The organism is Curtobacterium sp. MCSS17_011 (assembly GCF_003224275.1).
Lineage (GTDB): Bacteria > Actinomycetota > Actinomycetes > Actinomycetales > Microbacteriaceae > Curtobacterium.
Map to the genome: position 1 here is coordinate 115,343 of NZ_QKLE01000002.1, position 55,167 is coordinate 170,509.

Consider the following 55,167-nt stretch of genomic DNA (forward strand, 5'->3'; position numbering starts at 1 on the left):
TCGGCGAGCAGGGTCGCGACGGGCGGGGCGATGGCACCACCGATGAACCGGACGGCCGAGTACGCGCTCGAGGCGACCGAGCGGGGGAGGTCGGTGGCCTCCATGACGCACTCGGTGAGCACGGTGTTCAGGACACCGAGGACGAGGCCACCGATGACGACGCAGACGATCAGGCCCACCTGGGAACGAACGACGAGGGCCGCGGCGAACAGGTCGAGCGCGAGCAGCGGCAGCGCGATCTTCAGCACGGTGGTGCGACGCATGCGGGCGGTGAGCATCGGGGCGACCCACACCGAGGTGATCGCGAGGCCGACGCCCCAGCCGAAGAACGTGAACCCGATGCCGAGCGCGCCGAAGCCGAGCGGGAACGGCGTGTACGCCAGCAGGACGAAGAAGCCGATGTTGTAGAACAGCGCGGTCGCGGCGAGGGCTGCGAGTGCCGGACGGGTCAGTGCGCGGAAGGGTGCGGAGAGCTTCGTCGGTGTGGGCTTCTCGAGGCTGCCGGTCTTCAGCAGGGCGACGATGGCGATGAACGCCACCGCCATCAGCGTCGTGACGCCGAAGAACGGACCGCGCCAGCTCACCGAGCCGAGCAGACCTCCGACGAGGGGACCGACGGCGATGCCGAGGCCGAGCGCTGCCTCGTACAGGATGATCGCCGAGGCGGTGCCGCCCGACGCCGCACCGACGATGGTCGCGAGCGCGGTGGAGATGAAGAGCGCGTTGCCGAGACCCCAACCGGCACGGAAGTCGATGATGCTCCACACGCTGTTCGACGTCGCCGCGAGGACCGAGAACACCACGATCAGGGCGAGCCCGATGAGCAGGGTGCGCTTCGCGCCGATGCGGCTGGAGACCCAGCTGGTGAAGAACATCGCGACACCGGTGACGGCGAGGTAGCTGGTGAAGAGCAGCTCGGTCTGCGCCGGTGTCGCCTTGAGGGACGCGGCGATCGCGGGGAGGATCGGGTCGACGAGGCCGATGCCCATGAACGCGACGACGCACGCGAAGGCGATCGCCCAGACCGCGGACGACTGCTTGAGGATGGAGCCGGACTGGCCGGCGGGTGCGTGGGCGTTCACGCGGGGATCTCCGTTCCGTTGGGGGTTGTCCGGGTGCGCTGGGCGATCAGGTTCGCCGCGTGGTGCAGGACGTCCCAGTCGTCGTCGGTCAGGTCGGCGAACAACGGACCGACCGTGCTGGTGAGGGTGGAGCGCCACGAAGCGAGCCGTTCGCGTCCGGCCTCGGTGAGTTCGATCAGCTGCCCGCGGGAGTCGTCCGGGTCGACGCTGCGGCTGACCAGGCCGTCGGCGAGCATGCCGGCGACGAGCCGCGTCATGGTGGGCTGCGCCACGCGCGAGGCGGTGGCCAGTTCGCCGAGTCGCAGTGGCTCGTCGGTCTCGAGGATGCCGAGCGTGCGCCAGACGGCGGCGGACGTGGTGTTCCCCGTCGACTGGACGGCGCTGCGGATCAGGCGGTTGACGGAGACGAGGAGCGTCTCGATCGTCTGCTCGCGCGATGTTTCCATAGCGGAACTATATAGCACTGCTATGAATAACGCAACGAACGGGCGGAACAGACTGCACCAGCCGCGGCCTGGTAGAAGGGACGCATGAGCGACATCACCATCCACGAAGGCGACGAGTACACCGCGATCTTCCACGGCGGCCCCTTCGACGGCACGACCGACACCCGCACCGCCACGAGCGACGCGCTGGACGACGAGGTCACGGTGTTCGCCGACGTCGAGGGCCTGCAGACGGCCTTCACCTACCGCGCCACCAAGTCCCGCCAGGTCCTCGACCAGATCTCGGTCGAGTTCACCTACGAGCCGGAGGCGTCCGACCCCGTGGACGACCTGCAGGACCGCGGCGACCGCAGCGGCGAGTTCGACCGGGAGTAGAACCCACCTCCGCCGCGTTGCAGGACCACATGCAGCTCGACCTCTGGACGTCCGCCTTCTGTGCGCCGTGCGCCGCCGCCCGCCGGGTGTCGGCCGAGGCCTCGGCGCTCGTCCCCGGGCTTGCCGTGACCGAACGTGACGTGGCGGCACACCCCGACGACGCGGAAGACCTCGGCATCCGGTCCACGCCCACGATCATCGTGCGGCAGGACGACGGGACCGAGGTCTTCCGTTCACCCGGCGTCCCGACCCGCGACCAACTCCTGCTCGCGGTCGCCAAGGCGCTCTGACCGAGCGGCCACCCCGGCGGTGGCCCCTGGCGCAGACGGACCAGACAGACCAGACGAACCAGACGCAGCAGCGCGCTGCGACGTCGGTGCCGCAACCACGACGGGTGCCGGGGGATCGGCCATCGCCCGCACGCGTCGCGCCAGACGCTTCGCGCCCCGGATCGGCGCCCCGATCCCCAGCGCGAGGAGTCCGAGGGGGCTGCGATCTGCGCCACCGAGGGCGTTCTTCCGCTCCCAGGCGCGACGCAGGACGCCTCCACGACTCCGCCGAGCCGGCGCTCGGTCGACCAGGGTCCCGGCGTCCCGCCGGCCCATGAGCTCCACGAGCCGGTGCTGCCAGTCGTTCTCCGAGGCCGGGTGGAAGTAGTTGTCCCGCATCCACTCCGGCCGGACGACCCCGAAGCGCCCCTCGACCAGATCGACGGCGTCGCCCTCGAGGCCGCTGCCGACGAACACCTCGTTGATCAGGTGCCGCCCGATGCCGAAGTCGGTCAGCGTGAGCGCGGGGACGCCTCGGGCCGCCGCCTCGAGCACCGCGGTCGAACTGATCGTCACGAGCGCCACCGCACGGTCGAGGTGCTCGGCCATCGGGCCGCTCTCCACCACGAGGTTGATCGGGGCGTCCGCCGGCACCAGGCCCGGGTACGGGTGCTCCTCGCGGTGCGTCTGGTGCTCGCCAGCAGCAGCGCGCGTCTTGATGACGACGCGCCACTCCGGGTGTTCCCGTGCCGTGTCGACGAGCCACCGCACCACGAGGGCCCGGTCGGCCCGCTCGAACGGCACACTCGGTTGCGCCGCGAAGACGACGGAGTCGCGGACGGACGCGCCTGCGCCGTCGGTCATGCCAGCCTTGCCCGCGCTCCGGGCGAACGGCAGCGTGGCGAGCGCGAAGTGCGGCTCGACCCCGCCCTCGCGCGCCGTCTCCTCGTACGCCCGGACCTCACGGTGGCTGTGCAGCACGAACAGGTCGGCCCGGGCGCGAAAGAAGATGCCCTTCCACTTCGACGGGAACGAGATTCCCGGCAGCCCCGACACCAGCACCGGCCGGTCCGGGATCCGCCGGTGCACCTCGTCGATCACGAGCTCGGCCACCGGGCCGATCAACGACACCAGGACGGCGTCGGGCGGGTCCTGTCGGAGCTCCTCGACGACGGCGTCGACGTCCTTCGGCGCGGGCGGCTCGCGGTGCAGGTGTGCGAGTCGTCGGTCGAGCCCGCGGAACGCCGACCGCAGCTGCTTCGGACTCGCCGACCTCGGGGTCGCCACGGTGCGCAGCTCCAGGTCCCAGTCCGCCGGGGCGGTCGCCAGCAGGTGGGCGCCCCACTTCGCGAACGAGTCGGTGTCGACCAGGCCGACCACGCGTCGGACGCGTGGTGATGCGTCGGACGGGAGGCGCGCCTCCAGTCCGAGTGTCGGCGCACCACCGTCACCCGGCCCGTCCAGGGCACTGGCCCCGTCGACCGGGCCGCTCACGTGCGCTCCGCTCACGTGCGCTCCGCTCACGCGCCGACGCGGCGCAGCTTCGCGAGCGGTGCCTGCTCGCCGGGGAAGATGCGCTTCACGCCGTCGCCGAGGGCGGTCTCGATGATGCGGATGTCGCGGGCGAGCGTCTGCAGGCCGTGCGGCTCGAGCGACGCGGCGTGGTCGGAGCCCCACATCGTGCGGTCGAGCGTGATGTGCCGTTCGACGGCCGTGGCACCGAGGGCGACCGCGGCGATGGAGATCTGCAGGCCGGGCTCGTGGCCGGAGTAGCCGACGGGGACGCCCGAGTACCGGTGGGCGAGGGTGTCGATCATGCGGAGGTTCGCCTCCTCGGCCGGCAGCGGGTAGGTCGACGTGGCGTGCATGAGGACGAGGCGGTCGGTGCCGAGGGTGTCGACGGCTGCGTCGATCTGCTCGAGGGTGGACATGCCGGTCGACAGGATGACGGGCTTGCCGGTCGCGGCGACGGCGGCGAGCATGCCGAGGTCGGTGACGGACGCCGAGGCGATCTTGTACGCGACGACGTTGAGGTCCTCGAGGAAGTCGACCGACGGCTCGTCCCACGGCGACGCGAACCAGTCGAGCCCGCGGAGGGTCGCGTGGTCGCCGATCTCGATGTACTGGTCGCGGTCGAACTCGACGCGGTAGCGGTACTCCAGGTAGGTCATGTCGCCCCACGGAGTGCTGCGCGGGGTGTGCTTCATGTGCTCCGGCGTGGAGATCGCGGGGGTGCGCTTCTGGAACTTCACGGCCTGCAGGCCCGCGTCGGCGGCGACGTCGATGAGCTGCTTCGCGATGTCGACGTCGCCGTTGTGGTTGAGGCCGATCTCGCCGATGAGGTACGCGGGGTGGCCCGCGCCGATCGTTGACGTACCGATGGTGACGGTCATGGTGCTCCGTTCGGTGCGGGGGTGGCCCGCGTCGGGGATGGGTCTCGGGTCGTGGTGGATGTCGGGGCCGCGGCACCGGCGTGTTCGTTCGCCGTGACGTCGGTCAGTGCGCCGGCCAGCGCCTCGGCCAGGGCCAGGTCGGCCTCATCGTCGATGTCGATCGCGCCGGCACCGTCGACGACGGCCAGTTCGACGCGGCCGTGGAAGCGGTGTCGGTTCTCGAGGAACCCCGCCGTCCGCATCACGTAGAAAGCGCCGGTCTCGCGGTACTCGGGCTCCCGGTCCTGCCGGCGGGGCCTGATCGCAGCGTCGTGGTTCACCGCGACCGCCGTGCCGTCGGGCGCGGTCCGCCACAGGAACGCGTGCGACGGAGCGACGGCGAACACCGCGTCCGCGTGCCCGTCGACCACGCGCGCGACGGCGGCGTCGAGGTCTGCCGGGTCGATGAACGGTGAGGTCGCCTGCAGGAAGACGAGGACCTCGGGCAGCGGTGTGCTGATCGCGTCGAGGACGTGCAGCAGGGCGGACTCGGACGACGCTTCGTCGCCGGCGAGCTCGGCCGGACGGCGGACCACGGCGGCACCGGCGGCGACCGCCTCGGCGGCGATGGCGTCGCCGTCGGTCGTGACGACCACCTCGTCGATGCGCGTGGCACGTCGTGCCGACTCGACCGCTCGACGGACCAGCGAACGGCCCGCGACCGTGCGGAGGTTCTTGCCGGAGATCCCCTTCGACCCGGCACGGGCGGGCACGACGGCGAGGACGGAACCGGTGGTGCGCATGCTCCGGACGCTACGAAGCGCGGGTGTCGCGGAGGGGAACGGGGAGCAGACGGCGGCCGACCGTTGGACGACCGCCGGGTCTGGCCGCGGCGCTACAATCGACGCTGCTTGCCTCCGTAGCTCAGTGGATAGAGCAGGTGGTTTCTACCCACCGTGCCGCGGGTTCGATTCCTGCCGGGGGCACCGAAGACGAACAGGGCCGCCATCCTCTCCGGATGGCGGCCCTGTTCGTCTTCGTGGCGGTTGCTACTCGTCGTCGTCTGCGGCGCGGCGTCGGAGTTCGGCGGCGCTGATCGGCTGCGTGTACGGCGCTTCCGACGTCTCGTTCGCGTCGGCGGGCTCGGCGGGGGCCTGGTTCAGACGCGTCGGGACGGACGTGGTGTTCGTCGCGCCGGGGGTGTCGACCTTGGGGGCCGAGGCGGACGGGACGTCGTTCGCGGGTGCCCGGTTCACGTGGGCGTCGGCCGCGGTGGGCGTCGCGACGGGACGGTCGGACGAGGACGGACGGTCGTTCCTCGGTGCGCGGTCGGTGTCGCCGAAGGCTCGGGTGGCGCGCGCGTCGTCCGCGACCTCGGTGTCGTCAGTGCCGTGCCCCTGGGTGGAGCGGGAGGGCGAGGTCGGCGTGCCGAGTGCCGGTCGGACCGGGGGCGCAGCCTCGTCGTCGCCGTAGACGCGGGTGGTGTTGTCGCCGAAGGAACGCGTGGCGTTCGGGTCGGCGCTGCCGCGGTTCGGGTTCGTGCCCGCGCCGCGGTTCACCGAGAACGACGGGGTCGTTCCGTCGGCAGTACCAGCTGGTGCAGCGCCGATTGCGGCTGCGCCGGGGACCGCGCCGGCGGCGGGCTCGGGCGTCGCGGCGACCGAAGCCGCAGGAGTCGAGGGTGCGGACGTGGGGCGCTGCGCCGGACGCAGCGACGTCGTCGTCGGGGTGGGGCGCTCGACGGGAGCGGCCGGCGTGGGGGCCTTTGCCTGCGCCTGCGTGCGAGGAGGTTCGGCCTGGTCGGCGTTCCAGTCCTGCTGGCGCTTGATCAGGTCGGCGTCGGGGTCCGGCGACTCGAACTTCCAGCGCTCGAGGTCGGCCTTGAAGAGCTTGCGCGCACGGCTCGGGCGTGCCTGCCACCCGAGCAGGCGGTCACGGAACTCGGCGAGGGACTGGTCCGCCTGGAAGCTGAACGTCGACGAGTTCTTCTTGATGTCGGCGATCTCGTGCTGTGCCCAGTTGGCGGCCAGCGGCGAACCCTGCACGGGGAGCAGGCGCAGTCGGATGTCGGCGTCCTCGGCGAGGTGGTCGGCGTAGGCACGCTCGTCGTGCCCGAGCGACCCCCACGCCGCAGCCTTGCGCGCAGCCGCCAGGATCGCGGCCACGGCCGCGTTCTTCGATTCCCGCTCCTGCAGCGCCACGACACGCTTGGTCGCGCTGCGCCCGATGAGCGCCGCGATGACGCCCGCCACGACGATGGCGACGAAGGGGATCACAGCGCCCGAGAGCACCCGCCAACCCGTGTCGGACGAAGTCCAGTCGGTCAGGTCGTTCCACCAGTCCATGCGCGCACCATACCCACGGAACGATCAGGCGTCGGGGAGGCCGGACGGCGTTCCGTGCATCCCAGCGCAGATGATTCCAATCTGGAACATCATGACCAGCGCAGGGTGTCCACGGCGTCGTCGGCGGACCAGACGCTCGGCAGTTCGACGAACCGGCGCTCGGTGGCGACGTACCGGCGGGCACGGTACGCGGTGTCGCCGGCGACGTCGATGCGGTCGACGTACCCGACGATTTCACCGTTGGCCCGGGTCACCCGGCTCAGGTCGTCGCGGACGTCGAGGATGCGGTAGTCGCCCCGGGCGCGGGCCAGCGGGACGGTGCGGATCCGCAGCGCGGGTTCGGTGATGGTCTGCATCGCTGGCCTCCTGGTCGGTGTGGTGCCGACGCTACGGGGGACCACCGACACGCCGAGGGGTGCCAGCCCATCTGGGGAACAGGGTCTCCGCGCACACTGTTGTGGAGGAACGAGGGGGCTGCACCGGCGGCCCGGAGAGAGGTTGTGGCCATGACCACGTTCGTGCTCGCAGGTGGATGTTTCTGGTGTCTCGACGCCGTGTACCGCACGCTCCAGGGTGTGCAGGACGTGGTGTCCGGCTACGTCGGCGGACAGGTCGAGGGTCCCTCCTACGAACTGGTGTGCACCGGGACGACGGGGCACGCCGAGGCGGTCGCGGTGACGTTCGACGAGTCGGTGATCCCGGCCGACGTGATCCTCGACGTCTTCTTCACGCTGCACGACCCCCGGCAGCTGAACCGCCAGGGGGCCGACGTCGGCACGCAGTACCGCTCGGCGATGTTCCCGGCCGACGATGCGCAGCGCGCGCTGTTCGAGCACGCGATCGAGCGGGCGTCGGACATCTGGGACGGCGGGATCGTCACGACCGTCGAGCCGCTCTCGACGTTCTACCGCGCTGAGGAGTACCACCAGGACTTCTTCGCGAAGAACCCCGGGCAGGGCTACTGCCTCGCGGTCGCGCTGCCCAAGGTGAACAAGGTCCGGAAGGCCTACAGTCAGTACATCCTGGCGTCCTGACCCCGGGGCGGCAGGGCCACAAGGAGGTGGTTCGCACATGACGGACAACACGGGAACCTGGGTCGCCATCGGTCCGGCCGGAGCGGTGGGCAGCATCCACCGCGCGGCGGACGGCTTCCAGGTCGAGCTCTACGGGCGACGACGGGCGGGCGGGCCGTACCCGTCCCTCGAGTCCGCGAAGGGCGCGGTCCACGCCGCGCTCGGACCGTTGGCGGCCCGGCCCGAGTTCCGAGCACACTGAGCGGGTTCGGACAGGAGGCTCGGGGGACTCGTCCTCCACAGGTCGCCTGACCGGGTCCACACGCCACAGATCGAGCCCGGGGCTGCTGACGCAGCCCCGGGCTCCGTGACGATCGATGCATGAACGACATCATCACCGTCTGCGGAATCGTCGCCACGGAGCCCCGGCACCTCGTCACCGAGACCGGCATCGCCATCACGAGCCTCCGGCTCGCGTCACCCTCACGCCGTTGGGACCGGGCCACCGCCGCGTGGGTCAACGGCGCGACCAACTGGTACACCGTCACCGCGTTCCGGTCGCTCGCGTCGAACGTGTACAAGTCGCTGAAGAAGGGTGACCGGATCGTCGTCGCCGGCCGTGTCCGCATCCGCACGTGGGAACGCGATGGTCGCGGCGGGACCTCGGTCGAGATCGACGCCGACGGCATCGGCCACGACCTGGCGTGGGGCATCAGCAACTGGCTGCGGGTGCCGCGGCAGGTCGGCGACGGCGCATCGGGGCAGGGTGGTCTGCGCGGGGTGGACCCGCGTACCGGCGAGGTCCCTGACCCTGCGGCCGAGCCCGGAGGCGGGCGCGGGGCCGACCACGGCACCGAGCCCGGAGACGCGCACGAACACGCATCGTCGGAGCACGGTCCGGACGGCGACGCCGATGCGATGCACGGTTCGCCGCCCCTCGGCGACGACGCAGAGCCCGCGGGGCCGTCCGAGCACGTCCTCGAACAGGACGCCGCCCCTTGGGACCCCGCACCGCCGCTCGACGACCACGACGACCACGCGGACCACGCCGAAGCGGCCTGACCCGCACGCCGACCGGAGTCGGGTGTGGGTCAGGCCGCCGGGCACGCGCGCGGGTCACCGCGTCGCGTCGGTCACCACTTCTGGGCGATCATCCCGATGCCGGAGACCTGGGCGGTGTCCCAGTTGCCGCCGCGCGGCAGCCCGGTCACGCGGCCGTCGATCTTGAAGCTCGCGCCCTGCACCCGCGGGCTGTTCGTCTGCTTCGCCTTCAGCCCGTGGAACGAGAAGCTCGTGTCCCACTTGCCGTTCAGGCCGGTGTTCGACTTGCGGTCGCCCACCGTGATGCGGGTGTTCTGCACCGTCGAGTGCACGACGTCACCGTTGAGACGGGCGTTGGCCTCGGCGTTGAAGAACAGGCGACCGTCGAGGTTGAGCTTCAGGGTGCCGATCGTCTTGTGGTTCACGATCATCGTCGCGACGTCGTTCTTGTACCAGCGCATCCCGATGGGCGTGAGCTTGTTCGTGGCCGGACCGAGGTAGCCGTACGTGAACTTGCCGTTCTGCACGCGCTCCCAGATGTAGCGCGGCTTGCCCTTGCTCTGCGGGGAGCCCTTGTCCGACTGGATCCCGAACGCGTAGGCGTTGTTGTGGGCGTCGTGCACGTTGATGTACGACGAGTAGCCGGTGCCCGTGCCGTTGGCGCTGATGCTCGCGGTGTACAGCAGGTACGGGCTGCCCTTCGGCACGGCACCGGCCGCTGATGCCGGCGACACCGGGGCGATGAGTGCGACGGTGAGTGCGATCGCTCCGACGAAGGGGAGCGCGAGGCGGCGGAGCCGCGACGGGGTCGTGGTCGTGTGCGTGGTCATGGTCCTCGTCCTGTCCGTGGTCCTGGTCCTGATCCTGGTCCTCGTCGTGGTGGGCGACGGGCCCCCGAGGTTGCGGGGCGAGGAGAGGTTACGTCGTGACGTGCGTTGCGCAACAGGCCTGTTCGTACAGGTGCGGGAAGCGGCGATCCGGCGTCGGGCGAGCGGTGCTCCGGCGGTGTCACTAGACTTGGGGCCGATATGGCTGAGTACATCTACCAGATGGTCCGCGCCCGCAAGGCGGTCGGTGACAAGCTGATCCTCGACGACGTCACGATGTCGTTCCTCCCCGGTGCCAAGATCGGCGTCGTCGGACCGAACGGTGCTGGCAAGTCGACGATCCTGAAGATCATGGCGGGTCTCGACCAGCCGTCCAACGGCGAGGCGAAGCTCACGCCGGGCTTCTCCGTCGGCATCCTCATGCAGGAGCCGGAGCTCGACGAGAGCAAGACGGTGCTCGAGAACGTGCAGGAAGGCGTGGGCGAGATCCACGGCAAGCTCGCACGCTTCAACGAGATCTCGGCGCTCATGGCCGAGCCCGACGCCGACTTCGACGCGCTCCTGGCCGAGATGGGCACGCTGCAGGAAGACATCGACGCCGCCGACGCGTGGGACCTCGACTCCCAGCTCGAGCAGGCCATGGCGGCGCTGCAGTGCCCCCCGGGGGACGAACTCGTCACGCACCTGTCCGGTGGTGAGAAGCGCCGCGTCGCGCTCTGCAAGCTGCTGCTCCAGAAGCCCGACCTGCTCCTGCTCGACGAGCCCACCAACCACCTCGACGCCGAGAGCGTGCTCTGGCTCGAGCAGCACCTGCAGCAGTACCACGGTGCCGTCCTCGCCGTGACCCACGACCGGTACTTCCTCGACCACGTCGCCCAGTGGATCGCCGAGGTCGACCGCGGCCGCCTGTACCCGTACGAGGGCAACTACTCGACCTACCTCGAGAAGAAGCGCGCCCGCCTCGAGGTCCAGGGCAAGAAGGACGCCAAGCTCGCGAAGCGCCTGTCCTCCGAGCTCGACTGGGTCCGGAGCAACACCAAGGGCCGTCAGGCGAAGTCGAAGGCCCGTCTCGCCCGGTACGAGGAGATGGTCACCGAGGCCGAGCGCACCCGCAAGCTCGACTTCGAGGAGATCGTGATCCCGGTCGGCCCGCGTCTCGGTTCGCAGGTCATCGACGCCGAGCACCTGCGCAAGCAGTTCGGTGAGCGCGTCATCATCGGCGATCTGTCGTTCACGCTGCCCCGCAACGGCATCGTCGGCGTCATCGGCCCGAACGGCGTCGGCAAGACCACGCTCTTCAAGACGATCGTCGGCCTCGAACCCCTGGACGGCGGCACGCTGAAGATCGGCGACACCGTCCAGATCTCCTACGTCGACCAGACGCGCGGTGGCATCGACCCGAACAAGAACCTGTGGGAGGTCGTGTCCGACGGGCTCGACTACATCCAGGTCGGCAAGACCGAGATCCCGTCCCGCGCCTACGTGTCGCAGTTCGGCTTCAAGGGCCCGGACCAGCAGAAGCGCGCCGGCATCCTGTCCGGTGGTGAGCGCAACCGTCTGAACCTGGCGCTGACGCTCAAGCAGGGCGGCAACCTGCTGCTCCTCGACGAGCCCACCAACGACCTGGATGTCGAGACGCTCGGCAGCCTCGAGAACGCCCTGCTCGAGTACCCCGGTTGCGCCGTGGTCATCACCCACGACCGGTGGTTCCTCGACCGCATCGCCACGCACATCCTGGCGTGGGAAGGCCTCAACGAGGACGGCACGCCGAACTGGTACTGGTTCGAGGGCAACTTCGAGGCGTACGAGGAGAACAAGATCGAGCGCCTCGGTGCCGATGCCGCGAAGCCCGGGCGCGCGACGTACCGCAAGCTCACCCGCGACTGACCCGCGTGGCGAGACTGCACGCTCCCATCCGCATGCGGTGGAGCGACATCGACGCCTACGGTCACGTCAACAACTCCGCGATGCTGCGCCTCCTCGAGGAGGCGCGGATCGTGGGGTTCTGGGGCGCCGACCCCGGTGAAGACCCCGACGGCGTCCTGCCCGAGCCGATCATCGACGGTCGGCCGGGTTCGGGCACCATGACGGTGATCGCCGGCCAGCGCCTCGAGTACCTGGCTTCGATCCCGTACCTCCGCCAACCGCTCGACATCCAGATGTGGATCGGACGGCTCGGGGGCGCGAGCATCGACGTCTCGTACGAGGTCTGGTCGCCGGTGGGGCAGCACCCCGCGGTCCTGTACACCCGGGCGACCACGGCACTCGTCATGGTCGATGCGGCGACGAACCGTCCGCGTCGACTGACCGACACCGAGCGTGCCGCGTGCGAGCGCTCCCTCGAGGAACCGGTGCAGTTCAGCCGGCCGTAGGCACCCGCATCATGCCCTCCTGGGCGACGGTGGCGAGCAGCTTGCCGTCACGGGAGAACATCCGGCCGAACGCGAGTCCCCGACCGCCCTGCGCGCTCGGGGACTCCTGCGTGTAGAGGATCCACTCGTCGGCACGGCCGTCGCGGTGCCACCACATGGCGTGGTCGAGGCTGGCACTCTTCACGCCGGGGGTGCCCCAGGCGACGCCGTGTCGCCGCATGATCGGCTCGAGGATCGACAGGTCGCTCGCGTACCCGAGCACCGCACGGTGGAGCGCCGGGTCCTCCGGCAGGTCGCCCTGCACGCGGAACCAGACCGCCTGGTGCGGCACGTGCTCGCCCTGCACGTCGACGAACACCGGTCCCTCGACGTGTCGCAGGTCGATGGACCGCGCGGCCCAGGCACGTGCGACCGGGTGGTCGATCGCGGACAGGATCGACGCGGCCGACGGCAGGGACTCCGGGTCCGGGGTGTCGACCGGGTAGGGGTCCTGGTGCTCGATGCCGGAGTCCGGCACCTGGAACGACGCGATCATCGAGAAGATCGGGACCCCGCGCTGGTACGCCTGCACGCGACGGGTGGCGAACGACCGACCGTCGTGGATGCGCTCGACGCCGAAGGTGATCGGTACGTCGATGTCGCCGGGTCGCAGGAAGTAGCCGTGCATCGAGTGGACGTCACGTCCCTCGATCGTGCGCTGCGCGGCGACGATGCACTGCGCCAGCACCTGCCCGCCGAACACCCGTCCGCCGGGCGACCAGTGGCTGGCACCGGTCAGGATCGTCTCGCCCGTGCTCGCGCCGGTGTCCTCGAGTCGCAGGGTCTGCAGGAAGTCGGGTTCGCCGTTCACGCTGTGCAGTCTACGAACGGCGTGCCGTCCCCGGCGCAGGGTCGCCACGTCCAGGCTGTGCGGCACCGATCGCCGGTAGGATCGGCGACGACATGGGCAACTCGTTCACGCTTCCCGACGCCGCTTCCCTCGGTGACCTCCGCACGTACCTCGGACGTGCCGCTCGGATCGAGGACGGCTCGGTCCGGCTCATCGCCGACTCCGGCGTCCTGGCCGTCTACACGGCGATCCTCTACCCGCTCGGGCTGCTCGACGAACTGCCGACGGTGCTCGGCCTCCGCACGTTCTCGCTCACCGAACCGGCCTCGATCGACACCGTGGTCCCGCTGCAGTCGCTCCTCGAGCGCCTCCGCCTGCTGGCCGAGGCGCAGGACGCCGAACACGCCGAGGGCGCCGACCCGACGCGGGCCACCCCGATCGAGGTCGAGCTGCCGCACGAAGTCCACACCGTCACGTGGGCGGCCATCTCGCCGCCCCGCGGTGGCTGGGTGCCGCTGCCCGACGTCTCACCGGAGCTCCTCCGCCGGGCGACCCGTGACGGCATCGCCGAGGTCGCCGACGCCGTGCCGTCCAACGCGGGCGAGGCCATCGTCCGACGGATCCGCGCCGAGGTCTGGGGTCGACCGGTCCCCGGTGTCGAGCACCTGCCTGCCGGTGCGGGCTTCGCGGGCGAGAGCCTCGGGTTCCTCGGGCACGACCCGGTCCGTCTGTTCGAGACCGGCCCGTGGAGCCGCCTCACGACCTCGCGCGGTCACGTGCTCGTGAAGCGCCGCGCCTGGACCCTGAGCTCCTAGCGACGTCGCCCGGTCAGCGTGGTTGGCTGGCCGCATGCACGTCTTCCTCACCGGTGCGTCCGGCTACATCGGCTCCTCCGTCCTCCGCTCCCTCGTGGCCCACGGCGACGAGGTCACCGCGCTCGTCCGGTCCGACGAGAAGGCCCAGCACGTCCGTGACGCCGGTGGCCGTGCCCTGGTCGACGACGTCACCGACACCGAGGTCGTCGAACGGCTGCTGCACGAGAGCGACGGTGTGGTCCACACGGCATCGGCGCCGGGCGTCGACCCGGACTTCATCCGCACCGTGATCGGTGCCGTGGCCGGCACTCCCAAGCCCTTCGTGCACACGGGCGGGATCTTCACGTTCGGCGACTCGACGGACATCTCCGAGCAGTCGCCGATCGATCCGCCCGCGTTGACCGCCTGGCGCGGACCGAACGAGGACCTGCTGCGGGCGAGCGACGTGCGGAGCACCATCGTCGCCCCCGGCATCGTGTACGGACGCGGTGCCGGCATCCCGGCGATGTTCGTCGGCGACGGTGAGCATCCGGTGCACCTGGTGGGCGACGGCTCCCAGCGGTGGACGACGGTGCACGTCGACGACCTCGGCGAGCTCTACGTCCTCGCGCTGCACCGCGACGAGCTCGACGGGTACATCGTCGCGGCGACCGGGGACAACCCGACCGTGCGTGAGGTCGCGGAGGCCGGGGCCCATGGTTCACCGGTCGTCGTCGAGAGCGTCGACGCGAGTCGCGACCGGCTCGGGCGGGACTACGCCGACGCCCTGCTGCTGCACCAGGAAGCCTCCGGCGCGCACGCCCGGTCGGCCTACGGCTGGCGTCCGACTCGCCCGTCGCTCGTCGAGGACCTCGCCTCCGGCTCGTACGTCCGCTGAGACGACGGCGTCCAGCGAAGACACCTCGAGCTCCCCGAGACGCCGCCGAACCCGGAGGCGTCTCGCGCCCGTGGCGGCGGCTGACGGACACGACGGCGTCTCGCGGGGTCGAGAACCCGGGAAGCGCCGGACGGGAGGCCCGTGGTGACTCCGCCACGGGCCTCCCGTCCGGCGCACGTGACGATCACTGCACGCCGGCGTCAGCGGAAGACGCCGCGGAAGCGTCGAGACGCCGCCGGATTCGGCGGCGTCTCGACTACACGACGGCGTTCGTGCCGGGCGCGCGTCAGTCGAAGGTGTTCGTCATCGCGTGGGCAGCGCGGTCGAGGTAACCCCAGAGCTCGGCTTCATCGAGGGGAGCGAGCTCGAGCGACTCCACCGCCTCGTGCATGTGGTGGAGCCAACGCTCCCGCGCCTCGGACGTGATGCGGAACGGGTTGTGCCGCATCCGGAGGCGTGGGTGCCCCCGCTGCTCGCTGTAGGTGCCCGGGCCGCCCCAGTACTGCTGCAGGAAGGCGGAGAGGCGCCAGATCGCACCTTCGAGGTCGTCGGCCGGGTACATCGGCCAGATGACCTCGTCCTGCTGCACGCCCTCGTAGAAGCGACGGACGAGCCGGTCGAAGGTGGGGGCGCCGCCGATCCGCTCGTACAGCGACCCCGTGGCCGAGGCACCGTGCTCCCCGACGCGCAGAGTGATCGGCTGGGCCGGGATGCCGACGGCGCTGGACGAGCCGGGCATGCCGAGCGAGCCGCGTGCTCCGGGCCCGCCCGTGCCGCTCGGGGGTGTGGGGTCGATCATCGGGGGTCCTTCCCGCTGTCGGGGTCGTCGGTGCGGATCGGCTGCCCGAGGAGGTTGCGCTTGGTGCGCCGGGCCTTCGTGGGCGCCGGTGTCGGCTGGGTCCGGACGGTGCGCAGACCGTTGATCGAGGTGGCGTTCTCCCAGCCCTCGGGCATGATCATCGCCATCGCGGGCAGGGTGATGCCGAGTTCGTCGACGGCGTGCTTCAGGCGGGTGCGGAGCTCGCGGCCGACGACGTCCAGCTCGGACGCGCGGGTCTTCACGACCAGACGGAAGACCATGCCGGCGTCGGTGATGGACTGCAGGCCCCAGATCTCCGGCTTCTCGACGATCCGCTGCCGCCAGCGGGGCTCCTGGGACATCGTGACGGCGGCCTTGAGCAGAGCGTCCTGCACGGCGTCGATGTCGGTGTCGTACGGCACGGTGATGTCGACGAGCACGCGCGACCAGCCCTGCGACAGGTTGCCGACGCGCAGGATCTGCCCGTTCGGCACGAACCACAGGATGCCGTTCACGTCGCGGATCTGCATGACGCGCAGCCCGACATTCTCGACGACGCCGGTGGCCTGACCGGTGTCGACGACGTCACCGACGCCGGCCTGGTCCTCGAGGATCATGAAGATGCCGGACAGCAGGTCCTTGACGATGGACTGGGCGCCGACGGCGAGGCCGGCTGCGACGAGGGACGCGCCGCCGACGATGCCGACTGCGGCGTTCGGAATCGCGACCGGGATGATGATCGCCAGCGCGATGACGACGACGATGACCGTCGCCAGGTTCTCGAGCACACTGCCCAGGGTCCGCGTCCGTTGCACGACCCGGGCGGTCTGCACGGGCGAGGCGATGAGGGCCTGGGTGTCCTCAGCGCCCTGACGCTTCTTGACGCCGTTCACGACCCGGTCGACGACCTGCTTGATCATGCGCCGCAGGAACACGCGCACGAGGATCGCCGCGAGGATCGTGATGACGATCGTGATCGGGATGTGCCACGCTTCGACGAACTGGGTGAAGGTGTTGGAGGCCCACTTCGGGACGTCGGTGGAGTCTGCAGCCAAGTTCATATCCGGTCGATGCTAAGCGGCGGGGCCTCGGCATCCCTGGAGGAACACCAAGACCCCGCCGGATCAGAGCAGGGGTCAGGCGTCGGCGGCCTGGACCCGGAGCGCGCGCTCGGTGCCCGCGAGGCTCTCCGACACGATGCGGCGCAGCGCCGGCGTCTCCGGGTGCTCCTCGAGCCACGCGGCGGCGGCGTCACGGAGCTCGGCCGACGCGAGCGGCGCCGGGTAGAGGCCCGAGACGATGGTGTCCGCCATGTGGTAGCTGCGCTCGGCCCAGATGCGCGTGAGCACCTCGAAGTACTTCGGCACGAGGCCCTCGAGCAGCACCGGGCTGTTCACGTGCTGGAACCCGACCGTGGTCTGCCGCACGATCGCGTTCGGCAGCTCGGACGAGTCGACCAGCGACGAGAACGCCGCCAGCTTGCCCTCGGCCGTGGGGATCGTCGCACGGGCACGGGCCGCGGCCTGCTCGCCCGACGCGGTCTTGTCCGCGGCGAGCTCGGCGTCGATCTCGGTGTTGTCCGCAGCACCCGTGAGCACGAGGCCCTCGAGCAGCTCCCAGCGCAGGTCGGTGTCGATCTCGAGGCCCTGCAGCGTGACCGATCCGTCGCGGAGGCCCTGCAGGGTCGTGACGTGCTCGGGCGTGGAGGGGATCTGCGCGAAGAACTTCACGAACTGGAACTGCGCGTCCGAACCGGCCTCGGCCGAGGACGCGAGCTGCCAGAGGGTGTCGCCGACGGTGCGGACCGTGGCCTCGACCGAGCCCGGCGCCACGTAGTTGCGTGCGGTGAGCAGCAGCTGCGAGAGCGTCGTGCGGATGGTCGTCGACTCGGTCTCGGTCGCGATGTTGCCGAGCACGAGACGGACGTAGTCGCTGGCCGGGGACTCGGCGTCGCGCGTGGCGTCCCACACGGAACCCCAGACGATCGAGCGGGCGAGCGGGTTCGCGATCGACGCGAGGTGCTCGATCGCGGTGCGCCGCGAGTGCTCGTCGAGACGGATCTTGGCGTAGGCCAGGTCGTCGTCGTTCAGCAGCACGAGGTCGCCGCGCTGGACGCCGACGAGCTCGGGCACCTCGGTGCGGGCACCGTCGACGTCGATCTCGACGCGGTGGACCCGCTCGAGCTTGCCACCGGCGGAGGCCGTGTCGGCGCCGAACGGCGCGGACTCGTCGTTCCGGAAGGCGTACACGCCGATCGCCAGACGGTGCGGGCGCAGCGTCGGGTAGTCGGCGGGGGCTTCCTGCAGGACGGTGAACGACGTGATGACGCCGGACTCGTCGGTCTCGATCTCCGGACGCAGGGTGTTGACGCCCGCGGTCTCGAGCCAGAGCTTCGACCACTCGGTGAGCTCACGGCCGCTCGTCGCCTCGAGCTCGACGAGCAGGTCGCGGAGCTCGGTGTTCGAGTGGTGGTGCTTCTTGAAGTAGGCGGAGACACCGGCGAAGAACGCGTCGATGCCGACCCAGGCGACGAGCTGCTTGAGGACCGAGCCGCCCTTCGCGTAGGTGATGCCGTCGAAGTTGACCTGGACGTCCTCGAGGTCGTTGATCGTCGCGACGATCGGGTGCGTCGAGGGGAGCTGGTCCTGGCGGTAGGCCCAGGACTTCTCCATCGCCTGGAACGTGGTCCAGGCCTCGGTCCACTCGGTGGCCTCGGCCGTGGCGATCGTGGAGGCCCACTCAGCGAAGGACTCGTTGAGCCACAGGTCGTTCCACCACTTCATGGTGACCAGGTCGCCGAACCACATGTGGGCGAGCTCGTGCAGGATCGTGACGACCCGGCGCTCCTTGATGGCGTCGGTGACCTTCGACCGGAACACGTAGGTCTCGGTGAAGGTGACCGCGCCGGCGTTCTCCATCGCACCGGCGTTGAACTCCGGCACGAACAGCTGGTCGTACTTGTCGAAGGGGTAGGCGACGTCGAACTTCTCCTCGAAGTAGGCGAAGCCCTTCTTCGTGATGTCGAACACGTACTCGGGGTCGAGGTACGAGGCGAGCGACTTGCGCGCGAACACGCCGAGCGGGATCGTCCGGCCGTCGCGGCTGGTCAGCTCGTCGCGCACGACCTCGTACGGGCCGGCGACGAGCGCGGTGATGTAGCTCGAGATGCGCGCGGTGGGCGGGAATGCCCAGGTCGCGACGTCGCCGTCGACGTGCGGCTCCGGCGTGGGGGAGTTCGAGACGACCTGCCACCGGGACGGCGCCGTCACGGTGAAGGAGAACTCGGCCTTCAGGTCGGGCTGCTCGAACACCGCGAACATGCGGCGGGAGTCCGGGACCTCGAACTGGGAGTACAGGTACACCTCGTCGTCCACCGGGTCGACGAAGCGGTGCAGGCCTTCACCGGTGTTCGTGTACAGCGCGTCGCTGACGACCACGAGCTCGTTCTGCTCCTGCAGGTCGTCGAGCCGGATGCGCACGCCGTCGTTCACCGCGGCGACGTCGAGCGCGGTGCCGTTCAGCGTGATCGAGTGCACGGTCTTCGTGATGGCGTCGATGAAGGTCGATGCGCCGGCGGTGGCGGTGAAGCGCACCCGCGTGGTGCTGCCGAAGGCCTCGGCGCCGCGGGTCAGGTCGAGCTCGACGTCGTACGTCTGCACGGCGACGACGGCCGCGCGCTCCTGGGCTTCGATTCGGGTGAGGTTCTCTCCGGGCACGCAACGCTCCATCTTCGCTGGGGACGCGGACGATCGGTGTCCGCGTACGGGGCCCCGGACGGCGTCGTGCGCCGGCGGGACGATGGGTTCCAGCCTAGCGACGCCGCGTACGCTCGGATCGTGACAGAGACGACTGTGGACAACCCGACCGACCCCACCACCGAGCGCACCGCCGTGGAGTTCTGGTTCGACCCGAACTGCCCCTGGGCCTGGATGACGAGCCGCTGGGTGGGTGAGGTCGCCGAGCACCGCGACCTCGACGTGACCTGGAACGTGATGAGCCTGTTCGTCCTCAACGAGGACCAGGACGTCCCGGACGCCTACAGGGAGCGCCTGCACGCGGGCCAGGTCTACCCGCGCATCGTCACGGCGGCGAGGCTCCGGCTCGGGCAGGACATCGTCAAGCCGCTGTACGACGCGCTCGGCGAGCACATCCACCACCGCCAGGAGTCCGACCCGGAACAGGTCGTTCCAGCCGTGCTCGCCGAGCTCGGCCTCGACGCCGACCTGCTCGACTCCGCCTGGACGGACGAGGTCGACGCCGCCGTGCGCGCCAGCCACCAGGACGGCATCGACCGCGTCGGACAGGACGTCGGGACGCCGGTCATCGCCGTCGAGGGCACCGCGTTCTTCGGACCGGTCATCTCCCCGGCGCCCAAGGGCCAGGAGGCGCTCGACCTGTGGGACGGCGTCGTCGCCGTCGCGAAGTACCCCGGCTTCTTCGAGCTCAAGCGCTCGCGCACCGTCGGCCCGGTCTTCGACACCACCGACTGACGCTCCGGAACCAGGTTCCGTTCGTCGACGGGCGGCCGGGAGGCCCGTGGTGCGCCCGCCCCGCCCGTCGCGTCAGACGAGCGGCAGGCGCATGAGCGTCAGGTCGAGCCAGCGGTCGAACTTGCGTCCGACCTCGGGCACGACCGCGACCGTGGTGAACCCGAGGCGCTCGTGCAGGGCGATCGACCCCGTGTTGGTGCTGCAGATCCCGGCCATCATGACGTGCCGGCCCTCGGCGGTGGCTCGTGTGACCAGCTCCTGCATCAGGGTCGTGGCGATGCCCCGGCCGCGGAACGCCTCCACCACGTAGACGCTGTGCTCGACCGTCAGCCGGTATCCCTGGTGCGGCCGCCACTGCGAGTACGTTGCGTAGCCGGCCACGACCCCGTCGACCTCGGCCACGAGCACCGGGTAGCCGCCGCCCTGCCGCTCGGCGAGCCACCCGTCGAAGTATGCACGCGGGTGCGGGGTGTCCTGCCAGATGGCGGTGGAGTGCAGCACGGCATCGACGTGCAGGGCGTGCACGACGTCCAGGTCGGCCGGTGTGCAGTCGCGGATCACGACCCCGTTCGTCGCATATGCTGTCGTCATGTCTCACATCGTAGACGACGAGCGGATGCTCGGCGAACGGCTCCAGCGCCTGCGCACCGAGCGGAAGTGGAGCCTCACCGAGCTCGCCGAGGAGTCCGGCGTCTCCCGCGCGATGATCAACCGCGTCGAGCGCGGGGTCTCCAGCCCCACCGCGACGATCCTCGGTCGCCTGTCGGGCGCCTTCGGCCTGACGATCTCGCAGCTCCTCGACGACGCTCTGGAGCACGAGGTGCCCAGGGTGACGGACCCCGACGAGGCACGCGGGGTCCAGCGCGGCGCGACCGCCGATTCCTGGACCGATCCCGACACCGGGTACCGCCGCCGTCCGGTCTCGAGCGCGGCGTTCCCCGCTGACGTCACCGAGGTGCGCCTCCCGGCCGGCCGCGAAGTGGCCTACCCGGCGTCCGCCTACGCGTTCCTGCGGCACTGCATCTGGGTCGTGGACGGCGTGCTCGAGGTCGTCGTCGGCGGCGAGCCGACGCGCCTGGCGGCGGGGGACCGGATCGAGCTCGGCGACCCCGCCGACGTCGTCTACCGCAACCCGGGCGAGGACCCCACCCGGTACCTCGTCGTGGTGGTCCGGGCGCCGTAGTCCGTGGTGGTCCGGGCCCCGGAGCCGCAGGAATAAGATCGGTTCCATGCGCATCCACCTCGGAACGGACCACGCCGGCCTCGAGTTCAACAAGACCCTCGCACTGCACCTGACCGACGCCGGGCACGAGGTGGTGGACCACGGTCCGACCGAGTACGACGCGCTCGACGACTACCCCTCGTTCTGCATCAACGCCGCGCACGCCGTGGTGCAGGACCAGCGCGCCGGTGTCCAGGCGCTCGGCGTCGTCTTCGGCGGTTCCGGCAACGGCGAGCAGATCGCCGCCAACAAGGTCGAGGGCATCCGCGCCGCGCTCGTCTGGAACGAGTCGACCGCGCTGCTCGCCCGTCAGCACAACGACGCCAACGTCATCTCCATCGGCGCGCGCCAGCACACCGAGGACGAGGCGATCCGGTTCGTCGACCTGTTCATCGCCGAGCCGTTCTCGGGCGAGGAGCGTCACGCCCGCCGCATCGCCCAGCTCGCCGAGTACGAGACCACCGGGCTGATCGCCGGCCGCCAGATCGACCAGTAGTCCGGCCCGTCAGGGGTACCGGGTAGAACGGTAGTCATGCCCGAGGGTCACTCCGTCCACCGCATCGCCAACCAGTTCACCCGGCACTTCGTCGGCAAGCGCTGCGAGGTGTCGAGCCCCCAGGGCCGCTTCGCCGCCGGGGCCGCACAGCTCGACGGCAAACGCATGATCGCGGCCCGGGCGGTGGCGAAGCAGATGTTCCTGGAGTTCGAGGGCGACCTGTTCCTGCGTGTCCACCTCGGCCTGTACGGCGCATGGGACTTCGCGGGGATGATCTCCACCGCCGAGGCGCTGTCCGACGACGACGACCGCGAAGAGTCCCTCAGCTCGATCGGCGCACCGCGGCTCGCCCGCTACCGGATGGCCGAGCAGGAGAAGGTAGAGGACCCGATCGAGTCCTTCCCGCCGGACCCGGTGGGCCAGGTCCGGGTGCGGATCCTCACCGGGGACACCGTCGCCGACCTCCGCGGCCCGACCGCGTGCGTCGTGGAGACCCCGGCCGAGGTGCAGCGCGCGCTCGACAAGCTCGGCCCCGACCCGATGAACGACGACGGGCCCGAGGCCGAGAAGACCTTCGTCGACAACGTCCGGAAGCGCAACGTCGCGATCGGGCAGCTGCTCATGGACCAGTCCGTCGTGGCCGGCATCGGCAACATCTACCGCGCCGAGCTGCTCTTTCGGCAGCGCATCGACCCGTACAAGCCCGGCAAGAAGATCACCGTCAAGCAGGCCAAGGCGCTCTGGGCCGACTGGTCGAAGCTGCTGCACGACGGTGTCCGCGACGGCCTGATGATGACGATGGACGACCTGTCCGAGGCCGACCACAAGAAGGCCCTGCGTTCACGCAAGGACCGCCACTGGGTGTATCACCGGCAGGGCGAGCCGTGCCGGGTGTGCGGCACCGAGATCCGGATGGCCGACATGGCCGGCCGGAAGCTCTACTGGTGTCCGAAGGACCAGAAGTAGCGCAGCGGCACCGCGGCGAGATCACACCTCCCGGTACGTGAACCGCCCGGCGACGGCCGTCCCGAGCACCCGCATGCCACGAAGTGCGGCGGACGAGGATGCGGCGAGCGGGTCGGTCTCGACGAGCACCAGGTCCGCCACGTCGCCGACGGACACCCCGACGCGCCCGTCGGTCGACCCCCGCCACGCGACGAGCGCCGACAACCGTTCGGCCGGGTGCCACGGGTCACGGCCGTCGCGGTCCCGCCCGACGGCCGCCGCCATCGAGACCCACGGGTCGAGCGGCGCCACCGGGGCGTCCGACCCGAGCAGCAGGCGCGCTCCGGCCCGTGCGAGCGACGCGAAGGCGAAGGCCCGGTCGGTGTGCCCCGCCCAGTGCCGGTCGGCGATGTCGCGATCGTCCATGGCGTGCTCGGGCTGTACCGACGCGGCGACCCCGAGCCGGGCGAACCGGTCGACGTCGGTGTCGACGAGCAACTGCGCGTGCTCGATCGTGCCGCGGGCTCCGACGGCCTCGAAGACGCCGAGCGCCAGGGTGTTCGCGCGGTCACCGATCGCGTGGATCGCGGGGACGAGTCCGGCGTCGACGGCCCGGCGGGTGAGCGCGACGAGGTCCTCGAATGCCCACGCGAGCACGCCGGAGCCGTCCGTCATCGCGGCGGTGCGGGTGCCGAGCGACCCGTCGGTGATCACCTTGAAGGGCCCCATCGTGAGCAGCCCCCGCGTGCCGTCGACCACGTCGCCGGTCCGCAGACCCCGGGCGATGGCCTCGTCGAGCTCGGCCGGGTACACCCCGGACGCGACCCGGATCGCGTCGGTGCCGGCGTGGATCCGGCGGCGCCAGCGGTCGAGCCCGAAGCGCATCTCGAGGTCGACCACGCCCGTCACGCCGCGGGCCGCCGCGGCCTCTGCAGCGTCCGCCACGTAGGCGTCGAGCAGGTCGTCCGGCACCTGCGACAGTGCGCCGGTCACGTCGAAGGCATCCTGCTCGCGCAGGACCCCGTCCTCGCCCGTGTCGAGCGGTCGGCCGACGGCAGCTCCGAAGTGCGCGAGCGCGAGGGCGTTGCACCACACCGCGTGCAGGTCCGCGCTGATCACGACGACCGGGAGGCCCGGTGCGGCCTGGTCGAGCAGCTCGCGTCGTGCAGGGCGCGGCCACATCCCGTCGCGGTAGCCGTGTCCGACCAGGACGCGGTCGGTCACTCCCGCCCGTGCGACCGCGGCGAGCAGGTCGGCGGTCGCCTCGGCGGAGTCGCAGCCGGTGACGTCGACGCGACGGCGGACGAGGGCCCACTGGTCGAAGTGCGTGTGGTGGTCGCGGAGCCCCGGGCCGAGCCAGGCGCCGGCGGCCTCGACCACCTCGGTGTCGACGCCCGTGGGGTCGAGCGTGCCGGTCGGCCCGATCTCGGTGACCCGACCGTCGACGATGCGGACGTCGGCAGGGGCCCCGGAGGTGCCCACCCTGCGGACGGTTCGCAGCAGGACCTCCGTCACGACGCCTCCAGGCCGCTCGCTGTGGACGGGACCGGCCGGACCCGCTCGACCTCGTCGGCGAGCGCCGGCGACGCGTAGGGGCCGTCGCCCCGCAGCCCGGCGACGATGCGGTCGATCACCTCGGGGGCCTTGTTCTGCGACAGCTTGGCGCGGGCGTCGAACCGGGTGACGCGGATCCGGACGCCGACGGTGCCCTTGGCCATCCGGCGGGCGGTCTCCTCGTCGATCTGCAACGACACGGGCGACGGCATGACCCGCTCGAAGTGGTCGACGAGTTCACCGAGGACACGGAAGTTCTCGTCGTCGGACAGGATCTCGGGGGTGCCCCACACGTGCGCGGTGACGTGGTTCCAGGTCGGCACGAACTGCTCCGGCGGGTACCAGGCGGGGGAGACGTAGCCGTGCGGTCCCTGGAACACGACGAGGACCTCGTGCTGCCCGAGTTCGTGGGCGACCTCGTCGGGGCGGCCGACGTGCGACACCAGGACGAGGGCGTCCGGGTCGTCGTCGGGGCCGGGGGTCTCGAGCAGCACCGGGTAGTGCGAGGCGACGAGCCCGGCCGCGGTGTGGGACACGATCGTCGCCCACGGGTTCCCGGTGATGAGGCGCCGGACCTCGTCGACGTCGGTCATCAGGAAGTGCGGTGTGTGGCGCATGGTCCGAGCGTGGCACAACGGGCCCGGACGCGCGACGGGTGCCGTTTCGTCAGTGTTTCTGCGCGGTAAAACTCTCAGAGCGCATTGAAAGAAACCTTGTGGTCGGGATTCGAACCGTCCTAGCTTTCCCACCACGACGACCGGGCAGGGATCCGGCCGCACCCGATCGAGGAGAGATCATGCGACGCAGGACGATCGCCGCGCTGGCCGCGGCGGCAACCTTGGCACTGGTGGCGACCGGCTGTTCGGCGGGCGGCGCGGCCGACGACGACGCTCCCTCGAGCCTGGTCTACGCGACCGGCGAGCCCGACCACCTGACCCCGGGCCGGCAGACCGTGGCCTTCGACCAGGTGATGAGCGTCTTCGCGCCGCTCACCCAGACCGACGCCGATGGTGATCTGCAGGACGTCGCGGCGAAGAGCGTCGAGAGCGACGACGCCACCACCTGGACGATCACGCTGCGGGACGGCTGGACGTTCCAGAACGGCGAGGCCGTCACGCCGGAGAGCTACGTGAAGGCCTGGAACCACGTCGCCTACGGCCCGAACGCGTGGGAGAACAGCGGTCAGCTCGCCGGGATCGTCGGGTACACGGACCTCAACCCGGCGAAGGGCACCCCGAAGACCAAGGAGATGTCGGGGCTGAAGGTCACCGGCAAGGACACCTTCACGGTCACGCTCACCCACGCGGACAGCCAGTTCCCCCTGCAGCTCAGCCAGGCCCAGACGGCGTTCTACCCGATGCCCGAGGCCGCCTACGACGACCTGAAGGCGTACGACGAGAAGCCGATCGGCAACGGCCCGTACGAGATGACGAAGGCGTGGAAGGCGGACCAGGAGTTCACCGTCACGGCGTGGAAGGACTACGAGGGCACGAAGCCCGCAACCGACGAGGTGACCTTCCGCAGCTACTCCGACATGAACACCGCCTACACGGACGTCCTGGCCGGCAACGCCGACGTGCTGTTCCTGCCGACCGACAAGATGACGAGCGCGAAGGCCGACTTCGGCGACCGCCTGCACTCCTTCGACGCTCCCGGCATCGACTACCTCGGGTTCCCGCTGTGGGACGACCGGTACTCCGACCCCGACGTGCGCCGCGCGATCTCGATGTCGATCGACCGTGACGAGGTCAACGACGCGATCTACGGCGGCCTGTACGAACCCGCCACTGCACTCACCCCGCCGTCGATGTCCGGCACCGAAGAGGGCATCTGCGGCGACGCGTGCGAGTTCGACCCGGCAGCGGCGAAGAAGCTCCTCGCCGGTGCTGGCGGGTTCGACGGCACCATGACGCTCGTCTACCCGGGCGGCACCGGCCTCGACTCGCTGTACGAGGCGTACGCCAACCAGATCCGCCAGAACCTGGGCGTCGACGCCGAGGCGAAGGCCACCACCGACTGGGCGTCCTACTACTCGGAGCTCACCGACAAGACCGTCGCCGGCCCGCACTTCGGCCACTGGGGCGCGCTGTACATCAGCCAGCAGAACACGCTCCGCGCGCTGTTCACCACGGCGGGCGGCTGCTCCCCATGCACCGGCTACTACCAGTCCGACGACGTCGACTCGCTGCTCGCGAAGGCCGACTCCGCCGGGTCCCAGGACGAGGCGAACGAGTACTACACGAAGACGCAGCAGGCGGTCCTCGAGGACTTCCCGGTCGTCCCGACCTTCTTCGACAAGTACTCGTACGTCACGAGCGACAAGATCGCGAAGCTGCCTGCGGTGGCGGGCAGCCCCGTCATCGCGCAGATCGCCGTGAAGTAGGGCGGGCATGGAGCAGCACACCGTCCTCGACCTGGTCCGCGACGTCCCCGACCGCGACGGCTTCCCGCTCGTCGACGACCTGCACACACGGTTCGCCGCGCTCGCCGCGGCACACCCCGACCGGGTCACGGTCACCCGGATCGGTACGAGCCGCCTCGGCGAACCCCTGCACAGCTACCGCATCGGCACCGGGTCGCACGCGGCCGTCGTGGTCGGCGGGGTGCACCCGAACGAGCCGATCGGTTCGTGGACGGCGCTGCACCTCGCCGAGACGGCCCTCGGTGACGAGCGGGTGGCCGCGCTCGACGTCACCTGGCACATCGTCCCGACGATCGACCCGGACGGCATGCGGCTCAACGAGGCGTGGTTCCACGACCCGCACGACCGGGTCTTCTACTCGCGGCACTTCTACCGGCCCGCCCCGGACAGCCAGGTCGAGTGGACGTTCCCGAACAGCTACAAGTCGGTGTACTTCGACCAGGTGCTGCCCGAGACGCTCGCGTTCATGCGGCTCATCGACGACACCGAGCCGGACCTGCTCGTGAGCCTGCACAACGGCGAGATGGGCGGCGTCTACTACTACCTGTCCGAGGACCTGCCCGACGTCGTCGACACCCTGCACGCGGTGCCGGCCGCACTCGGGCTGCCGCTCGACACCGGGGAGCCGGAGTCCCCGTACCTGCGGGAGCTCGCCTCGGCGGTGTTCGCGATGGACGGCATCGAGACGGCGTACGCCTACCTCGAGGAGCTCGGCGTCGACCCCGGCGAGCACATCCACGGCGGGTCGAGCGCGGCGTGGGCGATGCGGCACGGGGCCCTCTGCATGGTGGCCGAGCTGCCGTACTGGAGCCACCCCGACGCCGACGACCAGACCCCGACCGACGAGCCGTACGCCGACCTGCTCCGCCGGTGCGCGGACGAGCTCGGTGCCTCGGGTGCGGAACTGCAGGCGTTCCTCGACGAGGCGTCGCCGATGCTCTCGATCCCGTCCCCGTTCGTGGAGGCCTCCCGGGCGTTCGTGCCGATGCTCGTCGGGATGGCGGACACCGACCGCCGCCGCGCCGAACGGGAACCGGCGGACCGCACGGCCACCGTCGCGGAGCGCTTCGGCTGCGAGGACCTCGTCCGCTGCTTCCGCCTGCGCTACGGCGGCATGCTCCTGCGCGCCGTCGAGGCGGAGACGACCGCCGGCACGGCGTCCGCGCCGCTCCGGCGGCTCCGCGACCGCCTGGCCGAGCGGTACGCGCACTGGCAGGCGGACGCGTCGACCGGTGCGCAGCCGATCCCGGTGGGGAAGCTCGTGGGCGTGCAGTACGGGGCGATCCTCGCCTGCGCGGCGCACGTGGCGGACCCGACCCGCGCCTCCCGTCCGGTGTCGGCGACCGTCTCGGGAGGCGCGTGATGCGTCCGACGCTCGCCGTCGGTCGCCGACTCGGCGGCCTGGTCATCGTGTTCCTCGGGGTGACCTTCCTGATCTACGCGATGACGTTCGCGCTGCCCGGCGACCCGATCAAGGCGCTCGGCGGCGAGCGCCCGCTCACCGACACCGTCGTGCGGACGCTGCGGGCGGAGTACCACCTGGACCAGCCCCTGTGGCTGCAGTACGTGGAGTACCTGGGCGGCCTGTTCCGGGGTGACTTCGGCACCGACTTCAACGGGCAGTCCGTCGGCGAGCAGATGGCGTCGCGCTGGCCGGTGACGATCACGCTGGCGCTGAGCGCGTGGGCACTCGAGATCGTCCTCGGCATCGGACTCGGCGTGCTCTCGGCGCTCAAGCGCGGCACCGTGCTCGACAAGACGGTGCTCGTCGGCACCATCGTCGTCGGAGCCGTGCCCGTGTTCGTGCTCGGCGTGGCCCTGCAGCTGGTGTTCTCGGTGCGGCTGCACTGGTTCCCGGTCGCGGGCGTCACCGCCGGGTGGCCGACCGCGTACGTCCTGCCGGCGTTCGTGATCGCCCTGTTCGGCCTGGCCGCGGTGTCCCGACTCACCCGGACGTCGATGATCGAGACGCTCGACGCCGACTACGTCCGGACGGCCCGTGCGAAGGGGCTCGCGCCGGGCCGGATCGTCGGCGTGCACGTCCTGCGGAACTCACTCATCCCCACCGCCACCTACCTGGCGACCGACCTCGGGTACCTGATGGGCGGCACCGTCATCATCGAGGGCATCTTCAACCTGCCGGGCGTCGGGAACCTGCTCTTCCAGGGCATCCGCTCGCACGAGGGGGCCGTCGTCGTCGGCATCTCGACCGCCCTCATCCTGGTGTTCCTCGTCACGAGCGTGCTCGTCGACCTGCTGCACGCCGCCCTCGACCCGCGCGTCCGGACAGGAGCCTCCCGATGACCACCGAAGCCCTCGGCGCCACCGTCGAACCCGTCGTCGGTGTCCGCCGCCGCCCACTGCTCGCCGCCGCCCGGACCCCGGGGTTCTGGGTGCCCGCGTCGGTGCTCGCGGTGGTCCTGCTGATCGCCGCGTTCCCGCAGCTCTTCGCCGGGCTGTTCGGCCACGGCGACCCCCGGGTGTGCGACCTCGGCCGGAGCGGGGCATCACCGACCGCCGGGCACCCGTTCGGCTTCGACCTGCAGGGCTGCGACGTGTACGCGAACGTGGTCTGGGGCACCCGGTCGTCGATCGCCGTCGCGGTGCTCACGACCGTGCTCGCCGGCATGGTCGCGGTCGTCGTCGGCACCGTCGCGGGCATGGTCGGCGGATGGGTGGACGCCGTCCTCGCCCGGCTCACCGACGTGTTCCTCGGGTTCCCGTTCCTGCTCGGCGCCGTCGTCGTGCTGAACAGCGTGGGGGAGCGGTCGGTGCTCACCGTGTCGCTCGTGCTCGCCCTGTTCGGGTGGCCGACGATGGCCCGGCTCGTGCGGTCGAGCGTCCGCAGCGTCCGGGGCGCCGAGTTCGTCCTCGCCGCCCGGACGATGGGGTTGTCGACGTGGCGGATCACCACCCGGTACGTGCTGCCGTCGTCGATCTCGCCGCTGCTCGTGCTCGCCACCATCACCGTCGGCGGGGTCATCGTGTCCGAGTCGTCGCTGACCTACCTCGGCATCGGGCTGGAGCGTCCGGCGATCTCCTGGGGGCTGCAGCTGTCCGCGGCGACGTCGCAGTTCCTCCGTGCCCCGCACATGCTCATCGCGCCGGCGGCGTTCCTCGCCGTGACCGTGCTCGCCGTCATCGCGCTCGGTGACACGCTGCGCGCCGCACTCGACCCGCGTCGGCGCTGACCACTATCGGCGCCGACCATGATGGGCGCTGACCGTGATCGGCGCTGACGCGCCAGACTCGCTGCAGAACCGTTCTCGAAAGGACCACCGTGACCGACACCCTCTCCGCGTACCGGAAGACCCTGCCCTACATCCGTGAATGGGTGTCGTACAAGGTGTGGCAGCTGCGGGTGCCCGGGGTGCAGGTCGCCGTCGGGTACGGCGGCAAGGTCCTGTTCGACGAGGCCTGGGGCTACGCCGACGTCGAGGCCGGGCGCCGCCTGACCACCACCGACCTGTTCCGCATCGCCTCGCACTCGAAGACCTTCACCGCGACGGCCCTGCTGCAGCTCGCCGAGCGCGGGTCGCTCCGGCTCGACGACACCGTCGGCACGTACGTCCCGGCACTGGTCGACGGCGGCTCCCCGCTCGCCGACGCCACTCTGCGGGAGCTCATGGAGATGGGTGCCGGGGTGATCCGCGACGGGCACGACGGCGACTACTGGTCCCTGCTCCGCCCCTTCCCCGACGAGCAGGAACTCCTGGCGCTCGTGCTCGAGGGCGGCCAGAAGGTGCCGACCGGCTCGTCGTTCAACTACTCGAACCTCGGCTACTCCCTGCTCGGCCTGGTCATCGCCGCGGTCTCCGGGCAGTCGTACAACGACTTCGTGCGGGAGTCGATCACCGAACCCCTGGGCTTGCGGAACACCGGCCCCGACTGGGACCCCGCACGCGCCGACGACTTCGTGGTCGGGTACACGGGCTTCCACACCGCGCGGCACCGGCAGCGCATCGACCACGTCGACACCCGCGCGATGGCCGCCGCCACCGGGTTCCACGGCACCGCGTCCGACCTGGTCCGCTACTTCTCGCAGCACGTGATCGGGCAGGGCACCCTGCTCGACGACCACTCCAAGCGCCTCGCGCAGCGGAAGGCCTGGAGCGCCACCGACGACCCCGCCGCCCGGGGCTACGGCGCCGGCTTCATCGTCGACCGGATCGGCGGACGGGAGATCCGCGGCCACTCGGGCGGGTTCCCGGGGCACATCACCCAGTCGATGTTCGACCCGGCGTCGGGGCTCGTCGTGTCCGTGCTGACGAGTGCCGCCGCCGGACCGGCCACGCTCATCGCCACCGCGGTCATCGCCATGCTCGACGCAGCGGCCGACGCCGACGCCCCTGGGGCCCCGGTGCCCGACGACGTCGACACCGCCGCCTTCACCGGACGCTTCGCGAACCCGTGGGGCGTCACCGACGTCGCCCGGATCGGTGACCGGCTCGTCGAGGTCGACCCGTCCGGCGCCGAACCGATGGACACCCCCACGCGGCTCGAGGTCGTCGACGCCGACACCCTGCGGATGACCCACGGCAACCGCTTCGGCTCGGTCGACGAGGACATCACCTACACCCGCGACGAGGACGGCACCGTGCGGGCGATCCGTGGCGGTGGCGGCATGTCGCAGGAGCCGTGGTCGATCCCGGACGAACGACCCGAGGTGGCCGCCGGGCTCGCCTCGTGACCGACGACCGGGGCACCCGCGACGGGGCCCCCGACGACGACCGGCTGCTCGGACCGGAGCGCCAGGCGTTCGTCGAGGAGTTCGCCCTGATGCTCAACGACGGCGCGGGCATGCCCCTCACCGACGCCCGGGTGCTCGGCTACCTGATGATGACCCGCGCACCGCACTCGTCGTCGTCCGACCTGCAGGCAGCGCTCGGCGCCAGCTCGGGGTCGGTGTCGATGGCCACCCGGCGGCTCGTCGACTCCGGGTTCGTGAAGCGCCACATCGTCCCCGGCGAGCGCAGCCACTACTTCCGCGCCGAGGCCGACGTCTGGGGCTCCTGGCTGGCCAGCGAACGGAAGTACCTCGACCGGCAGCGCGACATCATCGGCCGCGGGCTCGCCGTCGTCGAGGGTGCCGGCCGCACCGGCACGGGCGACGTGGACGCCGAGGTCCGCGAGCGTCTGCTCAACGGCCGCGACTACATGCAGTGGCTGCAGGGCTACCACCGCAAGATGCTCGAGGAGTGGGAGGCCTTCAAGGCCGCCCGCGACGACACCGACCCCCCGGAGACCCCATGAGCGGCACCAGCGACGTCCTGACCGTCGAGCACCTCACCGTCACCTTCGACGTCGACGGCGAGGTCGTCCGCGCGGTCGACGACGCCTCGTTCACCGTCGCCCGGGGCGAGGTCGTCGCGGTCGTGGGGGAGTCCGGCTCGGGCAAGAGCATGACCGCGATGACCGCGATGGGCATCGCCCCCGACGGTGCGCGCGCCTCGGGGAGCATCCGGCTCGGCGACCTCGAGGTCATCGGGACCGACGAGCGCAGCCTCCGGTCGGTCCGGGGCCGCAGCGTGTCGATGATCTTCCAGGACCCGTCCGCGGCGCTGAACCCGGTGTTCACGATCGGCTTCCAGCTCGCCGAGGCCGTCCGACGCACCGAGGGCCCGCACGACCGCGCCGCCGTCCGGGAACGCTCACTCGAGCTGCTCCGCGCCGTGGAGGTCCCCGAACCCGAACGCCGCCTGGGCCAGTACCCGCACGAGCTCTCCGGCGGCCAGGCCCAGCGCGTGATGATCGCGATGGCGCTCGCCGCCGACCCGGACCTGCTCATCGCGGACGAGCCGACGACCGCCCTCGACGTCACCGTGCAGGCCGAGGTGCTCGACGTCCTCCGCGCGCTGCGCGAGCGCACCGGAACGGCGATCCTGCTCATCACCCACGACATGGGTGTCGTCGCGGACCTCGCCGACCGGGTGGTCGTGATGCGCCGCGGACGCGTCGTCGAGACCGGCACCGCCGAGGCGGTCTTCGCCGCACCGTCCGCCGACTACACGAGTGAACTGCTCGCTGCGGTCCCGCGCATGGGCACCGGGTCCGGTCTGGAGGCCCGGCTCGGCCCCGCCACGGCGCCCCCGGCCGCCGTCCTGGACGTCCGGCACCTCGTGGTCGAGTACGGCGGCGCCCTGCGGGGGCGCTTCCGCGCCGTCGACGACGTGTCGTTCACCGTCGGCCGTGGCGAGATCGTCGGCCTGGTGGGCGAGTCCGGCAGCGGCAAGACCACCATCGGCCGGGCCGCGATCGGTCTGGCCCCGATCACCTCGGGCTCGGTGGTCGTCGACGGCACCGACGTCGCCGGCGCACGACGAGCCGCCCGCCGGCAGATGCGCCAGCACGTCGGCGTGGTGTTCCAGAACCCGCTCCGATCGCTCAACCCCCGGTACACCGTCGGGCAGACCGTCGCCGAGCCGCTCCGCCAGATCCTCCGGCTGCCGGCGGCCCAGGTCGACGAGCGTGTCGAGCGGCTCCTCGCCGACGTCGGTCTCGACGGCGGGTACGCCGAGCGCTACCCGCACGAACTCTCCGGAGGCCAACGACAACGAGTCGCGATCGCCCGCGCGGTGGCGCTCGACCCCGCGCTCCTGATCGCCGACGAGCCGACCAGTGCGCTCGACGTGTCGGTGCAGGCCCGCGTGCTCGACGTGTTCCGCGAGCTGCAGGAGCGCCTCGGGTTCGCGTGCCTGTTCGTCACGCACGACCTCGCCGTGGTCGACACCCTGTGCGACCGGGTCGTCGTGCTGCACGGTGGCCGGGTCACCGAACACGGGACGCGCGACGCGATCCTGCGCTCGCCGCAGGACCCGTACACACGACGGCTCATCCAGGCCGCCCCGGTGCCGGACCCCGCGGAGCAGGCACGCCGACGCTCCGAGCGCCTGGCGGCCCGAGCGGGCTGAGTCGGAGCCGGAGTGCGCGTCGACTCCCGCTGCTCCAGCCGGCGAGGAACGGACGTTCGTGTCCGCGCGATGACGGTTCCGGTTCGCGCCGCCCGGGGATCGTGAACCGGAACCGTCAGCGACGTGGAAACGCGGGCCCTTCCGTCTCGCTCCGCCGCCCGGCCCCGACGACACGCCCGTCCGGCACCAGGCGGTCGTCCAGACGGCGCGGTCGACTTGACTGTGGTTCGAACACACGTTCGAATACCGTCGTGGGACGGCGTCGCGAGAACCGGTGGCAGCCCCCGGAACACCCGGAGGTCGAGCGTCCGCGCGCGTACTCCCTGTCCGAGGACGCCCGCGGCGGCGACGTCTGCCACGCCGTCACCCCGAAGCCGGTCTGGGCGTGGATCCAGTTCCCGACCTTCCACGTCCGGGTGAAGGCCTTCGCGAAGAGCTGGACCCGTGACGCCGTCCTGGTGGAGTGGGCACAGTTCGGGCAGCAGGCCGAGGCGTGGGTGTGGCGTTCGGCGGTGAAGCACCGCACGCTCCGGGCCGACCGGGACCGCGCGAACCGGAGTCCGCAGGACGCACTGCGTTGACTTCCGCCGCGACCCCGAGGATGGTTTAGCGAACACCGGTTCAGCAAGTAACTCACTGATCGAGGCATTCGATCGGAGGGCTGTTCCGCAGAAGGAGGCACCATGAAGAACACAGCGGTGCCGTCCTGGGTCGCCCACGTGCTCACCCCGCCCGAGGTCATCAGCGCCTACGTCGAGCGTCGGATCAACGATCCGGCCCTCCTGTCGGGCGAGCAGTCGGAACCCACGTACGCAGACTTCCTGCGCGACGAGTAGACGGTCTTCTCCAGGAGGCCCGAATCACGCACCGCCGTCGGCGGACGTGATCCGGGCCTCCTCTTCGTTCATCCCACCGGTCCGTCGCGGCCGCGACGCGCGGACAGCGTCACGCCGACGCTCGCGGCGGTGACACACGCCAGGGCGACCGTCTCGAGCGGCGACAGCCCCTCGGCCAGCACCACGAGGCCCGCCAGGGCCGCGATCGCCGGGCCGAGGCTCTGCAACACCCCGAACACCCGCGTCGGCATCCGCCGCAGAGCGACCATCTCGAGGGCGTAGGGCAGCACGCTCGACAGCACGGCAACGGCGCCGAAGACGATCAGGAGGGTCGGTTCGTGCACGACGCCGTCGACCGCGGACCGGAGCCCGAACGGCAACGACACGAGCATCGCGACCACCATCGACACGACGAGCCCGTCGACACCGGGGATGGCGGTGCCGACGTGCCGGTTCATCACGATGTAGCCCGCCCAGCACCCGGCGGCGAGGACCGCCCAGACGACCCCGCCGACCTCGGTCACCGCGGTCGGGCCGACGCCGAGCAACACCACCCCGGCGAGCGCCAGCACGGCCCACAGTGCATCGCGCCAGCGCCGGGTGTGCACGAGCGACAGGGCGAGCGGCCCGAGGAACTCGATCGTCACGGCGACACCGATCGGGATGCTCGCGAACGACAGGTAGATGAACACGTTCATGCCGCCGAGCGCGAGACCGAGCCCGACCGCGCCGAGCCACTGCGCGCGGGTCCAGTGGCGGATCCGCGGGCGGATCACCAGGGCGAGCACGACGGCACCGATGACGAGCCGGAGCGTGGCGGCCCCGACCGCGCCGACGTCGTCGAAGTGGGTCTTCGCGATGGCGGCGCCGAGCTGGACGGACACCATCGCGGTGAGGGCCAGCAGGGGCGCGGGGACCTGGTTCATCCCAGGTAGGCGAGGACGGCGAGGACACGGCGGTGGTCCTCTCCGGTGTCCTCGAGTGCGAGCTTGCCGAAGATGCTCGACACGTGCTTCTCGACGGCGCCGGTGCCGATCACCAGGGCGCGGGCGATCGCGGCGTTCGTGCGGCCCTCGGCCATCAGCCCGAGCACGTCACGCTCCCGCGGGGTGAGGGCTGCGAGCGGGTCGCGGCGGCGGCTCATCAGCTGCGTGACGACCTCGGGGTCGAGCACGGTGCCACCGGCTGCGATGCGGCGGACGGCGTCGTCGATCTCCTCGAGGCGGGTGACGCGGTCCTTGAGCAGGTAGCCGATGCCGGTCGCGCCGGCGGCGAGGACGTCCTCGGCGTAGGTGGCCTCGACGTACTGGGAGAGCAGGAGCACGCCTGTCCGTGGAGCGATCCGGCGGGTCTCGACGGCGGCGCGGACGCCCTCGTCGGTGAAGGTGGGCGGCATCCGCACGTCCATCACCACGACGTCGGGTGCACCCTCGGGCAGGGTCGCCAGGAAGGCCCGGGCGTCGGAGTACTGCCCGATGACGTCGATGCCGGCCTCGTCGAGCACGCGGGCCAGGCCCTCGCGCAGCAGGACGGCGTCGTCGACGACGACGGCCCGGATGCGTGCTGCATCCGGGCCGTCTGTCATGCCGACCAGCCTAGTGGGAGCGCGGACGCCCTGGTGGGGTCACGACCGCTGGTTCGCCGCCGTCGGGACGCCGTTCAGGGCGCCCAGCGGGATCCGAGCGGTGGCCTCGGTCGGGCCGCCCTCGGGGCTCGAGACGACCAGGTCGCCGTCGAGGGCCCGCATGCGGCCGATCAGGCCCTCGATCCCGTGGCCCTGCTGCGGTCGGGCACCACCGCGGCCGTCGTCGGTGACGCTGACGGTCAGGTACCAGAGGCCCGAGGCGTCGACGACCAGGCCGAGGTACACCCCGGCGGTGGTGGCGCCGGCGTGCTTCATGGTGTTCGTCAGGAGTTCGCTCACGGTGAAGTACACGTTGCGCTGGATCTCCGTGGCGAGCTCCAGGCCCTCGGGCAGCCGGACGTCCAGGCCCACGGGGATCGGGGTGCGGGCGACCAGCGCCTCGAGCGCCGCGACGAGTCCGCGGTCGAGCAGGATCGGCGGGGCGAAGCCGCGGGACAGTGCGCGCAGTTCGTCGAGGGCGTCCTGGGCGTGCTCGGACGCCTCGCCGATGAGCTGCTTGGCCTTCTCGGGGTCCTTCTCGAAGGCGCGCTCGGCGGCGGACAGGTCCATGCGGAGTCGCACCAGCCGCTGCTGCGGCCCGTCGTGCAGGTCGCGCTCGATCTGGCGGAGCGCCTGCCCCTCGGCGGTGACGGCACCGGCGCGGGAGGCCTGCAGACCGGCAACGCGCTGCTCGAGTTGCTCGGCACGGAAGCCGCCCAGCAGGCCGAAGTCGACCCAGTAGTGCGCGAGGACGGACCCACGGGCCCAGAGCGGGAAGAGCACGACCGAGGCGGCCATCGACAGCAGCCCGAGGGCACCGAACCCGACGACGGCCGTCGTGTCCCAGCCGAAGTACTGCGCGCTCAGGCCGTTGGCGAACGCCACCACCGCGAGCCCGACGGGCCAGAGGAAGCCGGCGAACAGCAGGGCTCCGGCGCCCACGGTGAAGAGCGCGACGAGCGGGTACACGACCGCGGCGTGCAGCAGGTAGAGCCAGTAGTGCGGGTTGGCGACGGCCGACCCCGTGCGGGTCCACCAGTTCTGCTGCCACCTGGGAGTCCAGTCCACCGGGCGGATCGGCCTGGGGTCGGCCCAGCTCATGCGGAGCTTCTCGAACTGTCCGAGCCACCGTGCCACGAACAGCGCGATGAAGAACATGAGCAGGACGAAGGGGTTGAACAGGTCCCGGAACCCGCCGCCGAAGATCGCGGTCGGGAACGCGAAGTACAGCGTGCAGAGCAGCACGGCGGTGAGCGCCATGTAGCCGAAGTCCCGCGGCAGGCGCTTCCACGCGTCGCGGTAGAACTGCCCGGCGGTCATGCCGGACCCACGACCGGAACCACCGACCGGACCGGACCCGACCCGCGGGGTGGCGCTCCACGACGCCGGCGGGGACTGCGGGGCGTCCTGGGGGTCCTGGTGGTGCTGGCGCGGGTACTGGGGCATCGGCTTGGTGGCTCCAGGGGGCACGGAGTCGCCCAGGGGGACGGTCTGGGCCTGGTCGGGCGAAGGCGTGACGTCGTCCAGCGGGACGGTTCGCGCCTGGTCGGGGCGGTCGGTGTCGGTCATGCATCCAGCCTCGCGATCGCGGAGCCGTTCCCCCATCCTGCCCTCTCCCCACCCCGGGTGGGGTTATCCCCCCTCTTCCACAGGTCGCCGGGTCCACGCCCGCTCGTCCGGTCGGTGGACGACGCTCGTGGGATGGGTGACGCGCTCCGAGCACTGATCGATGCCGTCGGGCTCCAGGTCGGGCGGGGTTCCGAAATCCTGTCCGACGACGAATCCTGGTCGATCGAGGTCGAACCGACGGGCACGGACGTCTGGGTGGCGACGCGGTCCCGCTCCGTGTGGATCCGGCGCGGACGCGACATCGCGATCGTCGACGCCGGCACCGCCGCCCTCGTCGAAGGGCACGCGACGATCACGATCAGCACGGGCTCGGAGCGCTCCGGCCCGCCCCACGTCGCGGAGACGTACGCGTTCCCGCACGAGGCACTCTTCGCGCTCACCGGTGTGCTCGTCGGTGCCGCAACGCTCGGCCCGCTCGCCGACGAGGTCCTCGCGCTCCCACCCGTCGCGACCACGGGTCCGCCCGGGGCTCCCTCGCCCGACGTCGGCCTCGCGCTCCGCCACGTCGGGCACCTCGACGGCGGGAGGTGGCACGGCGCGCAGCAGCAGGCCCTCGCCCGGCTCGTCGTCACGACGGTGCTCCGCGACAACCCGCCCCCGATGCTCGGCGACAACGGTCTCGCGCGGGTCCTCGACCGCCTGTTCGATCCGGCCGGTCCGTCGTCTATGCGGGCCCTCCTCGTCGGTGTCCGCATGTCGGAGCGCACGCTCGAGCGCCGGTGCGCCGCAGCGACCGGCTGCACGCCCGCGCAACTCGGCCGCTGGTTCCGCAGTCTCGCCGTCCGGAGCGCACTCAGCCGTGGAGACCGCCCGTCCGACGTCGCGACACGCTTCGGCTTCAGCACGACGTCGTCCATGCGGCGGGCCCTCGACCGGGTCCGACCCCCGACGAACCGCCGGTGACCGTGGGGGAAGGGGGTTCCGATCCGCATCGATGACGGTTCTGGTTCACGATCCTCGGGTTTCGTGAACCAGAACCGTCGCGGCGCGGAGAAGACCACGTCGTCCCGTCGTCGGCCGGTGTGTGGGCACCAGACGCAGGGAGCGGCGGGACGGAAGCGGCGGAAGTGGTGAAAGCGGCGGGAACGGGAGCGGGAGCGAGTCGTCGGGGCCGACGTCCGGCGCAGCAGGGTCAGGCGGGGGCGCGGCCGGTGGACTCGCGGACGCTCAGGGTGAGCGAGGGGCCGGGGCGTGAGGGGAGTGGGGCACGGGCGTCGATCTGCTCACGCAGCAGGGTCGCCGCACGCTGCCCGAGCTCGACGGTGTCGCGGGTGAGTGAGGTGATCGCCGGCCGGACGAGCCGGATCATCGCCGAGTCGTCGAACGACACGATCGAGACGTCGCCGGGCACCGCGACGCCCATCTCGCTCGCCACGCCCAGCCCGGCGACGGCGAGCACGTCGTTGTCGTACACGATCGCGGTCGGTCGGACGCTCCGGGACAGCAGGGTGCGGGTGGCGCTCGCGCCGGCCTCGGCCGAGTAGTCCGTCGGGACCGAGACGGCGTCGTCGAGCCTCTCGTCGGCCGCGAACGCCCGGAGACGGTCCATGCGCATGGCGGTGTGCTCGAACTCGGGTCGGCCGGCGACGTGGGCGATGCGCCGGTGGCCGAGGGCGTGCAGGTAGCGCAGGACCGTGTCGGTGGCGTCCGAGTCGTCGATCCAGACCGTGGGTGCGGCGCCGTCGGGGGAGGGGTGCGAGCCGACGACGACCGTCGGCATGCCGAGGTCGGCGAGCAGGGCGAGCCGGGCGTCGTCGCGCCGGGGGTCGATCACGATCACGCCGTCGACACGGTGTCCGCGCCACCAGTCCCGGTAGGTCTCGAGTTCTTCCTCGGCATCCCGCGCGACGAGCAGGTTCATGCCGACGTGGGTGCCGGCGAGCCCGAGCTGGATGCCGGAGATCAGGTCGCCGAAGAACGACTCGGTCCCCAGGGTGCGGGCCGGACGGTTCAGCACGAACCCGATGGAACCGGCCTTCGCACCGCCGAGTGCGCGGGCCGCGGTGTGCGGCTGCCAGTCGAGTTCGTGGGCGATCTCGCGCACGCGGCGACGGGTCTCGTCGGAGACGCCTGGCCGGTCGTTCAACGCGAACGACACCGCGCTGATGGACACGCCGGCCCGCGCGGCGATGTCGGCGATCGTCGTTCGACGCTTGGTGGCCACGGGGTTGACTATAGCGCTTTAGTCATTCACAGTGGCTGCCACACACGGGTTCGGCGAACGCTGCTGAACCGGTTCAGCTATGACGAGGGAGTCAGACGCCATGAGGACCACCACACACATGACGAGGGGCCGCGCCACCGCGCTGCTCGCGACGGCCGCCGCGACGGCGCTCGTCCTGACCGGCTGCTCGAGCGGCGGGAACGCGGCCGACGGCGGCGACGGCGAGATCAGCGGCACCATCACCCTGCAGACCTGGGCGCTCACGCCGACCTACACGGGCTACCTCAACGGGGTCATCGAGGACTTCGAGCAGGCCCACCCGGACGCGAAGGTCAAGCTGCAGGACCAGCCCGGTGACGGGTACGCCGACAAGGTGCTCAGCCAGGCATCGTCGAACAGCCTGCCCGATGTGATCAACCTGCCGCCGGACATCGCCCTGCCCCTCGCGAAGCGCGGGTTCCTGCAGGACGTCGCGAAGGACGACTCCAAGCTCGCCAGCACGTACGTCGCCGGCGCGGTGGACTCCTACAAATACAAGGGAGTGGACGGCACGTTCGGGTACCCCTGGTACCTCAACACGGACGTCAACTACTGGAACTCGACGATGTTCGCCAAGTGCGGCCTCGACGCGAAGAACCCGCCGAAGACCACCGACGAGCTGTTCACGCAGGCGAAGACCATGCACGAGAACTGCCCGACCGACTACCTGATGAGCCGGAAGCCCGGCCTCGGTGACTTCACGCTCGCCGGCGTCAAGGTGCTCAACGCCGACGGGACGAAGTTCACCTTCGCCGACTCGTCGAAGGCCGCCGACCTGATCGACCGGTACAAGGACGCGTACCAGGACGGCTACATGCCCTCCAACGTGCTGAACAGCGACTACCTCGGCAACTCCACCCTGTTCACGCAGGCCAAGGTCGCCTGGACCACCGGTGGCGCCACCTCGCTCGCCGACTTCGAGAAGAACAACCCGTCGCTCAAGGGCAAGGTCACCGTCAGCCCCGCACTCGACACTCCGCCGCTCTACGTGCAGGGCCTGTCGGTGTCGAGCAAGTCGAAGCACCTCGCCACCGCCGAGGCCTTCGCGAAGTTCATGACCAACGCGAAGAACCAGGAGGCGTTCGCCCACAAGGTGAACATCTTCCCGTCCACCACGTCGTCGCAGTCCGACCCGTACTTCTCGAAGGACGACGGCACCGTGAACGGCGAGGCCCGGGTCCTGGCGAACGAGGCCCTGAAGACGGCGAAGGTCATCAACCCGGTCGAGGCGAACTCCGCGATGACGGACTTCCTCGACCAGCAGATCGCCCTCGCGATGAAGGGCCAGGTGGCGCCCGAGAAGGCGCTGCAGAACGCCCAGACCAAGATGAACAGCCTGCTGGCCAACGGCTGATCCAGCCCCGGAGAAGGAAGAGGGAGGATCGTCATGCGTGCGAACCGCTGGTACACGCCCTGGTTGCTCGTCCTGCCGGCACTGATCTGGCTCGTCGCGTTCAGCCTGTGGCCCTCGATCAACACGGTCCGGTTGTCGTTCACGAACGCCAGCCCGCTCGGCGGCGTCAGCCAGTGGGTGGGGGTCAAGAACTTCGAGACCCTGCTCGCCGACCCGCAGGTGTGGGAGGCGCTGCTCAACAGCGTCATCTACATGGCGATCTGCCTGCCGCTGCTGACGGTCCTCCCGCTCCTCATCGCGGTGCTCGTGCAGCAGAAGCTGCCCGGGATCGCGTTCTTCCGCACCGCGTTCTACACGCCGGTCATCGCGTCCGCGGTGGTCGTCGGGCTCATCTGGACGTGGATCCTCGACGACCGCGGCGTCATCAACGAGATGGCGCAGGCCCTCGGCGTCGTGCAGGGCAGCGTCCCGTTCCTGACCGACCGGTGGCTGCTGCTCCTCAGCGCCATCAGCCTGACGGTGTGGAAGGGGCTCGGCTACTACATGATCATCTTCCTGGCCGCCCTCGGGAACGTCGGCAAGGACCTGCACGAGGCCGCTGCCCTCGACGGCGCCGGCGCGGTTCGGCGCTTCTGGTCGGTCACGATGCCCGGGGTCCGCGGCACCATGACGCTCGTCGGGATCCTGGTGTGCGTCTCCGCGCTCCGGGTGTTCAGCGAGCTCTACATCCTCACGAACGGCACCGGCGGGCCCGGCGGGCAGGACAACTCGCTCGTCATGCTCATCCAGCAGTACGCCCGCGGCTTCACCGGCAACCTCGGCTACGCGTCCGCCCTGAGCCTCCTGCTCTTCGTCGTGACGCTCGTGCCGATGCTCGCCCTCGCCCGGATGAACAGCAAGGCGGACAAGTGACGAACACGACCAGCACGACCGAACCCGTCATCGGCGGCGCGCAGGGCGCAGCCAGCCCGACGCCGGACGTGAACGGCGCGACCGGCGCGGGACGGGCCTCCAGGCAGAACGGACGCGGCGGACGCAAGCGGCGCCGCGCGGTCTGGGGCGTCATGTCCACCCGCGAGAAGGTCGTCCGCTACGTCCTGCTCATCGTGGTGCTCTTCATCACGATCGGCCCGTTCCTGTGGCAGCTGTCCACGTCGCTCAAGGGCGCTGGCGAGGACATCTACACGGCGAACCCGTCGTTCATCCCGTCCGAGCCGACGATCGAGAACTACCTGAAGGTCGCCGCCGCGATCCCGGTGTGGCGGTACATCGGCAACTCGCTGCTGGTCGCCGCGATCGACGTGCTCGGCAACATCGTGTTCGCGACCCTGGCCGGCTTCGCCCTCGCCCGTCTGCAGTGGCGACACCGGAAGCTCGTGCTCGGCCTGTTCCTCGGCACCCTCGTGCTGCCCGGCGAGGCGACGATCATCTCGCAGTTCGTCACCGTCAAGGACCTCGGCCTCGCCGACAACCTGGTCGGTGTCGCCCTGCCCGGCATGATCGCCGCACTCAACGTGCTGCTGATGTTCAACGCTTTCCGGCAGATCCCCGAGGAGATCGACCAGGCAGCTGTGATGGACGGCGCGAACGCCCTGCAGCGCCTGCGCTACATCTCGCTGCCCGCCGTGCAGGGGACCATCGCGGTCATCGCGATCTTCTCGTTCATCGGTGCATGGGACGACTTCCTCTGGCCGCTCATCGTGCTGCAGTCGCCGGAGAACCTCACCCTGACCGTCGGCTTGCAGTACCTGCAGGGCACGTTCGCCACCGACCAGCGGATGATCGCGGCCGGCACCATGATCGCGTTCATCCCGATCGCCGTGATCTTCGCCGTCCTGCAGCGCTTCTTCTTCAAGGGCGTCGAAGAGGGCGGTGTGAAGGGCTGATGCGCTTCGGGGTCAACTACACGCCGTCGGTCGGCTGGTTCCACTCGTGGCTCGACTTCTCGCGGTCGGACACCGCCAAGGACCTCGAGGCGATCGCGTCGATCGGTGCCGACCACGTGCGGATCTTCCCGCTCTGGCCGGTGGTCCAGCCGAACCGGACACTCATCCGGCAGCAGGCCCTCGACGACGTCGCGACGGTCGTCGACCTGGCCGGGTCGTTCGGGCTCGACGTCAACGTGGACGCCCTGCAGGGGCACCTGTCGAGCTTCGACTTCGTGCCGTCCTGGCTGGACAGCTGGCACCGCCGCAACATGTTCACCGACCCGGACGTGGTCGCGTCGACCGCCGCGTACGTCCGGGCGCTCGCCGGAGCGGTCGCCGACAGGCCGAACCTGCTCGGGATCACCATCGGCAACGAGGTCAACCAGTTCGCGCACGCGCCGCACCCCGCACCGCACGCGATCACGGCGGAGCAGGGGCACGCGTGGGCGGCGGCGATGGTCACGGCGGCGCGAGCGGGGCTGTCGGACGGGTCGTCGGGGTCGGACGGGTCGTCCGGGTCAGCCGCATCGTCCGTGTCGGTCGGCCTGGAGGCACGGCTCGACCCCGCCACGTCGGTCGCGTTCGGCACCGCGTCGCGCCCCGGGCCACTGGTCACCGTCGCGCAGTACGACGCGGCCTGGTACGACGACGCCCAGCCCTTCGGCCCCGAGCACGCGGCGGACCACGGTGACGCCACCGTCACGCACTCCTGGGTGTTCAACGGCTCGGCGGCCCTGCACGGCGCCCTCGGGGCCGGGTCGGTGCGGCACGGGGAGTACCTGCTCCAGCTCGCCGCGGCCTGGAACCGCGACGCCGCCCGTCCGAACTGGCTGCAGGAGGTCGGGGCCCCCACCAACGTCGTCGACCCCGCCGACGCCGCCGCGTTCACCGAGCAGACCATCCGGCACGTCCTCGACGCGCAGCAGGTGCTCGGGGTGACGTGGTGGTGCTCCCACGACGTCGCCCGGTCGCTCGCGGACTTCCCCGAGCTCGAGTACGACCTCGGACTGTTCACGAACGACGGGCGCCTGAAGCCGGCCGGCGAGGCGTTCTCGGCCCTCGCCCGCGCCGAGCACACCCGCGACGCCCTGGCGGCACCACCGACCACCGCGCTCGTCCTCGACGACGTGCTGTCCGACGGCACCGACCGGCACGGCACCCGCGCCGACTGCGCTCCAGGCGGTCGATTCGCCGCCGCCTGGCTCGCCCTGGCCGAGGCCGCGCCGGACGGCCGCGGCCCGCAGGTCGTCCTGCGCTCCCGACTGTCGGACACCGCGCTGCTGGCCGCCCGAGGCATCGACCGCTGCGTCGACGTGCCGTCCGACCTCGACACCACCACCGTCCGCGTCGCCCACCCGGCGACCACGTCCTGACCCCGGAAGGCCCCATGCACGACGACATCCCCCTCACCACCGGACGCGCCCGACGGGTGCTCGACGAGCGGATCACCCCCGCTGTGCACGCGACCACGGCGGCGTTGGAGACCGCCTGGCACGAGCTGCCGGGGGAGCCGATCCCGCCGACCGAGGGACTCGCGCTCACGTTCGAGCCCTACGAGGTCGGCACCCCGTGGGGCGCGGCCTGGGGCACGACGTGGTTCCGGCTGACCGGGACCGTGCCGACCGAGTGGGCCGGACGCCGGGTCGAGGCCGTCATCGACCTCGGCTTCGACAAGAACATGCCCGGCTTCCAGTGCGAGGGGCTCGTGTACCTGGCCGACGGTACCCCCGTGAAGTCGATCAACCCGCGCAACCAGTGGGTCCTGGTCACCGAGCGGGCCGAGGGCGGCGAGACCGTCGAGCTCTTCGTCGAGGCGGCGTCCAACCCCGTCCTGCTCGACTACCACCCCTTCCTGCCGACGCAGGAGGGCGACGTGCAGACCTCGTCCTCGAAGCGCCTGTACGCCACCCGCCGGATGGAGCTCGCCGTCTTCGAGTCCGAGGTGCACGAACTCGCCCTCGACGTCGACGTCCTGCTCGAACTGCAGGCCGAGCTGCCCGCCGGACCCCGGCGCATGCGGATCCTGCAGGCCCTCGACGACGCCCTCGACGCGCTCGACCTGCAGCACATCCCGGAGACCGCCGGGGACTCCCGTGCGGCGCTCGCCGAGGTGCTCGCCGCTCCCGCCGAGGCCTCGGCGCACACCATCTCGGCCGTCGGGCACGCGCACATCGACTCCGCCTGGCTCTGGCCCGTGCGTGAGACCATCCGCAAGGTCGCCCGCACCACGTCGACCATGACCGAGCTCATCGACCAGACCGACGACTTCCTGTACGGCATGTCGAGCGCGCAGCAGTACGCGTGGATCAAGGAGCACCGCCCCGAGGTCTACGCCCGGGTCAAGGCAGCGGTCGAGGCCGGCCGGTTCCTGCCGATCGGCGGCATGTGGGTCGAGTCCGACACCGTGATGCCGACCGGCGAGAGCATCGTCCGACAGTTCTCGCAGGGCCAGCGGTTCTTCGAGCGCGAGTTCGGCATCCGGCCAAAGGGCGTCTGGCTGCCGGACAGCTTCGGGTACTCGCCGGCGCTGCCGCAGCTCATGCGCCGCGCGGGCTTCGAGTGGTTCTTCACGCAGAAGATCTCGTGGAACCAGGTGAACAAGTTCCCGCACCACACGTTCCTGTGGGAGGGAATCGACGGGTCGCGCGTGTTCTCGCACTTCCCGTCGATGGACACCTACAACTCGCGGTTGTCGGGCAGCGAGGTCGCGAAGGCCTCCCGGCAGTTCCGCGAGAACCGGCTCGCCACCGGCTCGATCGCCCCGGTCGGTTGGGGCGACGGCGGCGGCGGCACCACCCGCGAGATGACCGGTACCGCTCGGCGGCTGGCGGACCTCGAGGGCAGTGCCAAGGTCCGCTGGGAGCACCCGGACACGTTCTTCGACCGTGCGAAGTCCGAGCTGACCGACCCGCCGGTGTGGGTGGGGGAGCTCTACCTCGAGCTGCACCGCGCCACGCTCACGTCGCAGCACGGCACGAAGCAGGGCAACCGCCGCTGCGAGCAGCTGCTCATCGAGGCGGAGCTCTGGGCTTCGACCGCAGCCGCCCGCACCGACTTCACCTACCCGTACGACGAACTCGACGCCCTGTGGCAGCAGGTCCTGCTCCAGCAGTTCCACGACATCCTGCCGGGCACGTCGATCGCGTGGGTGCACCGCGAAGCGGTCGAGCGCTACGCCGAGACGGCCGCGGCGCTGACCGCGATCATCGACCAGGCGCTCTCGGCGCTCGCCGGTACCGGGGATGCGGCCGTCGTCGTGAACCCGGCCCCGTTCCTCCAGGCCGGTGCACCCGCGCAGGGCGCCGTCGTGGCGACCGACGTGGCGCCGGCGACCGCCGTGTCCCTGACCGAGCGGGACGGCGGGTACGTGCTGGCGAACGACCTGGTGCGGGTCGTCGTCGACGCGCAGGGGCTCGTGACGAGCGCCGTCGACCTGGCGAGCGGGCGTGAGGCGATCGCGACCGGCCAGGCGGCGAACCTGCTGCAGCTGCACCAGGACTTCCCGAACATGTGGGACGCGTGGGACGTCGACCGGTACTACCGGAACCGCGTCGAGGACCTGGTGTCGCTGTCGTCCCTCGACGCATCCGTCGACGAGGCCGGGATCGCCCGGGTCGTCGTCTCGCGGGCGTTCGGTGACTCGACGGTGACGCAGGAGATCGAACTGGCGCCGGGGTCCCGCACGCTCGAGTTCGACCAGGTGACCGACTGGCACGAGACCGAGAAGTTCCTCAAGGTGGCGTTCCCGCTCGACGTCCGCGCCGAGCACACCGTCGCCGAGACGCAGTTCGGCGCACAGAAGCGGGTGACGCACACGAACACCTCGTGGGAGGCCGCGAAGTTCGAGACCTCGATGCACCGCTACGTGCTGGTGTCCGAGCCGGGCTTCGGTGTCGCGCTCGTGAACGACTCGATCCACGGCTTCGACACCACGCGTGACGCCGTCGACGGGCACGTCACCACCACCGTGCGGCTGTCGCTGCTGCGGGCACCGCGGTTCCCGGACCCCGAGACCGACCAGGGCGTGCAGACGCACCGGTACGGCATCGTCATCGGCACCGACCAGCTCGGAGCCACGTCAGCCGGCGTGCGGATGAACGCGGGCCCGCGGACGATCACCGGGTCGCACGGCTTCGACCCGCTGGTGCAGGTGTCCGGCGACGTCGTGCGCTCGAGCGTCAAGCTCGCCGACGACCGGTCCGGCGACCTGGTCGTACGGGTCTACGAGCCGTCCGGGCAGCGGGGGACCGGTGGCATCGCGGTGTCCGAGGCCGACGGTGCCGCGTTCGGGCCGGCCGTCGAGGTGACGCTGCTCGAAGAGCCACTGGCCTCGGGCGCGGCAGTCGACGCGTCCTCGTTCGCCGTCGACGCGTACGAGGTCCGCACCTTCCGCTTCCCACGCAAGTGATCGATCCATCCACACAAGGAGGAACGCCATGAAGAAGTCCACGAAGTTCAGCATCGCGACCGCACTGGTCGCCATGCTCGCGGCACCACTGGTGCCCGCCGCGGCATCCGCGGCGCCCTCCTCGTCCGGGTCCAGCCACGGGCACGGACACGGTTCGTCCCACGGCGGCGGGCACGGCCACGGTCATGGCCACGGGCACCACGCTGCGCCCACAAAGTCGGGGCCGACGAGCATCGCCTACGTCGAGGTGAACAACGACGAGCTCGCCAACGTCGGTCGGTACACGCTGGAGAACGGTGCGAACGCTTTCGACGTTGCGATCATCTTCGCCGCGAACATCAACTACGAGGACGGCAAGGCGGTCCTGTACAACAACGAGAACGTGCAGCGGACCCTCGACCAGGCCGCCACGCAGATCCGTCCGTTGCAGGCCAAGGGCATCAAGGTGACGCTCTCGGTGCTCGGCAACCACCAGGGTGCCGGGCTGGCGAACTTCCCGACGAAGGCCGCGGCCCGGGACTTCGCGGCGCAGGTCTCGGCGACGGTCAAGCAGTACGGACTCGACGGGGTCGACCTGGACGACGAGTACTCCGACTACGGCGTGAACGGCACCCCGCAGCCGAACCAGCAGTCCATCGGCTGGCTCATCAGCGCCCTGCGTGCGGACATGCCGGGCAAGATCATCTCGTTCTACGACATCGGCCCGTCGTCCGACGCCCTGAAGACGACGAACCCGTCGATCGGCGGGAAGCTCGACTACGCCTGGAACCCGTACTACGGCACCTACACGGCCCCGACGATCCCGGGGCTGCCGAAGTCGAAGCTGTCCGCCGCCGCGGTCGACATCCAGAACACCCCGCAGGCGACGGCGGTGTCGCTCGCACAGCGCACGAAGGCCGACGGGTACGGCGTGTTCATGACGTACAACCTGCCGGGAGGCGACGAATCCGCCTACGTCTCCTCCTTCACCAAGGTGCTGTACGGACAGGCCGCGTCGTACCGCTGACGCGCTCGTCCTGACGGCGGCTCGCGCCCCGTGCTCCCCGGCTCCGGCCTGGAGGCTCGGGGCGCGTCCGTCGTTCGGGTCCCGCTGGTCCGGGGGAGGCACCAGTTCCTCCTCGCGAATGACGGTTCCGGTTCGCAGACCCCGGCGATCGTGAACCGGAACCGTCATCCACCGAAAACGAATCCCGGCCCGGCGCGCTCGACGCCGCGGCCGTACGATCGCCGCATGGAGCTCGAGTTCCGCGGCGAGGTGATCGAGTGGCGCGGCCCGTCACCGTTCTTCTTCGTCGTCGTGCCGCCGGACGCCGCCGAGGTCATCGCCGACCTCGCGCCGGTGCTCACCTACGGGTGGGGTGTGATCCCGGCCCGCGTGACGATCGGCCCGGTGACGTGGACGACGTCGCTGTTCCCGAAGGACGGCGGGTACCTCGTGCCGTTGCGTGCAGCGGAGCGGAAGCGTGCCCGGGTGGAACTCGGCGACTCCCCGGAGATCACCCTGGAGTTCGCCGACCCCTGACGTGCGTGCACCGAGCGGTTTTGTGGAGGGGATGACGGGAATCGCTGTCTGCGGAGTGCCCGTGTGGAGGGGATGACGGGAATCGAACCCGCGTAGCCAGTTTGGAAGACTGGGGCTCTACCATTGAGCTACATCCCCGCGCCTGCGCACCAGGCGCAGCCCGACCATCGTAGCGGACGAACGAGCACCGACATGCCGACGCGCGTCATCCCGAAGCCGGATCCCGGCGCCGCGCGCACCATCCGCTGGTCGCGGGTGATCTCGTACGTGCTGGTGGTCCTCGCCGCCGCGGTCCTGTCCCTGCGCCCCGAGCTGTTCGGCGATCCCTCGTCGCAGCCCGCCCATGCGCTGCTGCACGTCTGGCGGATCGTCGTCGGGCTCCTGCTCGCGGTCGCCGCCCTCGGGGTCCAGGTGGCCGTCGGGATCCGCTGGCGGAAGGGCTTGCGACGCGCCGCGGCGGACGACTGGACAACCCCCGGGAACCGCGCGCCGTCGGACCGCTAGACTCATCGGGGTCGCATGCGCCCTCGGCGTGCGCGGCCGATCCCTGGCACACACCAACGGGGCGTAGCTCAGCTTGGTAGAGCGCCCGCTTTGGGAGCGGGAGGTCGCAGGTTCAAATCCTGTCGCCCCGACCAGGTCCTCCGAGCACCACCGACCACACGAACGTCAACCAACAGGAGAACATCCCTTGGCCACCAGCACCGTCGACAAGGTGAGCGACACCCGCGTCAAGCTCACCGTGAACGTGACGCCGGACGATCTCAAGCCGAGCATCGACCACGCCTACAAGCACATCGCCGAGCAGATCAACATCCCCGGCTTCCGCAAGGGCAAGGTCCCGCCGGCGATCGTCGACCAGCGCGTCGGCCGCGGCGAGGTCCTGAACCACGCCGTCGGTGACGCCATCGACAACTTCTACCGCCAGGCGGTCGAGGAGCAGGAGCTGCGCATCCTCGGCCGTGCCGAGGCCGACGTCGCCGAGCTGCCGAACGTCGCGGACTTCACCGGCGACCTCGTCCTCACCTTCGAGGTCGACGTCCGCCCCGAGTTCGACCTGCCGGACTACTCCTCGTACGAACTCACCGTCGACGCCGTCGAGGTGTCGGACGACGAGATCGAAGAGGAACTGCAGAACCTCCGCACCCGCTTCGGCACGCTCGTGACGGTCGACCGTCCGGCGAAGACCGGCGACTTCGCGCAGATCGACCTCACCGCCAGCATCGGCGACGACGAGGTCGACTCGGCCACCGGCGTCTCCTACGAGATCGGCTCCGGCGACCTGCTCGAGGGCATCGACGAGGCGCTCGAGTCCCTGACCGCCGGTGAGTCGACGACCTTCGAGTCGAAGCTCGTCGGTGGCGACCGCGAGGGCGAGACCGCTCAGATCGCCGTCACCGTCACCGCCGTCAAGGAGCGCGAGCTCCCCGAGGCCGACGACGAGTTCGCCCAGATCGCCAGCCAGTTCGACACCATCGACGAGCTCAAGGCGGACCTCAAGGAGCAGATCGCGAAGTCCAAGACCTTCGGTCAGGGCGCCGCGGCTCGCGACAAGCTCGTCGAGAAGCTCACCGAGGACGTCAACATCCCGATCTCGGAGCAGCTCATCGCGGACGAGGTGCACCGTCACCTCGAGCAGGAGAACCGCCTCGAGGACGAGGAGCACCGCAAGGAGGTCTCCGAGTCCAGCGAGACCGCCTTCCGCTCGCAGATCCTCCTCGACGCGATCGCCGAGAAGGAAGAGATCCAGGTCTCGCAGGAGGAACTGACCCAGTACCTCATCCAGGCCGCCGCGCAGTACGGCATGGAGCCGGCCGAGTTCATCAAGGTCATCGACCAGAACGGCCAGATCCCCGGCATGGTCGGCGAGGTCGCCCGTTCGAAGGCGGTCGCGACCGTCCTGTCGAAGGTGACCGTCAAGGACACCAACGGCGACGCCGTCGACCTGTCCGCCTTCACGGCGGGCGTCGCGCAGGAGCCGGCAGGGGACGCCGAGTAACGATCTCGACGCCACCAGCACGACCCGACGGGAGGCACGGTGCCAGCTGGCACCGTGCCTCCCGTCTCGTGTTTTCCGCACCACCGCATTGCTGTCGGCGAACAGACGAGAACTGGTGCGTTGCACCCGATAAGTTCGACAACAAGCGACAACTGAACGGGAGCTTTTCCATGGCCGAAGCAACACTGAACCCCAGTGTTTTTGACCGCCTTCTGAGAGACCGGATCGTGTGGCTCGGCTCCGAGGTCCGCGACGACAACTCGAACGAGATCGCAGCCAAGCTGCTGCTGCTCGCCGCCGAGGACCCTGAGAAGGACATCTACCTCTACATCAACTCGCCCGGTGGTTCGATCACCGCCGGCATGGCGATCTACGACACGATGCAGTTCGTCCCGAACGACATCGTCACCGTGGGCATCGGCCTCGCCGCGTCGATGGGACAGTTCCTGCTGTCCTCCGGCACGCCCGGCAAGCGCTACATCACGCCGAACGCGCGCGTGCTGCTCCACCAGCCGTCCGGTGGCTTCGGCGGGACCGCGGCCGACATCCAGACGCAGGCCAAGGTCATCCTCGACATGAAGCAGCGCATGGCGGAGCTCACGGCCGAGCAGACCGGCAAGTCGGTCGAGCAGATCCTCAAGGACAACGACCGCGACAACTGGTTCACGGCGCAGGAAGCGCTCGAGTACGGCTTCGTCGACCACCTCCGCGCCTCGAGTGCCGAGGTCATCGGCGGTGGTGGCACCGTCGGCGACGGCGAGACGCCCACCAGCGCAGCCGAGCCCGACGCCCAGTCCTGATCACCACCGAAGAAAAGGAAACGAGAATGCATCTCCCCATGCTCGGTGGCGCGCAGAACGTCCCGGCTCCGTCCAATCGGTACATCCTGCCGAGCTTCGAAGAGCGCACGGCCTACGGCTACAAGCGCCAGGACCCGTACGCCAAGCTCTTCGAGGACCGCATCGTGTTCCTCGGCGTGCAGGTCGACGACGCGTCGGCTGACGACGTCATGGCCCAGCTGCTCGTGCTCGAGTCGATGGACCCCGACCGCGACATCGTGATGTACATCAACTCGCCCGGTGGCTCGTTCACCGCGATGACGGCGATCTACGACACGATGCAGTACATCCGTCCGCAGATCCAGACGGTCTGCCTCGGCCAGGCTGCCTCGGCCGCGTCGGTGCTCCTCGCCGGTGGTACCCCCGGCAAGCGGCTCGCGCTGCCGAACGCCCGTGTGCTGATCCACCAGCCCGCGACCCAGCAGGGTGGCGGTCAGGCGTCCGACATCGAGATCCAGGCGGCGGAGATCCTCCGCATGCGCACCTGGCTCGAGGAGACGCTGTCGAAGCACTCCAACAAGACGCCGGAGGAGATCAACCACGACATCGAGCGCGACAAGATCATGTCCGCGCAGGAAGCCGTGGAGTACGGCCTGATCGACCAGGTCCTCACCAGCCGCAAGAACCTGCCGGCGCTCGTCAAGTAGCACCAGCAGGAACGACGAAGGCCCCGCACCGAACGGTGCGGGGCCTTCGTCGTTCAGCCGCGCTGGTCTGCTCAGGCGTCGGCGTCGGCGTCGTCGGACTCCGGGGCCGGTTTGCGGCGCAGGAGCAGCAGCACCGCGACGACCACACCGACGAGCACGACGCCACCGGCGCCGATCCAGATCGCGTCGGACGCCGCCGAGTCGCTCGACCCCGAGGCGGTGCCGGTGGTGGTGTCCGACCCGTCGTCGTCGTCACCAGCGGTGGGGCAGGTCGGGGGCTTCGCCGCGCCCGAGGCCGGGGTGAAGCCCGACGGTGCCTTCCACGTGAAGGGGTACTCGTCGGACACGGTGTGCCCGTCGGCGGAGACGATCTGCCACTCGACGGTGTACCCGCCCGAGTCGCCGAGTGCGGCGGTCGTGGTCATCGACGGCCCCTCGACGTCGACGCAGCCGTCCTCGTAGTACCTGCCGTCGGGGCCGACGATCCGGAACGCGAAGCCCGACCCCGAGTCGCCGATGTCGAGCAGCTTGTCGTTCGTCGTGATGTCGAACGTCTTCGGCAGCTCGGTCAGGGTGCCGCCGACCTCCGGGTCGGACGAGATCAGGTAGTTGTGCGCGCTGGCCGGACCGGCGAGCCCGAGGACCGCGCCACCGGCGATCGCGACGGCCGCGGCGGTCCCGGCCACGAGCCTCCGGGCAGAGGACCGTGGCCGGGGCCGGCGCGAGCCGCGCTGCGTCACTTGGCGGAGCTCCGACGACGCGTGCCGGCGACGGCGACGACCAGGGCGACGGCGCCGAGCACCAGGCCGCCGAGGCCGAGGAACCGACCGACCAGGTCGGGGTCGCTCGAGGCGGTCGTGCCGGCGGCCTCGGCCGTCGGGGTCGCGGCGATCGGGTCACCGTCGTCGTCCGTCGCCTCGGCTGCGGTCAGCGTGATCGAGGGTGCCGGGTGCTCGGGCTCGGCTTCGCCGGCCTGCTGCTCCTGGTTCCACTCGACGCTGCCCTTCTCGCAGGTCTGGATCGCGGGGAACTCGACGAGGTCACCGGCCTTGCCGTCCGGCAGGGAGAACGAGAGGGCGAAGGTGTCGCGCTCGTCGGCGGGCAGGGGGGTCTTCGCGGTGTACGTGACGCTGGTGACGCGCTCGGCGGCCGTCTCGGCGTGGTCCTCGTCCGATGCCGAGGCCGAGGGGTCGGTGTAGGGCTCGGTCGCCTTCCTGATCTTCCAGTTCGGGTTCACGGTGGGCGTGACCTCGATGACGGACTCCGGCACCTGGAACTGGATCTTCGTCGTGGGGGAGCCGTCGCAGCCGTGCGGGACCGAGAAGGTCGCCGTGGTGTACGAGTTCGCTGCGGTCGACGTGGCCGTGGCGGACACGTGTGCGCTGGCCGCCGTGGCGCTGCCGAGGACGATGACGGCTGCGACACCGAGGGTGACGGCGCCGCCGGCGGCGAGACGCTTCTGCATGGGGTTCCTTCCGGGGTGGTTCTGCACCTGCTGTTCTACAAGATGTAGAGAGGACCGGATCACCGTAGCAGGCTCGCACGCCCTGGGCGAACGCGCGGGCGGATTCCGGAGGGGCATCGCGGTCGGTGTCACCGGTTGCGGTTAGGCTCGTGTCCACGACGAGGTGCCCACCAGCAGCGGTGCACCAGCGGTGGTGCGACAGCGCGGCCGGCATGTCCAATCAGGGAGGCACGGGAATGGCACGCATCGGAGAGAGCGGCGATCTCCTCAAGTGCTCGTTCTGCGGCAAGAGCCAGAAGCAGGTCCAGCAGCTCATCGCCGGACCAGGCGTCTACATCTGCGACGAGTGCGTCGAGCTCTGCAACGAGATCATCGAGGAACGTCTGGCCGAAGCCGGCGAGGACACCTCGAGCGGGGACTTCGAACTGCCCAAGCCGCGGGAGATCTTCGACTTCCTGCAGGAGTACGTCATCGGGCAGGACCCGGCGAAGCGCGCCCTCGCCGTGGCCGTCTACAACCACTACAAGCGCATCCGGGCGCAGGGGCAGATCACCGCCGCCGAAGACCGCGACGACATCGAGATCGCCAAGTCGAACATCCTGCTCATCGGCCCGACCGGCTGCGGCAAGACGTACCTGGCGCAGACGCTGGCCAAGCGACTCAACGTGCCGTTCGCCGTCGCGGACGCCACTGCCCTGACCGAGGCCGGCTACGTCGGCGAGGACGTCGAGAACATCCTCCTCAAGCTCATCCAGGCCGCCGACTACGACGTGAAGCGTGCCGAGACCGGCATCATCTACATCGACGAGGTCGACAAGATCGCCCGCAAGGCCGAGAACCCGTCGATCACCCGCGACGTTTCCGGTGAAGGCGTGCAGCAGGCGCTGCTCAAGATCCTCGAAGGCACGGTCGCCTCGGTCCCGCCGCAGGGCGGCCGCAAGCACCCGCACCAGGAGTTCATCCAGATCGACACGACGAACGTGCTGTTCATCGTGGCCGGTGCGTTCGCCGGGCTCGAGGACATCGTGTCCTCGCGCGTCGGCAAGCGCGGGATCGGCTTCGGGGCCCCGCTGCACAGCGCGACCGACCACCAGGACCTGTACTCCGAGGTGCTGCCGGAAGACCTGCACAAGTTCGGTCTCATCCCCGAGTTCATCGGTCGTCTGCCCGTCGTCACCACGGTGTCGCAGCTCGACCAGGCAGCGCTCATG

At 70.5% G+C, this 55,167-nt stretch carries 56 protein-coding genes and 3 tRNA genes (2 of these 59 only partly in view); 37 read left to right on the forward strand and 22 right to left on the reverse strand.

The features are described 5' to 3' along the window. Window positions 1–1,082, reverse strand: the 5' portion of a protein-coding gene (locus DEJ17_RS01925; protein WP_110891822.1) for an MFS transporter. Its footprint begins 160 nt before the window's first position; only the first 1,082 of its 1,242 coding nucleotides appear in the window; the start codon lies at window positions 1,080–1,082; the stop codon falls past the left edge of the window. Next, window positions 1,079–1,528 carry a MarR family winged helix-turn-helix transcriptional regulator gene (locus DEJ17_RS01930; protein WP_110891823.1) on the reverse strand — a complete coding sequence of 150 codons (450 nt, stop codon included), beginning with the start codon at window positions 1,526–1,528 and terminating at the stop codon, window positions 1,079–1,081. The genes DEJ17_RS01925 and DEJ17_RS01930 overlap by 4 nt, the downstream gene beginning before the upstream one ends. Window positions 1,529–1,612: 84 nt before the next feature. On the opposite strand from DEJ17_RS01930, the gene DEJ17_RS01935 reads away from it, so the two are divergent. Then, the gene (locus DEJ17_RS01935) at window positions 1,613–1,903 is read left to right on the forward strand and encodes an oligoribonuclease (RefSeq protein WP_110891824.1); all 291 of its coding nucleotides are present in this window, start codon (window positions 1,613–1,615) and stop codon (window positions 1,901–1,903) included. Between the two features lie 29 nt (window positions 1,904–1,932). After that, complete coding sequence (locus DEJ17_RS01940; protein ID WP_110891825.1) at window positions 1,933–2,193, forward strand: thioredoxin family protein; 261 nt, start codon at window positions 1,933–1,935, stop codon at window positions 2,191–2,193. Here DEJ17_RS01940 and DEJ17_RS01945 read toward each other — a convergent pair. From DEJ17_RS01945 to DEJ17_RS01955, 3 genes are read right to left on the reverse strand one after another with little or no spacing between them, the layout of a single operon-like run. Further along, window positions 2,137–3,681: a DUF6716 putative glycosyltransferase gene (locus DEJ17_RS01945; RefSeq protein WP_146239582.1), complete on the reverse strand. Its 1,545-nt coding sequence runs from the start codon at window positions 3,679–3,681 to the stop codon at window positions 2,137–2,139. The two genes, DEJ17_RS01940 and DEJ17_RS01945, sit on opposite strands and share 57 nt — an antisense overlap. 11 nt (window positions 3,682–3,692) lie before the next feature. After that, window positions 3,693–4,565, reverse strand: a complete 873-nt coding sequence (locus DEJ17_RS01950; RefSeq protein ID WP_110891827.1) for an N-acetylneuraminate synthase family protein — start codon at window positions 4,563–4,565, stop codon at window positions 3,693–3,695. Continuing rightward, entirely contained in the window at window positions 4,562–5,347 is a 786-nt protein-coding gene (locus DEJ17_RS01955) for a cytidylyltransferase domain-containing protein (protein ID WP_110891828.1), read from the reverse strand. Before DEJ17_RS01955 ends, DEJ17_RS01950 begins: the two co-directional genes overlap by 4 nt. A 110-nt stretch (window positions 5,348–5,457) precedes the next feature. Here DEJ17_RS01955 and DEJ17_RS01960 point away from each other — a divergent pair. Next, window positions 5,458–5,530 (forward strand) — tRNA-Arg (locus DEJ17_RS01960). A gap of 63 nt (window positions 5,531–5,593) precedes the next feature. Here DEJ17_RS01960 and DEJ17_RS01965 read toward each other — a convergent pair. Together DEJ17_RS01965 and DEJ17_RS01970 are read right to left on the reverse strand one after the other, a co-directional pair. Further along, entirely contained in the window at window positions 5,594–6,889 is a 1,296-nt protein-coding gene (locus DEJ17_RS01965; RefSeq protein ID WP_110891829.1) for a hypothetical protein, read from the reverse strand. An 89-nt stretch (window positions 6,890–6,978) separates the two neighbouring features. After that, on the reverse strand, window positions 6,979–7,245 hold the full coding sequence (locus tag DEJ17_RS01970; protein WP_017886047.1) for a hypothetical protein: 267 nt from the start codon (window positions 7,243–7,245) through the stop codon (window positions 6,979–6,981). 150 nt (window positions 7,246–7,395) lie between these two features. Here DEJ17_RS01970 and msrA point away from each other — a divergent pair, with 150 nt between their 5' ends. From msrA to DEJ17_RS01985, 3 genes are all read left to right on the forward strand, one after another. Next, window positions 7,396–7,923: a peptide-methionine (S)-S-oxide reductase MsrA gene (msrA, locus tag DEJ17_RS01975; RefSeq protein ID WP_110891936.1), complete on the forward strand. Its 528-nt coding sequence runs from the start codon at window positions 7,396–7,398 to the stop codon at window positions 7,921–7,923. A gap of 37 nt (window positions 7,924–7,960) precedes the next feature. Continuing rightward, window positions 7,961–8,164: a hypothetical protein gene (locus DEJ17_RS01980; protein WP_027464651.1), complete on the forward strand. Its 204-nt coding sequence runs from the start codon at window positions 7,961–7,963 to the stop codon at window positions 8,162–8,164. A gap of 119 nt (window positions 8,165–8,283) precedes the next feature. After that, complete coding sequence (locus DEJ17_RS01985; RefSeq protein WP_110891830.1) at window positions 8,284–8,964, forward strand: single-stranded DNA-binding protein; 681 nt, start codon at window positions 8,284–8,286, stop codon at window positions 8,962–8,964. Between the two features lie 71 nt (window positions 8,965–9,035). Here DEJ17_RS01985 and DEJ17_RS01990 read toward each other — a convergent pair whose 3' ends face one another. Then, on the reverse strand, window positions 9,036–9,773 hold the full coding sequence (locus DEJ17_RS01990; protein ID WP_111030562.1) for a hypothetical protein: 738 nt from the start codon (window positions 9,771–9,773) through the stop codon (window positions 9,036–9,038). A gap of 198 nt (window positions 9,774–9,971) precedes the next feature. Here DEJ17_RS01990 and ettA point away from each other — a divergent pair, with 198 nt between their 5' ends. Further along, window positions 9,972–11,657, forward strand: a complete 1,686-nt coding sequence (gene ettA / locus DEJ17_RS01995) for an energy-dependent translational throttle protein EttA (RefSeq protein WP_071405516.1) — start codon at window positions 9,972–9,974, stop codon at window positions 11,655–11,657. 32 nt (window positions 11,658–11,689) lie between these two features. Beyond that, window positions 11,690–12,142, forward strand: coding sequence for a thioesterase family protein (locus DEJ17_RS02000; RefSeq protein WP_110891832.1), 453 nt, complete (start codon window positions 11,690–11,692; stop codon window positions 12,140–12,142). Here the strand turns inward: DEJ17_RS02000 and DEJ17_RS02005 are convergent. Next, window positions 12,129–12,992: an acyl-CoA thioesterase II gene (locus tag DEJ17_RS02005; RefSeq protein ID WP_110891833.1), complete on the reverse strand. Its 864-nt coding sequence runs from the start codon at window positions 12,990–12,992 to the stop codon at window positions 12,129–12,131. The two genes, DEJ17_RS02000 and DEJ17_RS02005, sit on opposite strands and share 14 nt — an antisense overlap. A 92-nt stretch (window positions 12,993–13,084) precedes the next feature. Here DEJ17_RS02005 and DEJ17_RS02010 point away from each other — a divergent pair, with 92 nt between their 5' ends. Next, window positions 13,085–13,786 carry a hypothetical protein gene (locus tag DEJ17_RS02010; protein WP_071405518.1) on the forward strand — a complete coding sequence of 234 codons (702 nt, stop codon included), beginning with the start codon at window positions 13,085–13,087 and terminating at the stop codon, window positions 13,784–13,786. Window positions 13,787–13,820: 34 nt separating this feature from the next. After that, window positions 13,821–14,663 carry an NAD(P)H-binding protein gene (locus tag DEJ17_RS02015; protein WP_110891834.1) on the forward strand — a complete coding sequence of 281 codons (843 nt, stop codon included), beginning with the start codon at window positions 13,821–13,823 and terminating at the stop codon, window positions 14,661–14,663. Between the two features lie 286 nt (window positions 14,664–14,949). Here DEJ17_RS02015 and DEJ17_RS02020 read toward each other — a convergent pair whose 3' ends face one another. From DEJ17_RS02020 to pepN, 3 genes are all read right to left on the reverse strand, one after another. Beyond that, a complete protein-coding gene (locus DEJ17_RS02020) occupies window positions 14,950–15,402 on the reverse strand; it encodes a globin (RefSeq protein WP_258366624.1) in 453 nt (150 codons plus the stop codon). 56 nt (window positions 15,403–15,458) lie between these two features. Next, entirely contained in the window at window positions 15,459–16,523 is a 1,065-nt protein-coding gene (locus tag DEJ17_RS02025) for a mechanosensitive ion channel family protein (protein ID WP_110891835.1), read from the reverse strand. Between the two features lie 75 nt (window positions 16,524–16,598). Next, window positions 16,599–19,178, reverse strand: a complete 2,580-nt coding sequence (pepN, locus tag DEJ17_RS02030; protein WP_110891836.1) for an aminopeptidase N — start codon at window positions 19,176–19,178, stop codon at window positions 16,599–16,601. Window positions 19,179–19,391: 213 nt separating this feature from the next. On the opposite strand from pepN, the gene DEJ17_RS02035 reads away from it, so the two are divergent. Further along, window positions 19,392–19,952: a disulfide bond formation protein DsbA gene (locus tag DEJ17_RS02035; RefSeq protein WP_258366625.1), complete on the forward strand. Its 561-nt coding sequence runs from the start codon at window positions 19,392–19,394 to the stop codon at window positions 19,950–19,952. A 72-nt stretch (window positions 19,953–20,024) separates the two neighbouring features. Here the strand turns inward: DEJ17_RS02035 and DEJ17_RS02040 are convergent, their stop codons facing one another. Continuing rightward, complete coding sequence (locus DEJ17_RS02040; RefSeq protein ID WP_110891838.1) at window positions 20,025–20,543, reverse strand: GNAT family N-acetyltransferase; 519 nt, start codon at window positions 20,541–20,543, stop codon at window positions 20,025–20,027. On the opposite strand from DEJ17_RS02040, the gene DEJ17_RS02045 reads away from it, so the two are divergent. Genes DEJ17_RS02045 through DEJ17_RS02055 form a run of 3 tightly spaced genes read left to right on the forward strand, consistent with a single transcriptional unit; the run spans window position 20,542 to window position 22,636 of the window. Then, window positions 20,542–21,135 carry a helix-turn-helix domain-containing protein gene (locus DEJ17_RS02045; RefSeq protein ID WP_220033598.1) on the forward strand — a complete coding sequence of 198 codons (594 nt, stop codon included), beginning with the start codon at window positions 20,542–20,544 and terminating at the stop codon, window positions 21,133–21,135. The two genes, DEJ17_RS02040 and DEJ17_RS02045, sit on opposite strands and share 2 nt — an antisense overlap. Window positions 21,136–21,181: 46 nt before the next feature. Next, window positions 21,182–21,670, forward strand: a complete 489-nt coding sequence (locus DEJ17_RS02050) for a ribose-5-phosphate isomerase (RefSeq protein ID WP_110891840.1) — start codon at window positions 21,182–21,184, stop codon at window positions 21,668–21,670. A gap of 36 nt (window positions 21,671–21,706) precedes the next feature. Next, entirely contained in the window at window positions 21,707–22,636 is a 930-nt protein-coding gene (locus tag DEJ17_RS02055; RefSeq protein ID WP_110891841.1) for an Fpg/Nei family DNA glycosylase, read from the forward strand. Between the two features lie 21 nt (window positions 22,637–22,657). On the opposite strand, the gene DEJ17_RS02060 is transcribed toward DEJ17_RS02055, so the two are convergent. Continuing rightward, window positions 22,658–24,097 (reverse strand): amidohydrolase, encoded by a 1,440-nt coding sequence (locus DEJ17_RS02060; RefSeq protein ID WP_258366611.1) that lies wholly within the window; start codon window positions 24,095–24,097, stop codon window positions 22,658–22,660. Window positions 24,098–24,126: 29 nt separating this feature from the next. Next, on the reverse strand, window positions 24,127–24,786 hold the full coding sequence (locus DEJ17_RS02065; protein ID WP_110891843.1) for an FMN-binding negative transcriptional regulator: 660 nt from the start codon (window positions 24,784–24,786) through the stop codon (window positions 24,127–24,129). Between the two features lie 179 nt (window positions 24,787–24,965). Between DEJ17_RS02065 and DEJ17_RS02070 the strand changes: the two genes are divergently transcribed. The 9 genes from DEJ17_RS02070 (at window position 24,966) to DEJ17_RS17640 (ending at window position 34,338) form a co-directional block, all read left to right on the forward strand. Next, window positions 24,966–26,552, forward strand: a complete 1,587-nt coding sequence (locus tag DEJ17_RS02070; RefSeq protein ID WP_258366612.1) for an ABC transporter substrate-binding protein — start codon at window positions 24,966–24,968, stop codon at window positions 26,550–26,552. A 7-nt stretch (window positions 26,553–26,559) separates the two neighbouring features. Beyond that, window positions 26,560–27,954: a M14 family zinc carboxypeptidase gene (locus tag DEJ17_RS02075; RefSeq protein ID WP_110891845.1), complete on the forward strand. Its 1,395-nt coding sequence runs from the start codon at window positions 26,560–26,562 to the stop codon at window positions 27,952–27,954. After that, on the forward strand, window positions 27,954–28,895 hold the full coding sequence (locus tag DEJ17_RS02080; protein WP_110891846.1) for an ABC transporter permease: 942 nt from the start codon (window positions 27,954–27,956) through the stop codon (window positions 28,893–28,895). The genes DEJ17_RS02075 and DEJ17_RS02080 overlap by 1 nt, the downstream gene beginning before the upstream one ends. Beyond that, window positions 28,892–29,782: an ABC transporter permease gene (locus DEJ17_RS02085; protein WP_110891847.1), complete on the forward strand. Its 891-nt coding sequence runs from the start codon at window positions 28,892–28,894 to the stop codon at window positions 29,780–29,782. Before DEJ17_RS02080 ends, DEJ17_RS02085 begins: the two co-directional genes overlap by 4 nt. Window positions 29,783–29,871: 89 nt before the next feature. Continuing rightward, entirely contained in the window at window positions 29,872–31,281 is a 1,410-nt protein-coding gene (locus DEJ17_RS02090) for a serine hydrolase (protein WP_258366613.1), read from the forward strand. Next, window positions 31,278–31,844: a GbsR/MarR family transcriptional regulator gene (locus DEJ17_RS02095; protein WP_110891848.1), complete on the forward strand. Its 567-nt coding sequence runs from the start codon at window positions 31,278–31,280 to the stop codon at window positions 31,842–31,844. The genes DEJ17_RS02090 and DEJ17_RS02095 overlap by 4 nt, the downstream gene beginning before the upstream one ends. Continuing rightward, a complete protein-coding gene (locus tag DEJ17_RS02100; protein ID WP_110891849.1) occupies window positions 31,841–33,502 on the forward strand; it encodes an ABC transporter ATP-binding protein in 1,662 nt (553 codons plus the stop codon). Before DEJ17_RS02095 ends, DEJ17_RS02100 begins: the two co-directional genes overlap by 4 nt. A 251-nt stretch (window positions 33,503–33,753) precedes the next feature. After that, window positions 33,754–34,083, forward strand: a complete 330-nt coding sequence (locus DEJ17_RS02105; RefSeq protein WP_110891850.1) for a hypothetical protein — start codon at window positions 33,754–33,756, stop codon at window positions 34,081–34,083. Window positions 34,084–34,185: 102 nt separating this feature from the next. Then, window positions 34,186–34,338, forward strand: coding sequence for a hypothetical protein (locus DEJ17_RS17640; RefSeq protein WP_181420993.1), 153 nt, complete (start codon window positions 34,186–34,188; stop codon window positions 34,336–34,338). Window positions 34,339–34,406: 68 nt separating this feature from the next. Here the strand turns inward: DEJ17_RS17640 and DEJ17_RS02110 are convergent, their stop codons facing one another. Genes DEJ17_RS02110 through DEJ17_RS02120 form a run of 3 tightly spaced genes read right to left on the reverse strand, consistent with a single transcriptional unit; the run spans window position 34,407 to window position 37,531 of the window. Next, entirely contained in the window at window positions 34,407–35,264 is an 858-nt protein-coding gene (locus DEJ17_RS02110; RefSeq protein WP_110891851.1) for a DMT family transporter, read from the reverse strand. Next, the gene (locus DEJ17_RS02115; protein WP_027464682.1) at window positions 35,261–35,923 is read right to left on the reverse strand and encodes a response regulator transcription factor; all 663 of its coding nucleotides are present in this window, start codon (window positions 35,921–35,923) and stop codon (window positions 35,261–35,263) included. The genes DEJ17_RS02110 and DEJ17_RS02115 overlap by 4 nt, the downstream gene beginning before the upstream one ends. Window positions 35,924–35,962: 39 nt before the next feature. Beyond that, a complete protein-coding gene (locus DEJ17_RS02120) occupies window positions 35,963–37,531 on the reverse strand; it encodes a sensor histidine kinase (RefSeq protein ID WP_110891852.1) in 1,569 nt (522 codons plus the stop codon). A gap of 132 nt (window positions 37,532–37,663) precedes the next feature. Here DEJ17_RS02120 and DEJ17_RS02125 point away from each other — a divergent pair, with 132 nt between their 5' ends. Further along, entirely contained in the window at window positions 37,664–38,494 is an 831-nt protein-coding gene (locus tag DEJ17_RS02125; protein ID WP_110891853.1) for a helix-turn-helix domain-containing protein, read from the forward strand. Window positions 38,495–38,723: 229 nt separating this feature from the next. Here the strand turns inward: DEJ17_RS02125 and DEJ17_RS02130 are convergent, their stop codons facing one another. After that, window positions 38,724–39,755, reverse strand: coding sequence for a LacI family DNA-binding transcriptional regulator (locus tag DEJ17_RS02130; RefSeq protein ID WP_110891854.1), 1,032 nt, complete (start codon window positions 39,753–39,755; stop codon window positions 38,724–38,726). Window positions 39,756–39,873: 118 nt separating this feature from the next. Between DEJ17_RS02130 and DEJ17_RS02135 the strand changes: the two genes are divergently transcribed. The 7 genes from DEJ17_RS02135 (at window position 39,874) to DEJ17_RS02165 (ending at window position 49,006) form a co-directional block, all read left to right on the forward strand. Further along, window positions 39,874–41,148 (forward strand): sugar ABC transporter substrate-binding protein, encoded by a 1,275-nt coding sequence (locus DEJ17_RS02135; RefSeq protein WP_110891855.1) that lies wholly within the window; start codon window positions 39,874–39,876, stop codon window positions 41,146–41,148. Window positions 41,149–41,181: 33 nt separating this feature from the next. Continuing rightward, window positions 41,182–42,060 (forward strand): carbohydrate ABC transporter permease, encoded by an 879-nt coding sequence (locus tag DEJ17_RS02140; RefSeq protein ID WP_110891856.1) that lies wholly within the window; start codon window positions 41,182–41,184, stop codon window positions 42,058–42,060. Beyond that, window positions 42,057–43,034 (forward strand): carbohydrate ABC transporter permease, encoded by a 978-nt coding sequence (locus tag DEJ17_RS02145; protein ID WP_220033599.1) that lies wholly within the window; start codon window positions 42,057–42,059, stop codon window positions 43,032–43,034. The genes DEJ17_RS02140 and DEJ17_RS02145 overlap by 4 nt, the downstream gene beginning before the upstream one ends. After that, a complete protein-coding gene (locus DEJ17_RS02150) occupies window positions 43,034–44,449 on the forward strand; it encodes a glycosyl hydrolase (protein ID WP_110891857.1) in 1,416 nt (471 codons plus the stop codon). The genes DEJ17_RS02145 and DEJ17_RS02150 overlap by 1 nt, the downstream gene beginning before the upstream one ends. Before the next feature lie 14 nt (window positions 44,450–44,463). Continuing rightward, entirely contained in the window at window positions 44,464–47,484 is a 3,021-nt protein-coding gene (locus DEJ17_RS02155; protein ID WP_110891858.1) for a glycoside hydrolase family 38 C-terminal domain-containing protein, read from the forward strand. A 28-nt stretch (window positions 47,485–47,512) separates the two neighbouring features. Further along, a complete protein-coding gene (locus DEJ17_RS02160) occupies window positions 47,513–48,490 on the forward strand; it encodes an endo-beta-N-acetylglucosaminidase H (protein ID WP_110891859.1) in 978 nt (325 codons plus the stop codon). 225 nt (window positions 48,491–48,715) lie between these two features. Beyond that, on the forward strand, window positions 48,716–49,006 hold the full coding sequence (locus DEJ17_RS02165) for a DUF1905 domain-containing protein (RefSeq protein WP_110891860.1): 291 nt from the start codon (window positions 48,716–48,718) through the stop codon (window positions 49,004–49,006). Between the two features lie 64 nt (window positions 49,007–49,070). Here the strand turns inward: DEJ17_RS02165 and DEJ17_RS02170 are convergent. Beyond that, window positions 49,071–49,144 (reverse strand) — tRNA-Gly (locus DEJ17_RS02170). A 54-nt stretch (window positions 49,145–49,198) separates the two neighbouring features. Here DEJ17_RS02170 and DEJ17_RS02175 point away from each other — a divergent pair. The 5 genes from DEJ17_RS02175 (at window position 49,199) to DEJ17_RS02195 (ending at window position 52,491) form a co-directional block, all read left to right on the forward strand. Then, window positions 49,199–49,510, forward strand: coding sequence for a hypothetical protein (locus DEJ17_RS02175; protein ID WP_110891861.1), 312 nt, complete (start codon window positions 49,199–49,201; stop codon window positions 49,508–49,510). Window positions 49,511–49,567: 57 nt separating this feature from the next. Continuing rightward, window positions 49,568–49,644: transfer RNA gene (locus DEJ17_RS02180), tRNA-Pro, on the forward strand. Window positions 49,645–49,697: 53 nt separating this feature from the next. Next, complete coding sequence (gene tig, locus DEJ17_RS02185) at window positions 49,698–51,005, forward strand: trigger factor (protein WP_027464695.1); 1,308 nt, start codon at window positions 49,698–49,700, stop codon at window positions 51,003–51,005. A 170-nt stretch (window positions 51,006–51,175) separates the two neighbouring features. Continuing rightward, window positions 51,176–51,805, forward strand: a complete 630-nt coding sequence (locus DEJ17_RS02190) for an ATP-dependent Clp protease proteolytic subunit (RefSeq protein ID WP_035807635.1) — start codon at window positions 51,176–51,178, stop codon at window positions 51,803–51,805. Window positions 51,806–51,831: 26 nt separating this feature from the next. Next, window positions 51,832–52,491, forward strand: a complete 660-nt coding sequence (locus DEJ17_RS02195) for an ATP-dependent Clp protease proteolytic subunit (protein ID WP_027464696.1) — start codon at window positions 51,832–51,834, stop codon at window positions 52,489–52,491. Between the two features lie 71 nt (window positions 52,492–52,562). Here DEJ17_RS02195 and DEJ17_RS02200 read toward each other — a convergent pair whose 3' ends face one another. Together DEJ17_RS02200 and DEJ17_RS02205 are read right to left on the reverse strand one after the other, a co-directional pair. Further along, window positions 52,563–53,177: a copper resistance CopC family protein gene (locus DEJ17_RS02200; RefSeq protein ID WP_181420994.1), complete on the reverse strand. Its 615-nt coding sequence runs from the start codon at window positions 53,175–53,177 to the stop codon at window positions 52,563–52,565. Window positions 53,178–53,227: 50 nt separating this feature from the next. Beyond that, a complete protein-coding gene (locus DEJ17_RS02205; protein ID WP_181420995.1) occupies window positions 53,228–53,956 on the reverse strand; it encodes a YcnI family protein in 729 nt (242 codons plus the stop codon). A gap of 236 nt (window positions 53,957–54,192) precedes the next feature. Between DEJ17_RS02205 and clpX the strand changes: the two genes are divergently transcribed. Beyond that, on the forward strand, window positions 54,193–55,167 hold the 5' portion of the coding sequence (gene clpX / locus DEJ17_RS02210; protein ID WP_017886000.1) for an ATP-dependent Clp protease ATP-binding subunit ClpX. The gene runs 306 nt beyond the window's last position; only the first 975 of its 1,281 coding nucleotides appear in the window; its start codon is at window positions 54,193–54,195; its stop codon lies off the right edge, out of view.

Coding starts and splice junctions, on each gene's coding strand:
- DEJ17_RS01930 (WP_110891823.1), bottom strand. CDS start 1,528: ATGGAAACATCGCGCGAGCAGACGATCGAGACGCTCCTCGTCTCCGTC.
- DEJ17_RS01935 (WP_110891824.1), top strand. CDS start 1,613: ATGAGCGACATCACCATCCACGAAGGCGACGAGTACACCGCGATCTTC.
- DEJ17_RS01940 (WP_110891825.1), top strand. CDS start 1,933: ATGCAGCTCGACCTCTGGACGTCCGCCTTCTGTGCGCCGTGCGCCGCC.
- DEJ17_RS01950 (WP_110891827.1), bottom strand. CDS start 4,565: ATGACCGTCACCATCGGTACGTCAACGATCGGCGCGGGCCACCCCGCG.
- DEJ17_RS01955 (WP_110891828.1), bottom strand. CDS start 5,347: ATGCGCACCACCGGTTCCGTCCTCGCCGTCGTGCCCGCCCGTGCCGGG.
- DEJ17_RS01965 (WP_110891829.1), bottom strand. CDS start 6,889: ATGGACTGGTGGAACGACCTGACCGACTGGACTTCGTCCGACACGGGT.
- DEJ17_RS01970 (WP_017886047.1), bottom strand. CDS start 7,245: ATGCAGACCATCACCGAACCCGCGCTGCGGATCCGCACCGTCCCGCTG.
- msrA (WP_110891936.1), top strand. CDS start 7,396: ATGACCACGTTCGTGCTCGCAGGTGGATGTTTCTGGTGTCTCGACGCC.
- DEJ17_RS01980 (WP_027464651.1), top strand. CDS start 7,961: ATGACGGACAACACGGGAACCTGGGTCGCCATCGGTCCGGCCGGAGCG.
- DEJ17_RS01985 (WP_110891830.1), top strand. CDS start 8,284: ATGAACGACATCATCACCGTCTGCGGAATCGTCGCCACGGAGCCCCGG.
- DEJ17_RS01990 (WP_111030562.1), bottom strand. CDS start 9,773: ATGACCACGCACACGACCACGACCCCGTCGCGGCTCCGCCGCCTCGCG.
- ettA (WP_071405516.1), top strand. CDS start 9,972: ATGGCTGAGTACATCTACCAGATGGTCCGCGCCCGCAAGGCGGTCGGT.
- DEJ17_RS02000 (WP_110891832.1), top strand. CDS start 11,690: ATGCGGTGGAGCGACATCGACGCCTACGGTCACGTCAACAACTCCGCG.
- DEJ17_RS02010 (WP_071405518.1), top strand. CDS start 13,085: ATGGGCAACTCGTTCACGCTTCCCGACGCCGCTTCCCTCGGTGACCTC.
- DEJ17_RS02015 (WP_110891834.1), top strand. CDS start 13,821: ATGCACGTCTTCCTCACCGGTGCGTCCGGCTACATCGGCTCCTCCGTC.
- DEJ17_RS02020 (WP_258366624.1), bottom strand. CDS start 15,402: ATGCCCGGCTCGTCCAGCGCCGTCGGCATCCCGGCCCAGCCGATCACT.
- DEJ17_RS02025 (WP_110891835.1), bottom strand. CDS start 16,523: ATGAACTTGGCTGCAGACTCCACCGACGTCCCGAAGTGGGCCTCCAAC.
- DEJ17_RS02035 (WP_258366625.1), top strand. CDS start 19,392: ATGACGAGCCGCTGGGTGGGTGAGGTCGCCGAGCACCGCGACCTCGAC.
- DEJ17_RS02045 (WP_220033598.1), top strand. CDS start 20,542: ATGTCTCACATCGTAGACGACGAGCGGATGCTCGGCGAACGGCTCCAG.
- DEJ17_RS02040 (WP_110891838.1), bottom strand. CDS start 20,543: ATGACGACAGCATATGCGACGAACGGGGTCGTGATCCGCGACTGCACA.
- DEJ17_RS02050 (WP_110891840.1), top strand. CDS start 21,182: ATGCGCATCCACCTCGGAACGGACCACGCCGGCCTCGAGTTCAACAAG.
- DEJ17_RS02055 (WP_110891841.1), top strand. CDS start 21,707: ATGCCCGAGGGTCACTCCGTCCACCGCATCGCCAACCAGTTCACCCGG.
- DEJ17_RS02065 (WP_110891843.1), bottom strand. CDS start 24,786: ATGCGCCACACACCGCACTTCCTGATGACCGACGTCGACGAGGTCCGG.
- DEJ17_RS02070 (WP_258366612.1), top strand. CDS start 24,966: ATGCGACGCAGGACGATCGCCGCGCTGGCCGCGGCGGCAACCTTGGCA.
- DEJ17_RS02075 (WP_110891845.1), top strand. CDS start 26,560: ATGGAGCAGCACACCGTCCTCGACCTGGTCCGCGACGTCCCCGACCGC.
- DEJ17_RS02080 (WP_110891846.1), top strand. CDS start 27,954: ATGCGTCCGACGCTCGCCGTCGGTCGCCGACTCGGCGGCCTGGTCATC.
- DEJ17_RS02085 (WP_110891847.1), top strand. CDS start 28,892: ATGACCACCGAAGCCCTCGGCGCCACCGTCGAACCCGTCGTCGGTGTC.
- DEJ17_RS02100 (WP_110891849.1), top strand. CDS start 31,841: ATGAGCGGCACCAGCGACGTCCTGACCGTCGAGCACCTCACCGTCACC.
- DEJ17_RS17640 (WP_181420993.1), top strand. CDS start 34,186: ATGAAGAACACAGCGGTGCCGTCCTGGGTCGCCCACGTGCTCACCCCG.
- DEJ17_RS02110 (WP_110891851.1), bottom strand. CDS start 35,264: ATGAACCAGGTCCCCGCGCCCCTGCTGGCCCTCACCGCGATGGTGTCC.
- DEJ17_RS02115 (WP_027464682.1), bottom strand. CDS start 35,923: ATGACAGACGGCCCGGATGCAGCACGCATCCGGGCCGTCGTCGTCGAC.
- DEJ17_RS02120 (WP_110891852.1), bottom strand. CDS start 37,531: ATGACCGACACCGACCGCCCCGACCAGGCGCGAACCGTCCCGCTGGAC.
- DEJ17_RS02125 (WP_110891853.1), top strand. CDS start 37,664: ATGGGTGACGCGCTCCGAGCACTGATCGATGCCGTCGGGCTCCAGGTC.
- DEJ17_RS02135 (WP_110891855.1), top strand. CDS start 39,874: ATGACGAGGGGCCGCGCCACCGCGCTGCTCGCGACGGCCGCCGCGACG.
- DEJ17_RS02140 (WP_110891856.1), top strand. CDS start 41,182: ATGCGTGCGAACCGCTGGTACACGCCCTGGTTGCTCGTCCTGCCGGCA.
- DEJ17_RS02150 (WP_110891857.1), top strand. CDS start 43,034: ATGCGCTTCGGGGTCAACTACACGCCGTCGGTCGGCTGGTTCCACTCG.
- DEJ17_RS02155 (WP_110891858.1), top strand. CDS start 44,464: ATGCACGACGACATCCCCCTCACCACCGGACGCGCCCGACGGGTGCTC.
- DEJ17_RS02160 (WP_110891859.1), top strand. CDS start 47,513: ATGAAGAAGTCCACGAAGTTCAGCATCGCGACCGCACTGGTCGCCATG.
- DEJ17_RS02165 (WP_110891860.1), top strand. CDS start 48,716: ATGGAGCTCGAGTTCCGCGGCGAGGTGATCGAGTGGCGCGGCCCGTCA.
- DEJ17_RS02175 (WP_110891861.1), top strand. CDS start 49,199: ATGCCGACGCGCGTCATCCCGAAGCCGGATCCCGGCGCCGCGCGCACC.
- DEJ17_RS02190 (WP_035807635.1), top strand. CDS start 51,176: ATGGCCGAAGCAACACTGAACCCCAGTGTTTTTGACCGCCTTCTGAGA.
- DEJ17_RS02195 (WP_027464696.1), top strand. CDS start 51,832: ATGCATCTCCCCATGCTCGGTGGCGCGCAGAACGTCCCGGCTCCGTCC.
- DEJ17_RS02205 (WP_181420995.1), bottom strand. CDS start 53,956: ATGCAGAAGCGTCTCGCCGCCGGCGGCGCCGTCACCCTCGGTGTCGCA.